This window comes from Stenotrophomonas sp. STEN240, assembly GCF_056756175.1.
Genome location: NZ_JBRRBO010000031.1, coordinates 1 through 50,531, shown reverse-complemented (window position 1 = coordinate 50,531; position 50,531 = coordinate 1). Strand labels below are relative to the sequence as shown.

The following is a 50,531-nucleotide window of genomic DNA, read 5'->3' as shown; positions in this document are numbered from 1 at the left end:
ACGTAGCGTTTGGATCGCTGGTAAAGCTCCTGCCGAGCATGGCTCGGCACTACAGATGCTTTGCACGTAGCGTTTGGAACGCCGGTAAAGCTTTTGCCGAGCATGGCTCGGCACTACAGAGGCGTTCCACATAGCGTTTGGAACGCTGGTAAAGCTTCTGCCGAGCATGGCTCGGCACTACCTTGTGCAGTTACATTGTCTACTACGCGGCGCAGGCCGCCCCCACAACAACAGGGCCTTGCCTTGAACGATCTGTTTGCCAGCACCGCGCATGCACCCGGCGTCCACATCGGCATCGGCGGCTGGACCTATGTGCCCTGGCGCGGCGGCACCTTCTACCCGGTCGGGCTGGTGCAGCGCCGTGAGCTGGAGTTCGCCAGCCAGCAGCTGACCAGCATCGAGATCAACGGCACCTATTACGGTGCGCAGAAACCGCATATCTACACCGCTTGGCGCGATGCCACGCCCGAAGGCTTCGTGTTTTCGGCCAAGGCGCCCAAGCGCATTGTCACTGCGCGCAAGCTGGCTGGTACCGGCGGGCAGATCGACGACTTCATCGATGGCATCGGCCATCTCGGCGACCGGCTGGGGCCGCTGGTCTGGCAGTTCGAAACCGGGCGCACGCTGGACCGCGACGATCTCGCCGAGTTCCTGCAGTTGCTGCCGCAGCAGGTCAACGGCCGCCGCCAACGGCATGCGCTGGAAGTCCGCGACCCCAACTGCTTTGATGCCGAACTGATTGCGCTGATCCGCCAGCATGGCATCGCGCTGGTCTATACGGATTCCACCGACCATCCCAATGCCGCCGACCTGTCCGCTGACTTCGTCTATGCGCGGCTGATGGGCAGCCGCGATGAACATGCCAGCGGCTACCCGGCCACTGAACTGCGGCAGTGGGCCAAGCATGTGCACAGCTGGCGGGCGGGCAAGGACGTGGCCGAGCTACCGCACCTGACCGCACCGCTGGCGCCGGCCAAGCCGCGCGAGGTCTTCCTCTACTTCATCAGCGCCGCCAAGCACCGCAACCCGGCGGCGGCACGCGCACTGCAGGCCTTGGTCGACAAAAACTGAAGCCCGCGCTGCAGCGATTGCCCCCGGCATCAGCGACAATAGCGCGATGCCGACCAACGACAACCGCAAAGCCTTGTTGCAGATCCATTTCTGCGTCCTGTTATGGGGTGTCACTGCCATCCTCGGCAAGCTGATCACCCTGCCGGCACTGCCGCTGGTGTGGTGGCGCATGCTGCTGGTGGTGGCGATGCTGGCGCTGCTGCCGCGCGTGTGGCGCGGCCTGTCCAGCCTCAACCTGCGGCTGGCGCTGGGCTACGCCGGCATCGGTGCGCTGGTCGCGCTGCACTGGCTGACCTTCTATGGCGCGGTGAAGCTGGCCAACGCCTCGGTGGCGGCAACCTGCATCGCGCTGGCACCGGTATTCACCGCCATCATCGAACCATGGATCGCGCGACGCCCGTTCCAGATGCGTGAGTTGGCGCTGGGCGTGGTGGTCTTGCCCGGCGTGGCCCTGGTGGTGGGTGGTGTACCCGATGGCATGCGTCTGGGCGTGGCGGTAGGTGCCGCATCTGCATTGCTGGTTGCCCTCTTCGGTTCGCTCAACAAGCGCATGGTCGGGCATGCCGATCCGCTGACCGTCACTGCCGTGGAATTGGGCGCAGGCACCTTGACGCTGACCCTGTTGGCTCCGGTACTGCCGTTCCTGCTGCCAGCCTTGGCCAGCGACCTGTGGGTGCTGCCCAACCTGCACGACGGCCTGCTACTGCTGGCCCTGTCCGGGTTGTGCACGCTGCTGCCGTTTGCGTTGGCGCTGGTGGCGCTCAAGCACCTGAGTGCTTACACGGTGCAGTTGGTCACCAACCTGGAACCGGTCTACGCGATCCTGCTGGCGATGCTGTTCCTCAGCGAGCAGCACGAGCTGACGCCGCAGTTCTATCTGGGCGTGGCGATCATCCTTGGCGGCGTGTTCCTGCACCCCCTGCTCAATCGCCTGCGCCCGGCAGCGGCAAGTACCGGCTCGATCTGATCGGTTGGTCGGCCGTGGTAGCCCGGGTAAGCGCAGCGCACCCGGCGGTTGCTTCAGGCATGAGCCAAGGTGATTCGGCCAGGTAGTCTCACGCGCACAACGTGATGTCTGCGCCACCGTGTGTTCCCGGGTGCGCTGCGCCTACCCGGGCTACGAAGACCGGTTACGCAATGCTACTCAGCTCGCCACGACCACCCGGTCGCGGCCTTGGGCCTTGGCCTGATACAGCGCGGCATCGGCACGGCGCAGGGTTTCACCCGGGGCTTCGCCAGCGCGGTGCACGGCCAGGCCGATGCTGACCGTGATCGGCAGGCCAATCGGCAGCAGGCTGACTGATTCGCGCAGGTATTCGCATTGCAGCTCGGCCTGTTGCAGCGGCGTATCCGGCATCAGGATCACGAACTCCTCGCCGCCATAGCGGGCAGCCATGCCGCGCGCGGAGAATTGCGACTTGAGCACGGCGGCCAGTTCGGTCAGTACCTGGTCGCCTTCGCCGTGCCCGTGAATATCGTTGACCATCTTGAAGTGATCGATATCGACGATTGCCACCGCCGGTGCAGCCTCGCCGGTACGCCCGATGGCTTCAGTGAGCGCGGCGGCCAAGGCTCGCCGGTTGGGCAAGCCGGTCAGCGGGTCGGTCCGGGTCTGCTCGGACAGCTCCATGTTGGCCTGTTCAAGCTGCTGGTAGTACTCGATCAAGCGTGCCTCGTACCAGTCGTGCTCGTCCTGGTGATGGTCGATTTCCAGCCGTAAAAGGCGCATTTCCATCATCCGGCTGACCTGCCGCGACAGCGCGCGCAGGGCATCGGCCTGCGGGGCGCCGAGATCGGACGGCACCGAGTCGAACACGCACAGCGAACCCAGCGCATAGCCATCACTGCTCAGCAGCGGCGCGCCGGCGTAGAAACGGATATGCGGGTCACCCAGGACCGACGGATTGCCGCTGAAACGATGGTCCTGGCGGGCGTCGGCCACCACCATCAGCTCTTCCGGCTTGAGAATGGTGTGGGCGCAGAACGCATCTTCGCGCGGGGTCTGTTCCGCATCCAGGCCCTGCAGTGCCTTGAACCATTGGCGGTCACGGTCGATCAAGGTCACCGCGCCCATCGGCGTGCCGCAGATGGTGCGGGCGATGGTCACCAGATCATCGAATTCCTGTTCGCGTGCGGTGTCCAGCACGCGATAGCGTTGCAGCGCGGCAAGACGTTCAGCTTCATTGGCAGGCAATGCGGGCTTGATCATGCACGAGTCCAAAGCGGCAGGATGGTGAGCGCTGCAGAGTCTAGCGGCTCACCACGCAAGGCGCGGTGAGCGCGTCACACTTCACCACTGCTGCTGTTGCGGCAGCAGGCCGTGCAGTTCCTGTTCGCTCAGGTTGCGCCACTGGCCCGGCTTCAAGGCACCGATCTTCACGTTGTCGATGCGCACGCGGCGCAGCTGATTGACGCGGTAGCCGAACTCGGACGCCATCAAGCGGATCTGCCGGTTCAAGCCCTGCTCCAGGATGATGCGGAAGCCGTACTTGCCGATGCGGCTGGTACGGCAAGGCAGCGTGGTCTCGTTGCGGATGCGTACGCCACGGGCCATGCCACGCAGGAACTCATCGGTGACCGGCTTGTTGACCGCGACCAGGTATTCCTTCTGGTGGCCGTTCTCGGCGCGCAGGATCTGGTTGACGATATCGCCATTGCTGGTCAACAGGATCAGCCCTTCGGAATCCTTGTCCAGGCGGCCGATCGGGAAGATGCGCTGCTCATGGCCGACGAACTCGACGATGTTGTCCTTGACCGCGCTCTCGGTGGTGCAGGTGATGCCCACCGGCTTGTTCAGCACGATATAGACGTGGCGGCGGCCGGTGCTCTTCTGCACCGCACGGGCGCGCAACGGCTGGCCGTCAACCTTGACCTCGTCGCCCTCGCCCACCACGGCGCCAGTGCCGGCGACGATGCCGTTGACGGTGACGCGACGGGCGGCGAGCAGGCGGTCGGCCTCGCGGCGCGAACAGAAGCCGGTTTCGGCAATGTGCTTGTTGATTCGGATTGTCATCGGCGAATTATCCGCCATCGCCCGCAGCGGGAACAGCGGGCACAGACGCTGCGTTCAGGCCACTTCCTGGATATCGCGTGCGTCCACCACCTGGTCACGGCCGCTGCGCTTGGCCCGGTACATGGCGTTGTCGGCACGCCGCAGCAGCCCGGCCACGTCGCTGTCGCGGTATTGCAGCTCGGCCAGGCCGATGCTGGCCGTGACTACCAGGCCTTCGTGCTTGAGCCCACGCGCCTGGGCGGTCACTTTTTCGCGCAACTGCTCCAGCCGCGGCCGCGCAGCATCAGCGCCAATGCCCGGCAACAGAATCAGGAACTCCTCGCCGCCCATGCGGATCACGTCGCTGCGGCTGCGCACGCCGGTCAACAAGGTTCCCGCCACCGACACCAGCACCTCGTCGCCGCCATCGTGGCCGTAGTGGTCATTGATCTGCTTGAACAGATCGATATCCAGGAAGCCGATCGACAGCGGCTGCCCGGCGGCCTTGGCCTGGGCCATATAGTGTTCCAGTTGGCGCAGGCCGGCGCGGCGGTTGGGCAGGCCGGTCAGGGTGTCGGTATCGGCCAGCTCACGCATTTCATCGCGCTGCCGGCGCAACTGGCTGAGGCTGCGGTTGAGCGAGTACGCCGACATCATCAGGAACCAGGTGACCGAGACCTGGATGGCCTCCACCCTGAACTCCACCAGCAGGCGGCTGTCCATCAGGTCGGCCAGCGCCATCACCAGCAGCGGAATCACCGCCACCAGGCCATCCAGCGCCTGGAAGTAGCCTCGCCGCAACGCGACGATGGCGATACCCACGGACACCATGCAGATCAGCGTGAACAGGTCGTCCAGCGCCACCCCCATCCACGCCAGCACCGGCCATGTCATCAGCGGTGCCGCCAACGCCACCAGCCCCAACACGATCATCAGCCCCTGCATCCAGCGACGCGAACCGCGCAGCACCCAGCGCCCGCCACACATGCGCCACAGCACCCAGCCCATCACCGCATAGCTGAGCGCGGACACCGCGACCATCCATACCGGCGCATGCCGGCCCACCGGCAGCCATGGCTCGGGATAGCCGCTGAGCCCGCTCAACACGGCCTGCCAGACCACCAGCAGCGCACAAACCAGGGTGTAGGTCAGAAAATCGCGCCCGCGCGTGGTGGCAAACCCCATCAACGCCGACAACGCCAATGCCAATGCGATGGCCACGCAGGCGGTGCGGACCACCAGCCGCAAGGTGTCCTGCTGTTGCAGCGGACTGGGCGCACCCAGATGCACGGTAGGGATCCAGCGCGGCTTCAGCGGTGACTCCCAGGCCACCCGGATAGGTTCCACCGTGCCGCGCTTGGGCACCACCACCAGGCCGACGCCGGCGCGGAAACGGGAGTCGCGGGTACGCGCATCCTGCATGTCGCCGCAGACCTGGCGGTCACCATGGAAAATCATCACCTCGCCGGCAAAGACGTTGAAAACGCCCACGCCCTGTGGCGCACCCGACCAGCCCCCAGGGGGCGCGGCGATTTCAATCGCCGGCCGCATCCGCGCCAAGGCTTCGGCACTGCAGGCACGCAGCGGCGCCTGTTCGGAGGTTGCGGCACCGGCTATCAGGTAATCACGGTCAACCTGCAGCGGTTGCGCTGCGCCCAGCACTGGCCAGACCGTGAGGCACAGCGCCAGCAGAACGAGCACGGTCCATCCACGCCTGAGCCTGCCAGCAACCGCCCCTCCCGCTTCTTCCATGACCTTCCCTTTCGCGTTCCCCGACGCGGATACGCCGCATTATCGCAATAACCCGGCGCAAGCAGTACGTGAAGGCGGTCGCGGCTTGAACTTGTTGCCCCGGCCTGTCCTGGCAGCCCGGCAAACGGCCAAAACAGACAACCCCGGCAGCGCCGGGGTTGTCTGTTGATGCATTGGACTGACTGGATCAGTAGTTGCGCGGGCCACGCGGCTTGAAGCCACCCGGACGCGAACCACCCGGGCCACCTGGGCCGCCCGGACGCGGGCCGCGCGGGCCACCCGGACGCGGGCCACCCGGCTTGCCGTCACCCTTGTCGAAGCGCGGCTTGAACGGCGTCGCGGCGCCGCCCTGGTCTTCGCCCGCCTCAAGCTTGCGCATCTGCAGCTGCTGGCCGGAGACCCACACCTTCTTCAGGTGCTGCAGGACGTCGGTCGGCATGTCTGCCGGCAGATCCAGCACCGAGTGACCGTCATGGATGTCGATGCGGCCGATGAAACGGCTTTCCAGGCCGGCTTCGTTGGCAATCGCGCCAACGATGTTGGCCGGCTTCACGCCATGGGTGTGACCCACTTCAATGCGGTAGCTCTCCATGCCGAACTCCGGCGCGCTGCGCGGCGGCATTTCGCGGCGCGGACGCGACTCGAAGTCACCTTCGCCACGCGGCGGACGCGGTGCGCGCTCGCCGTCATCCTGGCGCGGGGCACGTTCGAAACGCGGCTCGAAACGGGCCGGGCGCTCGCCACGGTCAGCGTTGCGGTCATCACGGCGGTGGAAGCCACCGTCACGCGACGGACGCTCATTGCGCTCGTTGCGCTCATTACGCTCGAACGACGGTGCGCTGCGCTCACGCGACGGCGGGGTCAGCAGGAACGGCGAATCACCCTGCAGCAGCTTGGCCAGTGCAGCGGCGATATCGATGGCCGGCACGTTCTGCTCGGCCTCGAAGCGCTGCAGCAGGTCACGGTAGAACTCAATGCCACCGGCAGCCACGGTCTGGCTGATGCGGTCCATGAACTTGGTCACACGGTGGTCGTTGACCGCATCCACGCTCGGCAGCTGCATTTCTTCGATCGGCTGACGGGTAGCGCGCTCGATCTGGCGCAGCATGCCCTTCTCGCGCGGGGTCACGAACAGGATCGCGTCGCCGCTGCGGCCGGCACGGCCGGTACGGCCAATACGGTGCACGTAGCTTTCGGTGTCGTACGGGATGTCGTAGTTCAACACGTGGCTGATGCGCTCCACGTCCAGACCACGGGCAGCCACGTCGGTGGCAACCAAGATGTCGAGCTTGCCTTCCTTCAGCATGGCGATGGTGCGCTCACGCTGCGCCTGCTGCATGTCGCCATTGATGGCGGCTGCCGCCAGGCCACGCGCCTGCAGCTTGCTGGCAAGCTCCTCGGTACCGGCCTTGGTGCGCGCGAAGATGATCATCGCGTCGAAGGTTTCCACTTCCAGGATGCGGGTCAGCGCGTCGAGCTTGTGCATGCCGGCAACCCACCAGTAACGCTGGCGGATATTGGCCGACGTGGTGGTCTTGGACTGGATGGTCACTTCCACCGGATCACGCAGGTAGGTCTGCGCGATGCGACGGATCTGCTGCGGCATGGTGGCCGAGAACAGCGCGACCTGACGGGTTTCCGGCAGCTTCTTCAGCACGGCTTCGACGTCGTCGATGAAGCCCATGCGCAGCATTTCGTCGGCTTCGTCCAGCACCAGCGTCTTCAGCTCGGACAGGTCCAGGGTGCCGCGATCGAGGTGATCGATCACGCGGCCCGGGGTACCGACCACGACGTGCACGCCGCGGCGCAGGGCCGACAGCTGCTGGCCGTAAGGCTGGCCGCCGTACACCGGCAGCACGCGGAAGCCCGGCATCGATGCCGAATAGGTCTGGAACGCCTCGGCGACCTGAATGGCCAGCTCGCGGGTCGGCGCCAGCACCAGCACCTGCGGCTTGGTGGCGGAAAGATTGATGTTGGACAGCACTGGCAGCGCGAAGGCGCCGGTCTTGCCGGTGCCGGTCTGCGCCTGGCCGAGCACGTCACGGCCTTCCAGCATGGCTGGAATGGTGGCAGCCTGGATCGGTGACGGGGTCTCGTAACCGACTTCGGCCACTGCCTTCATCACAGGCTCGGACAGGCCGAGATCTGCAAACAGCAGCGGCGCGGGGGTATCTTGGGACATGGGTAACTCCGGGGGCACCGCCGCGAACGGGCGGGCGAAAAGACGTGTATTGTGCGCTCTAAAGCGCCCTGCTGTCGCGGGGGGCGTGATTTCCGTTCAGCTGGCGAACACAGCAACGGCTGCGCCCAGCGGCCATACGCCCCCGGGCGGCCACTGTTTAGCGCACAATAGTGCCCGTTTTTACCGGCAATCACCATGCAAACCATCGATTTCGAACTTGACCGCGACTATGTGGAACTGAAGCAGTTGCTGAAGCTGACCGATCTGGTCACCAGCGGCGGCGAGGCCAAAATGATCATCAGCGAGGGCCAGGTCACGGTCGATGGCGTGGTCGAACTGCGCAAGGCCTGCAAAGTCCGTGGCGGCCAGCAGGTCGTACTGGGCGATATCCGCATCAACGTGCTTGCCGACCCGGACCCGGATGGCCACCACGATGATGAGGAAGACGAAGACGAGTAATGCCGGCGCGGCGCGGAGTGGCCCCAGGCCATGAATCGCGAAGCTGGTTTTACTTCAAAAGCCTCAAAAGCTACCCCTCCCCAACCCTCCCCTTCGCTGCGCGAAAGGGAGGGAGCGTAGTGCCCAGCCATGCGGAGCGTAGTGCCGAGCCATGCTCGGCAGGGGACCTCCCTCGCCCCATCAGCAGGCAGGACCGGCAGGAATAGGGATTGTGGGAGCGGCGTCAGCCGCGAAGCCGACATCTCCCAAAGCCTCAGAAGCTACCCCTCCCCAACCCTCCCCTTCGCTGCGCGAAAGGGAGGGAGCTTAGATTCGCTACGCCCGGGCCTGGGTCAGGTGCCCGGCAATCAACTTTCTGAACGGGACCACGCCATGCGCGGCCCGCAGCGCCGCCCCGCGCAGCAGTCGCGCCGGCAGACGGCTGTCGTTGTAGAGGCCGGCAATGGCGTTGGTCGCCTCATACAGGGGCCGCGTCGCCAAGCGGTGACCGCGCTGGTAACTGGCCAGCAGGCTGTCCGCGCCGATATCGCCACCGCCGCGGGCCGCGTCCAGCAGCAGCCGCGCCAACCGTTGCTGGCTTTGCAGGCCGAAATTGAAACCGTGCGCGGTGACCGGATGCATGCCCACCGCCGCATCGCCGATCAGCGCATAGCGCTTGCCGACAAAGCGGTGCGCATACACCCCCACCAGCGGATAGGCATGGCGCGTACCGACCGGCGTCATCGCTCCCAGCCTCCGTTCGAAATAGCCACTGACGGTGCGGCCGAAGTCAGCATCATCCAGTGCCAGCAGATGCTGCAGCTGCTGCTGCGGCATGGTGATCACCGCCGAGGCCTGGTTATCCGGCAGCGGCAACATCGCCAGCGTGCGCTCGTAACCGAACCATTCCCAGGCGGCGTGTTCATGCGGCCGCTCGCATTGCATCCGGCAGACCAGCATCGATTTGCCGAAGTCGCGCATCTGCGCCCCGATCCCCATCATCCGCCGGGTCGCCGAGAAGCGGCTGTCGGCCGCCACCACCAACCGCGCCCCCAACGAACTGCCGTCGCTCAGGGTCACCGTGCTGTACGCATCCCCGGCGTCGATCGCAGTTACCGAACGGCCGTCGATCAGTTCCAGCCCGGCCTGCTCCTGCACCGCCTCCCAGGCCGCGCGCCGGATCAGGTGATTGGGAATCAACCAGCCCAGCTCATCGACGCCCTCGCCCTGCGCGGCAAACCCCAGCGCAAACGGCGAACTGCCGTTCATGACCTTGGCGCTGCGCAATGGCGATATCTGCGCCGGATCAATGCGCTGCCACAGGCCCATGCTGCGCATGATCTGCCGCGAGGCATGGGTCAAGGCGATCTCACGGCCGTCGAAGGCCGGCTCGGCCAACGCCGCCAGCGGCTGCGGCTCGACCAGGGCCAGCGACAGACCGCTGCCGGCCAGACTGCGGGCCAGACTCAAACCCGCCGGGCCAGCCCCCACCACCACTACATCCAGCTTGCGCATGTCCTGCTCCGTTATGCCTACCACCGGCAGCGTAAGCAGACTGAAGTAAGGATTCATTGATCCAGATCAGGTACACGGCAACAACCCATCACTACGGCCACAACACGACGGGCGCCTCGCGGCGCCCGTGTGCACTACCTCTACATGTATTCAGTTGGCCAAGACCGCCCGCAATTACGCTCGGTTGACCGAAGTCGCCCGCAGTCGCGCTCAGTTGGCCGAGGCCGCGCGCACGCTATAGCCCGACGCCCGCCACACCTTGTCCTCATCCAGACGGAACGACACCAGCTCGCGAACCGGCTGCGCGTTGTTGGCGAAACGGGTGGGGAAACTGACATTCAAATAGATGCCTTCCGGCACCGAGGCACCGGCCGGATACTGCACGCGGGTGATCGAGGGCTTGCCGCGCGATACCAGCGCGCCAAGCTTGCCGCGGTCGGCATTGACGTTGTTGGCGAACACATCGCGGGTCACCGCCTTGCGCGCGACAGCAGACGCCCCGTCCCACACCGAAGCGGCCTGCTGGTTGTCCACCAGCTGCGCCACGCGCTGTGCGGCAGCGGTCATCTCCGCGTCCTGCTTGGCCACCTGCGCCTGCTGCGCCGCGTTCAGCGCCGGTGCCGGCCGTGCTGCAGCCGAGACCGCCGCCGGTGCTGCTGGCCGCGTCGGTGCGGCGGCGGGGGCAGGCGCCGCTGCCGGGGCCTGCGCGAAAGCGCCTGCTGCAGGCAGGGCCAAGGACAACGCCATCAACAAACAACTGGATCGCATAGCTCTCTCCATGACGCTTTCAGTTGAACGGAATGCCAATCCAATCACGGTTTACTGCCGCCCGCATCAACCCATTCATTCATTTTCGTGCGCCGGGGCCGCCCAAAGGCGCGGCCGTTGCCGTCGGGACTGCGGCAGCCGGCACCGATACCGCCGCAGCGCCGGTCGGGATGGTGGTCGGCATCGGCTCCAGCATCGCCGTATCGATTTCCGACAACGGGCTCTCCTCCGGGCAGATCTCATCAGGGAAGCCGAACTGCTCCTTCAAGGCCTGGCCACAGCGGTTGACGGTTTCCAGGTCCGCGCCTTCCGCCTTGCATTCACGGTCGAAGGCAATCAGGAAGGAGTCCTTGCGGCGGACGAAATCATCGCCGCACTTGCGCATCTGCTTGATCCGCTCCAGGTCGTCCTGCACCGCATTGGTGCCGTCCAGCCCGTACTGCTTGAGCTCGTCGCTGGTCAGCACGCGCAGGCTGCGGTTGGGCACGGTCATCATCAGATCGGCCACGCCCACCGCCACGCCGTTGCGCTGCAGGTAATCCTTCACGTTGTCGTAGACCTCGTGCAGCTCCTTGTTCAACTCCGCGCGCGAGGTTGCGGTGGAGCTGATCCGCATCATGCGGTGGATGCCGACCTTGCCGGAGATCAGCCGGTTGTCGCCAGCGGCCAGCACGAACACGCAGGCACTGTGGCAGACCGAGCCTTCGCGCACCCAGATGGTCCAACCCGACTCGCCGATGCTGTCACCGGCGACGATGGCCGCTTCCACCTGGCCGCCGCTGGAATCCAGGTCAAGGATCCGCTTGCTGATCTCCATCGCGTCGGCCACCACCGCCAGGCGGGTCACCAGCGCGGCAAAGGAAGGATTGATCTTCCCCGCGTAGCGCACCCGCAGCAGGCCGCGCTCCTTGCAGGGCGCCAGCGCCGCATCCAGGCCGGCACGGTCCAGACCGGTCAGCTCGGTGCCATCACCGTTCTCGCCGGCGTAATCGGTGCCGCAACTGACCCAGGCCTTGCCGTTCTCCAGCACCAGCTCCGGCCACGGCCTGTCCTTGGCCGGCAACACCGGCGCCGGCGGATTGGGTGCATCGGCCGCGTTGATCGACACCATGTGGTCGCCATCGGCAGCCAACGCGGCGACTTGATCGGCAACGGGCTTCTTATCGCCGGCCTGCGGATTGCAGGCCAACAGCCCGATGCACAACAACGGCGACCACCAGAACTTGGGCAACATGGAGAGCAATCAGGTCCGTACTGCGGCGCTGCGGCGCCAGGAAGGTGAACAGTCTAGTGCGCAACGCCCACCCTGCTGCAACGCCCGGTGAATCAACACAGTGTCGCGCGCATTGATGTCCGAAAATGGCCAGTCCCGGTCCGCGTCCGGGCCTAGACTGGGTCCATGCAAACTTTCCTGATGCCCGCACACGTTCAATGCGAACAGGCCCGCCTGGCCCGCGATGCGCGCTTTGACGGCCTGTTCTATACCGCCGTGCGCAGTACCGGCATCTATTGCCGCCCGGTGTGCCCGGCACCACCACCGAAGCCCGAGAACGTCAGCTATTACCCGACCGCCGCTGCAGCCAGTGCCGCCGGTTACCGCCCCTGCCTGCGCTGCCGCCCCGAGCTGTCCCCGGACGACGCCAATCTGCTGCAGGACCAGACCCTGCATCAGGCATTGGTCCTGCTCAACGAAGGCATTCTGCAGGAACAGCCGGCCGCCGCCCTGGCCCAGGCCATGGGTGTCAGCGCGCGTCAGTTGCAGCGTCTGTTCGTCGCCAAGCTGGGCGCCACACCGGCCCAGCTGCACACCACCCGGCGCCTGTTGCTGGCCAAGCAGTTGCTGACCGAAACCGCCCTGCCGGTGACCCAGATCGCCTTGGCGGCCGGCTTCAACAGCCTGCGCCGCTTCAACAGCGCCTTCCTGGACGGCTGCGGCATGCCGCCAAGCGCGCTGCGCAAGCAGCACGGCGCGGTCGCCGGCGGCGAACCGGTGCTGCGCCTGGCTTACCGCCCGCCACTGGATTTCAGCGCGATGCTGGGCTTCCTGCGGCGGCGCTCGTTGCCCGGCATCGAATGCATCGATGACAGCAGCTACCAGCGCGTGGTGGTCGCCAATGGCGTTGCCAGCCTGATCCGGGTCACCGCCGATCCCAAACGCCCGGAACTGCGCCTGCAGCTGGGCACCACCGATCCGCGCGCCATTCCGGCCATCGTCGCCAAAGTGCGGCGGGTATTCGACCTGGATGCCGACCTGCATACGGTGCATGCCTGCCTGCAACAGGAGCCGCTGCTGGCACGCGGCATCGCCGAACGGCCTGGGCTGCGCATCCCCGGCGGCTGGGATGGATTCGAAGTTGCCGCGCGCGCCGTGCTCGGCCAACAGGTCAGCGTTGCTGCCGCCACCACGCTGGCGCGGCGCCTGGTCGACCGTTTCGGCGAGCACCTGCCCGGCATGCCGGAAGGCCTGGACCGGCAGTTCCCTGCCCCCGCCGCACTGGTCGAGGCCCCGCTGGAAAGCATCGGCCTGCCACGCACCCGTGCCGCCACCCTGCGCGCCATCGCCCGCGCCTGCGCCGACCAGCGGTTGGATTTCAGCCGCGCGCAGACCCTGGAAAGTTTCGTGCACAAGGCCACCGCCCTGCCCGGCATCGGCCCATGGACCGCGCACTACATGGCGCTGCGCGCTATGGGCATGCCCGACGCATTTCCCGCTGGCGATCTTGTCCTGCAGCAGGTACTGGGCGAAGGCCAGCGCCTGAGCGAGCGCGAGACCGAGCGCCGCTCACAACTCTGGCGGCCATGGCGTGCCTACGCCGTGCTGCACCTCTGGCACCTGGCAGTGCCGGCGCAAAAGAAGAATCCCAAGACCGCAACGGAGGCCAGCGCATGAACACTCTGTACTACGACCGCTTTGACAGCCCCATCGGCGCGCTGACCGTCGCCGTCGACGATGTCGGTGTGCGCCATATTCTTTTTGCCGAAAACCGCCACGACGCCAAGGGCCGCGAGCACTGGCAGCGTGACCCCGATGCGGTGGCCGAGCCACGCCGGCAGCTGCTGGAATACCTGCGCGGCGAACGCCAGGATTTCCAGCTGGAGCTGGCACCCGTCGGCACCGAATTCCAGCTGCAGGTCTGGCACATGCTGGCGAAGATTCCGTTTGGCGCCACCTGGAGCTACCGGCAGCTTGCCGAACACATCGGCCGCCCTACCGCGACGCGTGCCGTAGGTGCCGCCAATGGCCGCAATCCGCTGCCCATCGTGCTGCCTTGCCATCGCGTGATCGGCAACAACGGCACGCTCACCGGCTTCGGCGGCGGGCTGCCGACCAAGGCGGCGCTGTTGAAACTGGAAGGCGTGCCCTGCGAGCACGAGCGGCTGGCGGATCTGTTTGGCTGAGCGTGCGGGCTCCCCGGTTGCGCTTTGCTTGCGCGGGCTACAGGGTCGATCAGCCGGAGACAACATGCCGAAGGTTGTATTTGTACGGTCACCGGTGCGGCCTATCATGGCGGCATGACTTTTCTACGTATTTCGACCAGCGTGCTGGCCTGCGCGTTGCTTGCCGCCTGCGCCAGCACGCCTTCCCCGGTCGCCGCACCGGCGGTTCCGCCCACTGTATTGATGATCTCCATCGACGGCCTGCGCGCGGACAAACTCAGCGAAGCGGACAGCCCCAACCTGATGCGTTTGGCGCGCGAAGGCGTGCGCAGCGTCGGCATGCGTCCTTCCTACCCCTCGCTCACCTTCCCCAATCACTACACCCTGGTCACCGGCCTGCGTCCGGACCACCACGGCCTGGTACACAACGCGATGAGCGCCGATGCACTTGGCGAGTTCAAGGTCAGCGACCGCGCCGCCGTGCAGAATGCCGCCTGGTGGGATGGCGGCGAGCCTATCTGGGTCAGCGTGCGCAAGGCCGGCCTGAAGAGCGCCACCTGGTCGTGGCCGGGCAGCGAAGCACCGGTGCGCGGCCTGCACGCCAACCAGTGGCGCATGTATGACGAAAGCGTGCCGCTGCCCGAGCGCATGAACCAGGTACTGGCGTGGCTGCACGGCGAACCGGATGCGATCAAGCCGCGCTTTGTCGCCACCTACATGGAACAGGTGGACAAGGCCGGGCACGCGCACGGCCCGGATTCAATCGAGTACAAGACCGCATTGCAGCAGGTCGATGCCGCCATCGGTCAACTGATGGATGGCATGCGCCGCGATGGGCTGCTCGATGCCACCAATGTGATCGTGGTTTCCGATCACGGCATGGCAACAGTCAAGTTCGGCAATGCTGTTGCAATCGAAGACATGGTGTCGCCGGCTGTCGCCAAGGTGGTATCGGTGGGGCAATCGGTGGGTTTCGCGCCGCTACCAGGCAAGCAGGCTGATGCGAAAAAAGCATTGCTCGGCGAACACCCGCACTACCAATGCTGGAACAAAGCGCAGTTGCCGGCGCGCTGGCATTACGGCAGCAACCCGCGCATCCCGGCCATCGTCTGCCAGATGCAGGAAGGCTGGGACGCCATCACCCGCGACAGCATTGCCAAGCGCCAGCCGGGGGATCGCGGGTCGCACGGCTATGACCCGGCGCTGCCGTCGATGCAGGCGGTATTCGTCGCGCGCGGCCCGGCATTTGCACAAGGCAAGCAGCTCAGCGCCTTCGACAACGTCGACGTCTATCCGCTGCTGACCCAGCTGATCGGTATCCCGGCCCAGCCCAACGATGGCGACCCGCAGGCCCTGCAGCAGGCATTACGCCAATCGAAGTGAGCTAGCCCGGGTAAGCGAAGCCCACCCGGGGAAACCCACCAAGGCGATCCGCGATCCGGATCAGGCACAAAAAAAGCGGCGCAATGCGCCGCTTTTCTGTAACCACTGCCTGGCTGGATCAGCCGGCCTTGGCGACGGTCTTCTTGGCAACAGCCTTCTTGGCAGCAGCCTTGGCGACAGTCTTCTTGGCAACCGGCGCAGCTGCGCCCACGGCCACCTTGCTCACGTGCGAACGCGAAATGCCATAGCTGGCGTTGAAGCGCTTGCCCTTGGCGGTCTTACGGTCACCCTTACCCATGTCGTCAACTCCTTAGTGTGTAATCAGTTACCCCGTGCGTGCACGGGTTTGGCGAGGCCACAACAAGCGCCCTCGCGCATGGACGAGAAGCCTACCATGCGCCCCTCAATGTGCGCAGCTGGCGTCATGTATATGAACGTGATTCAAGCGCAGGTTGACCACATGCGCCAAGCCCACCAGCACCCCGCCCAGCGTCATCACCACGGCGTGCGGAACCTGCGAATGATGTAGCTCCGGGTGCAGCAGGCCAGCCCACAGCAATAGCAATCCCGGCACCAGCAACAGCAGCGCCATCAGCGCGCGATGCCGCAGATAGCCCCAGATCAGGCTGAACAGACCCAGCACGGTCACGAAGATGACGATGCTGGCTTCGACGCCATCGCTGAGCCAGAACGACAAGCCCAGTGCCGGCGCCGCCGCCAGCAAGGCCGGCAACAGCGCGCAATGCACCGCACAGATCAAGGATCCGGTCGCACCAAAGCGATCGAGGAATTTGCGTAATCCGGTAGGTGCAGTCGGCATGACTTCCAGCAGGGGCGACGGAACGTTATGGAATAATATAACATAATCGTCCTCCCCGCCCTAACCGCCTGCGCCAAGCCCTTGCCGCTCGCGGTTCAGCCTGCAACCCAAGTGATACAAAGTAACAGAGAGATCATCATGCCCTTCCCACGCCGCACCCAGCACCACCTGCTGTTCCTCGCCCTGGCCGCCGCCCTTCCCGCCGTTGCCAGTGCCGCCGATGACGATGCCGGGCAGAGCCATCATCTGACCGAGCTGAGCGCAGTGAAGGTCACCGCGTCGCCGTTGCAGGGCTCGGCCGAGTCTTTGGCGCGGCCCGTTGATGTTCTGGCCGGTGCCGACCTGGATGAGCACAAGTCCGGCACCTTGGGCGATACCGTGTCCAAACTGCCCGGCGTGCAGAGCACCTTCTTCGGCCCCGGCGTCGGTCGCCCGATCATCCGTGGTCAGGAAGGCCCGCGCGTAGCGGTCGTGTCCAATGGCGTCGGCAACATGGACGCCTCCACCGTCAGCGCCGACCACGCGTCCAGCATCGAGCCGTTCCTGGCCGACCAGATCGAAGTGCTGAAAGGCCCGGCCACCTTGCTGTTTGGCAGCGGCGCGATCGGCGGCGCGGTCAACGTTGTCGATGGCCGCATCGCCAGCGAAGTACCGGACCGCCCGCTCAGCGGCCGTGCCGAACTGCGCGGCAACTCGGTCAATGAGGAACGCAGCGGCATGTTCCGATTGGACGGGGTCAGCGGCGACAACCTGGTCCTGCATGTCGATGGCCTGATCCGCAACGGCGATGACTACCGCATCCCGGGTTATGCGATCGACCCGCATGCACTGGACGCCGATGGCCATGGCGACCATGCCGCCGACAGCGACGAGCTCGGCCCCCGTGGCCGCCTGGAGAACAGTTCGGTGCGTACCCGCGCCGGTGGCGTCGGTGCGACCTGGTTCGGTGAAAACGGCTACCTTGGCGCCTCGCTGGGAACCTACCGCAGCAACTACGGCATCCCCAATGGCGCGCATGTGCATGCCGACGATGATCACGGCCATGACCACGATGACCACGACCATGACCACGGCGATGCCGAGGAAGGCGACGAGCACGATGTACGTATCGACATGGTGCAGAACCGCTTCGACCTGAAGGGCGGCCTGTACAACCCGACCTCGTTCCTGAAGAGCGTGACCCTGCGCGGCGGCTACACCGACTACGAGCACACCGAGCTGGAAGCCGGCACGCCTTCCACCCGCTTCACCAACAAGGGTTTTGAAGGCCGCCTGGAAGCCGTGCAGCAGCCGCTGGCCGGCTGGGATGGTGCTTTCGGCCTGCAGTTCGGCAGCAGCGACTTTGGCGCCATCGGCGAAGAAGCCTTCGTGCCGGGCACCACCACCGACACGCTGGGCGCATTCGTGCTGCAGGAAAAACAGTTCGGCCCGTTCAAGCTGGAACTGGGCGCCCGCCACGACCGGGTCAAGCTGGAGACCGACGACGCCCAGCGCAACCGCAGCTTCGGCGCGACCAACCTGTCGGCGTCCGGCATCTGGGCCTTGAACGACACCTTCGACCTGCGCTTCGGCGTGGATGCCTCCGAGCGTGCACCGACCAATGAAGAGCTGTACGCGGCCGGCGCGCATATCGCCACGCGCTCGCTGGAAATCGGCAACGCCAACATGGACACCGAACGCGGCCAGCGCGTCGAACTGGGCCTGCATGCGCACAGCGAGCGCATCGACGTGCAGGCGGCGATCTACCAGACCAAGTTCAAGGACTTCATCTACCTGGCCGATACCGGCGTGGCGGAAGGCGGCCTGCCGGTACGCGCCTGGACGCAGAACGACGCCACCTTCAAGGGCGCCGAAGCCGAGGCAACCTGGCACATGATCGAAGGCCTGTCCGGTGACTGGGACCTGCGCGTATTTGGCGACTACGTGAAGGCCGAACTGGATGGCAGCGGCACCCGCAACGCCGATATCGCCGTACCGCACGGTGATCACGCACATCATTACAACGTCGAGCTGGCCAATGGCGGCTACCTGCCGCGCATCGCCCCCGCCCGCGTGGGTGCCGACCTGCATTGGTCATTGGGCGGCTGGCGCGCCTCGCTGGGTGCAGTGCGTTATGGCAGCCAGAAGGATGTGGCCGTGAACGAAGAAGCCAGTACCGGTTACACGCTGGTGGATGCCCACGTGGCCTATCGCTGGGACCGCAATGGCAGCAACAGCTACGAAGTATTCCTTGATGGCAGCAACCTGACTGATCGTGAGGCACGCCCGCACACCTCGTTGCTGCGGGATTACTCGCCGCTGCCGGGACGTGGTGTGGCATTTGGTATCCGCGCCTGGTTCTAAACGTTTGGCGCGCATTGGATTGAGCTGTTGCTTTGAGCTGTTGCTTTGAGCTGTTGCTTTGAGCTTCAGCTCTAGCTTTGGCCCCTGCTTTCCCCTCTCCCGCCTGCGGGAGAGGGGTAGGGGTGAGGGCAAGCTTCTGCTCTTGCTTCTGCTCTTGCTTCTGCTCTTGCTTCTGCTCTTGCTTCTGCTCTTGCTTCTGCTCTTGCTTCTGCTCTTGCTTCTGCTCTTGCTCGTGATTCTGCTCTTGCCCTCTGCTTTTGCTTCGGCCGCCCTCTCACAGCTCAAGCTCACTTGAAACCACCGCAAGGTGGTTTCTTTCTTCGCGCTGACCAATTTGTGTAGAACCATTTTCAAGAACCGCCAAAGCCAGATCAAAAGCCCCCCCATCTGCCCTCCGGGCACCTTCCCCCGCAGGCGGGAGAAGGGAAAGCAGCGGCCCTTGCTCCTGCGGCCTGCCCAAGCCTCAAGCGCAGAGCCAGAACCACAGCCACAGCCACAGCCACAGCCACAGCCAGAGCCAGAGCCAGAGCCAGAGCCAGAGCCACAGCCACAGCCACAGCCAGAGCCAGAGCCAGAGCCAGAGCAATAGCCAAAGCCCGAGCCAGAACCAGAACCAGGGCCCAAGCCAAAACCCAAACCCAAACCCAAATACCCAACTCTCGCAATTACGTGCATATGCACCTAAACTCCAACCCATCGCCCCGCCGACACTGCCGATGGACGCCCACAGCCCCTGTACCTGCTTCCAACTGCGCCGCGCCGCGCGCCGCGTCTCCCAGGTCTACGACCGCCATCTGGCCGCCGCTGATCTGAGCCTCAACGCCTATTCCATCCTGCGCCGCTCAAGCCAACCTCGCCCCCTCGGCGAGCTTGCCGAGGCGCTTGGCATGGACCGCACCACCCTTACCCGCAACCTCAAGCCTCTGCTTGATGTCGGGCTGCTCAGCGCCGTGCCCGGCGAGGACTCCCGCCAACGCCAGGTGCAGATCAGCGCCGCCGGTAAACGGCGCCTGCAGAAAGCCTTCCCGCTCTGGCAACACGCGCAACAGGAAGTCGAAACGCTGTTCGGCAGCGCGCGCACAACCACGCTCAACCAACAGCTGGAAGCCCTTTCCCAGGCCCTGGACCAAGGACGAGCTGCATGAACACCCAAGCCCCGCCCCGCACGCCCTGGCTCCTGTTGCTGGCCGCCTCCGCCATCCTGATGGTGACCATGGGCGTGCGCCAGACCAGCGGGCTGCTGATCGACCCCATCCATGTTTCCACCGGGCTGGGCGTCGCCCAGATCAGCTTCTCGCTGGCGATCGGCCAGTTTGTCTGGGGTGCGGTGCAACCCTTCTTCGGTGCGATGGCCGACAAGCGCGGCCCCTTGCCGGTGTTGGTCGGCGGCGGCGTGCTGCTGGCCATCGGCCTGGTTGCAGCCCCACTGCTACCTGGCGCTTGGGGCCTCAATCTCAGCTTCGGGCTGTTGCTGGCCGCCGGCGCTGGTGCTGGTAGTTTCTCGGTGCTGATCGGTGCAACCGCCTGGCGCATTCCCGCACAGAAACGCTCTATGGCGGCAGGCATCATCAACGCCGGTGGTTCGCTGGGGCAGTTCCTGTTCGCGCCGCTGGTGCAGTTGCTGCTCAGTGCCTTCGGCTGGATCAAGGCCTTGTATGCGCTGGCCTTCATCGTGCTGCTGTCACTGCCCTTGGCCTGGCCACTGCGCAAGCGCGCACCGCGCGTGCAAGGCGCTGCCGACGGTGAAGAACTGCGACCACAGCTGCAGCGTGCACTGCGCGACCGCAGCTACTGGTGCCTGCATCTGGGCTTCTTCACCTGCGGCGTGCATATCGCTTTTCTGGTCACTCACCTTCCGGGCGAAATCGCGCTGTGCGGGCTCTCGTCCAATGTGGCCTCGGTCTCGATCGCGCTGATCGGCCTGTTCAACGTCGCCGGCAGCTTGATCATCGGCGCGCTCGGTGAGCGCTTCCGCATGAAGTGGCTGCTGTTCTGGATGTACCTCAGCCGCGCGGTGCTGATTGCGGTCTACCTGGCCTCGCCGCCGACGCCGATGACCTTCTACGTATTCGCCGCAGCACTTGGTTTTACCTGGTTGGCGACCGTGCCACCGACCGCTGGCCTGGTCGGCAAGCTGTTCGGCCCGCGGCACATGGGCACCCTGTTCGGGCTGACCCTGTTCTCGCACCAGATCGGCGCGTTCTTCGGCGCTTGGTTGGGCGGCGTGGCACTGGAATACGGCGGCGATTTCAGCTGGATGTGGTACGCCGACATGGCGCTGGCGGTTGCTGCGGCATTGGTGAACCTGCCGATCCGCGAAGCGCGCCTGCGCCCACAGGCCGCCGCGAGCTGAACAAAAGGGAAGCTGCGACGGCGCGTTTACGCGCTGCCCATTGAAACCGGACAATTTTGTCCGGATCATGGACAGCATGACTTCCATACGTTCCGATGCCGCCGCGCGTCGTGCATTGCTATTGGACGCGGCTGACGCCGTGTTCGGCGAGCACGGCATCACCGCCCCGCTTGACCTTGTGGTGGAGCGTGCCGGCGTGGGCCGGGCAACGCTCTACCGCAACTTCCCCGACCGCACCGCGCTGATCCAAGCGCTGCTGCAACGGACCGTGGAAAAGATCGAAGCCCACCTGCAGGAACTGGGCGAGCGTGACGATGCCTTGTTCGAGTTGATCGTCGGCATGGCCAAGCGCATCGTGCACTCGCCGGCACTGGCTGATTACTGGCGCGCGGTGGACCCGGACCACCCCGCCATCAAGGCCGCACGCGAGCACATCCTCAACCTGTCAGCACCGGCTCTGCAGCGCGCGAAGGCCGCGGGCCTGTGCCGGCGGGATCTGGAATTAGCCGATATTTCGCTGATCTCCAGCATGCTGGGCGCGGCCCTGCGCGGGCGCACCGCCGAAGATCGCGCCACCCTCGCACGGCGTGCGCTTGAATTGCTGCGCCCCGGCCTCGCCGCGCCGCTCGCACCGGAAGCCAAATGAAGCCGCTCAAACCCATTCCCGATTGGGAGGAGCACGAAAAGCCCACCCTGCCCGGTTCGGCGTCGATGCCCTGGCACCCGCCGTATCGGCGCGCGGCCTATGCCGCCGTGGCGGTGCTGGTGGCCATCACCGGCGGCCTGGGCAATGCGCTTATCAGCGCCAACCTGCCTTTGATTACCGGCCAGATGGGGCTGCAGGCGAGCGAGGCGAACTGGCTGGTTGCCGCCTATCTGATGGTCAACGTCAGTGCCAACCTGCTGGTGTTCAAGTTCCGCCAGGAATACGGCATCCGCCTGTTCGCCGAGATTGGCCTGGGCACCTATGCCGCACTGGCAGTGCTGCACCTGTTTGTCGGCACCACCACCACCACGGTGCTGGTGCGTGCCGCCAGCGGCTTTGCCGGCGCCGCCTGTACTACCCTCGGCACGCTGTACATGCTGCAGGCGCTGCCGCGCAAATACGTGGGCAACCTGCTGGTGATCGGCATGGGCCTGTCGCAGCTGGCAGTGCCGCTGGCGTGGCTGTTGTCGCCCAGTCTGCTGGACCACGGCGAGTGGCAGAACCTGTATCTGTTCGAGGCCGGGCTGGCGCTCTGTTCGTTCGCCGCCGTGGTGGTGCTGAAGCTGCCGCCCGGCATCCAGATCAAGGTATTCGAACGCAAGGACTTCCTCACCTTCGCCCTGCTCGCCCCCGGCCTGGCGCTGCTGGTGGTGGTGCTGAGCCAAGGCTATCTGCACTGGTGGTTCGATTCACCGTGGCTGGGTTGGGCGCTGGCGGCCGCGGTGGTGTTGATCACCGCTGGCCTGTGCATCGAACACCAGCGCCGCAATCCGCTGCTGCAGGTGCGCTGGCTGATGGGCCCGGTGATGCTGCGCTTCATCGCCGGCGCCTTCCTGATCCGCTTCCTCACCAACGAGCAGTCCTACGGGATGATCACGATGATGCGCACGCTGGGCATGGGGCCGGACCAGATGGCGCCCTTGTTCGGGGTGATCCTGATCGGCGTGCTGCTCGGCATCGCCGCCGGCGCGCTGACCTTCGGGCCGAAGGCGCTGATTCCGCAGTTGCTGGTCTCGATCATCCTGCTTGGCAGCGCCGCCTTCCTCGACCAGCACCGCACCAGCATGGACCGGCCGATGGACTTCGCCCTCAGCCAATTCCTTGCGGCGGTGGGCAGTGGCATGTTCATGGGCCCGCTGATGTTGATGGGCATACGCCAGGCGATGGCGCGCGGACTGGACCACATCGTGTCCTTCATCGTGATTTTGTCGCTGACCCAGAGCTTCGGCAGCCTGGCCGGTTCGGCCTTCCTGAGCAGCTTCCAGTTGCACCGCGAGCACATCTATTCCACCGCACTGGTCAGCCAGCTCAACCCCGCCGACCCGCAGGTGGCGCGGCGACTGCAACTACAGCAGCAAGCCTACGCCCGCATCATCACCGACCCGGTACAACTCAAGGCACAGGCCAGCGCTGCACTGGCGGCCACCGCCAAGCGCGAGGCCAATGTGCGTGCGTTCAACGATGTATTCGCCTTCAGCGGCTGGGTAGCGATCTGTTTCCTGACTTGGCTGCTGCTGGAAGTGACGCTACGCAACCCACGTGTGAAGCAGGTAATCGGCCGTGACCGCGCCGGCACCCAGAACAAACGAGCAGAAACATGAGCAACAAAACCGAAAAGACCGCTTCAACCCCGCCTCCCGCAGCGGTGTCCAAGTACAACCGGCCCAGCCGCACCAGCGTGGTGGTGATGATCGTCGTCGCCATGATCGGGCTGACCCTGATCCTGCGCGCCTGGCAGCTGTGGCCATTCAACAGCCCGCGCATGCACACCGACGATGCCTATGTGCGCGGCCAGGTGACGGTGCTTGCACCACAGGTCAATGGCTATGTCACCGAAGTGCTGGTCAGCGACTTCGATCATGTGAAGCAGGGCCAGCCACTGCTGCGCATCGATCAGCGCATCTACCAGCAGAAGGTGGACCAGGCCCAGGCTTCGCTCGACGATGCACGCGCGCAGCTGGCCAACTCCGACCAGAGCCAGGCGCAGAACCGCGCGCAGATCAGCTCGGCACGGGCAAACCATTCGGCCGAGCAGGCTGAGCAGCAACGCAGCCGCACCGAACTGCAGCGCTACGAGCAGTTGGCGGCACAGCAGCTGGTGTCCAACAGCGACCGCGACAAACTGCGCTCCTCGGCACAGGTGGCAACGGCCGGCGTCGCCCAGTCGCAGGCGGCCATCAATATCGCCGAGCAGACCCTCACCTCCACCCAGGTGGCGCGCAAGGGGCTGGAAGCCAAGGTCGCCATGGCCGAAGCGGCGCTGGAGCTGGCCCGCATCGATCTGGACAACACCGTGATCAAGGCCCCGCGCGACGGTCAGGTATCGGAAGCGACCGTGCGCCTGGGCCAGTACGTCACCGCCGGCAGCCAGTTGCTGTTCCTGGTGCCGGACACGCTGTGGGTGGTGGCCAACTACAAGGAAGGCCAGACCTGGAACATGGCCATCGGCCAGCCGGCGACCTTCAGTGTGGATGCCTTCCAGGGCAAGAAGCTGACCGGCCGCATCGAGCAGATTGCCCCCGCTACCGGTTCGGAGTTCTCGGTGCTCAAGCCCGACAACGCCAGCGGCAATTTCACCAAGGTGGTGCAGCGCCTGCCGATCCGCATCGCCATCGACCCCGACCAGCCGCTGGCCGCCCGCCTGCGCCCCGGCATGTCGGTGGTGGTGGAAGTGGATACGGCCGCAACGCCCACCGCCACCCGGTAGTGCGGAGCCACGCTCGGCAGGGGCATTACCAGCGAAAGCTGCCCTCACCCCAACCCCTCTCCCGCAAGCGGGAGAGGGGCTAGAGCGGTAGTGCCGAGCCATGCTCGGCAGGGGTTTGCCCGGTGAACGCGCACGAGCAGCACAAGCCAAAGCACCCCTCCCCAACCCTCCCCTTTGCTACGCAAAAGGGAGGGAGCGTGTAGTGCCGAGCCATGCTCGGCAGGGGCTTTCCCAATGAACCCTGCAAACCACCCGCGCATCCATCGCCGTAACAACCCGCCACGCGACGCAAGAACGGCCCAGAATCAACCGCATCCAAGCCAACTCCCGCTTCAAAACAGACCGCGCCGCTCCTTCAACACAACGGTAAGGACTAAAGCGCTAGGCTGTACCCCTGTCTCCAGCCGGGCGAACCCTTGATGAAACTGATTCTGGCCGCTTCCATCTTGGCTGCACTCACGGCCCCGGCCGCCAACGCCGCCGACACGCTGTATTCCGGCGGCCCCATCATCACCGTCAATGACAAACAGCCCGATGCCGAAGCCATCGTCGTGCGCGACGGCCGCATCGCCTTTGTCGGCACCCGCAAGGCGGCGCAGCGCTTCAGCCCGCAGGCGCAGCAGGTGGATCTGCAGGGCCACACCCTGACGCCGGGTTTCATCGATGCGCACGGCCATGTTTCCGGCGTCGGCCTGCAGGCGCTGTCGGCGAACCTGCTGCCTGCACCCGATGGCGAAGGCAACTCGATCCCGGCGCTGCAGAAGATCATGCGCGAGTTCCGCGCGCACCCCACCACGCCCGAGGGCTACAAGGTGCTGATCGGCTTCGGCTACGACGATTCGCAGCTGGTCGAACAGCGGCACCCGACCCGCCAGGACCTGGATGCGATCGCCACCGATATCCCGGTCATCCTGATGCATCAATCCGGCCACCTCGGTGCCTACAACAGCAAGGCGCTGGAGTTGGCCGGCATCACTGCCGACACGCCCAACCCGCCGGGCGGCGTGATCCGCCGCGAACCCGGCAGCAACGTACCCGACGGCGTGCTTGAGGAAAGCGCGCACAACATCGCCCTGGCCAAGCTGATGCCGGCGATGACCGCCGAGCAGTCACTGGCCATGCTCGAAGCCGGCCAGGCGCTGTATATGAAATACGGCTACACCACCGCGCAGGACGGCAAAACCGACGCTGGCACCCTGCAGCTGCTGCCGATGGCCGCCAAGGCCGGCAAGCTCAAGATCGACGTGGTGTCCTATCCCGATATTGAAGTGGCCTTGCAGAACCCGGCCATGCAGGGCCCGTTCTATGGCCTGAACTACACCGACCACTTCCGCATCGGCGGGGTGAAGATCAGCCTGGATGGCTCGCCGCAAGGCAAGACAGCATGGCTGACCAAGCCTTACTACAAGGTTCCCGAAGGCGAGAAGCCCGACTATGCCGGTTACCCCGCGTTTCCAACCGCCAAGGTCGATGACCTGATCACCCAGGCCTGGGGCCATGGCTGGCAGGTACTGGCGCATGCCAATGGCGACGCCGCCATCGACCAGCTGATCCACGCCGTTGCCACCGCCGAGGCGAAGTACCCGGACAAGCATCTGGTCCCGGTGCTGATCCACGGCCAGACCCTGCGCAAGGACCAGGTTGGCGAACTGCGCCGTCTGGGCATCTTCCCCTCGCTGTTCCCGATGCACACCTATTACTGGGGTGATTGGCACCGCGACTCGGTACTGGGGCCGGAACGCGCCGAGAACATTTCGCCCACGCAGTGGGTACTGGATGCCGGCATGGTGTTCACTTCGCACCATGATGCGCCGGTGGTGTTCCCGGATTCGATGCGGGTGCTGGATGCGACGGTCAACCGCGTAACCCGCAGTGGCCGTGTGCTGGGACCTGACCAGCGTGTCTCACCGGCGATCGCGCTGAAGGCGATCACGTTGTGGGCAGCGCGGCAGTATGGCGAGGAGAGCAGCAAGGGCTCGATCGAAGTCGGCAAGCGCGCGGATCTGGCCCTGCTGTCGGACAACCCGCTGAGCATCGAACGCAGCCAGCTGCACACCATCAAGGTGTTGCAGACCATCAAGGATGGCAACGTGGTCTACGAAGCAACACCGAAGCCGTAAGCACGGCCGGCTGTTGTAGGAGCGGCATTAGCCGCGAAGCCACTACGACATCCGAAGCCGATAGCGCATTGACCGCACCAACGTGATGGGGCGGTCGGAGCCTATTGGCTTCGCGGCTTATGCCGCTTCCACAAAAGAACAGAGGGCTACGAGATTTCAGCCTTGTTGGAGCGGCACCTTACCCTCACCCCAACCCCTCTACCGCCGGGAGAGGGGCTTTGAGCTTCACCCTGCGCAGTTCGCGCAAAGGCCATGTACTTCCAGCGTCTGTGCCTGCGGCTTGAAACCCAGCTCCTTGGCGCGGGCTTCCAGCTGGCGGACGATGTCGCGATCCTCCAGCTCCACCGCGCTATGGCAACGGTCGCAGATCAGGAACGGCACCGAATGCTGGTTGCTGCTCGGGTGATGGCAGGCGACAAACGAGTTGACCGATGACAGCTTGTGCACGAAGCCATTGGCCATCAGGAAATCCAGCGCGCGGTACACGGTGGGTGGCGCATCGGCGCCGACACCCTTGCCTTCGCGCACCCATTCCAGCAGTTCGTAAGCCTTGACCGGCTTGCCCGCCTCGGCGATGAGGCGCAGCACGTTGGCGCGGATCGGCGTCAGCCGCAAACCGCGCTCACGGCACACCCGTTCGACCACCGCAACAAAATCCGCCGCGTCTTCAACGTGGTGATGCGGGGCGGTACAGGAGTGTGCGTCGGTCATGGCTACCTCGTCCGAATCAGGCCGTCGGGATCTTGATGAGTGCGGCGTCGATGCGTTTCAAGGCCTCGTCGCGGCCGGCAAGGTACACCGTATGGGAAATATCCGGGCTCACCTGGGTGCCGGTGATGGCCACGCGCAGCGGCTGGGCTACCTTGCCCATGCCGATTTCCAGCTGTGCGGCCACCTCGTGCAGGGCCGCCGACACGCCTTCGGCAGTCCATTCAGCCGCGGCCAGCAGCTCGCGGGCCTTGCCCAGCGGAACCTCGGCGCCAGCCTTGAAGTGCTTGGCCACCGCGGCTTCGTCGTACTCGTTCAGCGGGGTGTACCAGACCACGGCCTTCTCGGCCATTTCCTTCAGGGTCTGCACGCGCTCGCGCAGGGCGATGACCACGTCAACCGGCGCCGGGCCGTTGCCCAGGTCCAGACCCAGCTTTTCCAACTGGTAGACCAGGTGCGGCGCAATGGATTCAGGCGTTTCGGTCTTCAGGAAGTGCTGGTTGACCCAGCCCAGCTTGGCCATGTCCAGGCGCGCGGCCTTGGAATTGCAGTTGGTGACGTCGAAAAGATCAATCAGTTCCTGGCGGGTGAAGATCTCCTGGTCACCGTGCGACCAGCCCAGGCGGGCCAGGTAGCTCAGCAAGGCCTCGGGCAGGTAGCCGGCGTCCTTGTACTGCATCACGTCGGCCGCGCCGGTGCGCTTGGACAGCTTGGCGCCCTGCTCGTCCAGGATCATCGGCATATGGCCGAACTTGGGCACCGGCGCGCCGATGGCTTGGTACAGGTTGATCTGGCGCGGGGTGTTGTTGATGTGGTCATCACCGCGGATGACTTCATTGATCTTCATGTCCCAATCGTCGACCACCACCGCGAAGTTGTAGGTGGGGTAGCCGTCCGGGCGGAAGATGACCATGTCATCGAGCTCGCTGTTGGCGATTTCGATGTTGCCCTTGATCAGGTCATCGAACAGCACCGTGCCTTCAAGCGGGTTCTTGAAGCGGATGACGCGGTTCGGGTCGTCCTTGTAGGCCAGCTTGAGCTCGCGGGCGGCCCCGTTGTAACGCGGCTTCTCCTGCTTGGCCATGGCGGCTTCGCGCATGGCGTCGAGCTCTTCCTTGGTCTCGTAGGCGTAATAGGCCTTGCCGTCGGCGATCAGCTGCTCGGCCACTTCCTTGTAACGGGCGACGCGCTCGGTCTGGTAGATCGGGCCTTCGTCATAGCCCAGGCCCAACCAGTCCATCGCCTCGAGGATGGCGTCGATGGCGGCCTGGGTTGAGCGCTCACGGTCAGTATCTTCAATGCGCAGCACGAACTCACCGCCACGGTGGCGCGCTTCCAGCCAGCAATACAGCGCGGTGCGGGCGCCACCAATATGCAGGTAGCCGGTGGGACTGGGGGCAAAGCGGGTACGGACGGTCATGACGGGCGCAGAAGTGGGAATCGGGGCATTTTACCTCTTCCCCCCTGCCGGTGCTTCGAACCCGCTTCAACCGCCAAGCAGCGCCCCGGCTTTAGCCCCTCTCCCGCCTGCGGGAGAGGGGTTGGGGTGAGGGCCGCTCTAACTCTAGCTTTAGCTCTAGCTCTGGCTCTGGCTTCAGCTCTGGCTTCAGCTCTGGCTTCGGCCCTTGCCGCTGCTCCAGCCTTTGCCTTACCGGGCCCCTTCCGCAGCGACGGAGCTGGCAGACAAGACCCCGCATGGGGCGACGCACAGGGATGTGCGTCGTTTTTCGACGAGACAGGGATGTCTCGTCGAAAAATCCTGCCAGCGCAGTGGACCCGCGCTGCGTAGCTGCGTGGGCGCGGAGGCAGGGTGTGCTTTCTTTTGGTTACTTCTTCTTTGCACAAGCAAAGAAAAGTGACTCGTTCCCGTAGGGGAGCGAAAGCTCTTGATCTTGATCTTGATCTTGCTTGTCAACGAGACAACAAAGCGCCAGCAACAACAAGAGCCAAAGCTCCCCCCATCCGCCCTTCGGGCACCTTCCCCCGCAAGCGGGAGAAGGGAGACATCGAGCATTGCTTGCTCTGCCCCAAAAGCAGAAGGGCCGCAAAGCGGCCCTTCCCAAATCAGCACTACGCGCCAGCTGCCAGACTCACTTCTCCAACAACGGCTTGCGCGGGAACCGCTCCTCGCGCATCGCAGCGTTGTAAACGAACGACGCCACAATCGCCGCCGCCTGCTTCAGATCCTCCGCCTCGGCGTGATCCCAGGTATCCAGATGGCTGTGATGCACATTGCTGAAGTAATCCAGACGATCCTGGATGAACTGGAAGCCCGGCAGACCCACCCGGTCATAACTGATGTGATCGGTGCTGCCGGTATTGCGCGTGGCCACCGTGGTCGCACCCACATCATTGAACGGCTTCAACCATGCCTCGAAGATCGGCATCGCCGCCATGTTTTCCTGCGCATAGATGCCACGGAACCGGCCCGAACCATTGTCCATGTTGAAGTAGACCTGGAACTTGTCGTAATCACGCAGCTTCTGCAGCGGACCGGTCGGCTCACGCAATGACGCCGGCAGCGCCTTCTGCACCGCATCGGTCGGCTCCGGGTAACGCGCGAAATGCTGCGCCACATATGCCTGCGAACCAATCAGGCCCTGCTCCTCACCACTCCACAGACCCACGCGGATGGTGCGTTTGGGCTTGGCGCCCACCGCCTTGAGGATGCGCATCGCTTCCATCATCACCGCCACGCCCGCAGCGTTGTCAGCGGCGCCGGTGCCGGTGTGCCAGGAGTCCATATGCGCGCCCAGCATCACGATCTCGTCGGCCTTGCTGCTGCCACGGATCTCGGCCAGCGTGTTGTGACCTGGCTGATTGGTGTCGTCGGTGAAGCGCGCATCCACGTTGACCCGCAGCGTTACCGTCTGCTTGTCCTTGAGTGCCCGCACCAGCGGATTGAAATGCTCGGCGATCATTGCCAGTTCCGGAATGCCCACCGACTCGCCAGCCTTGCGCGAACCACCGCCGGCCACACGGATGATGCCGTTGTCCCAACCGCTGATGCTGATCGACGCCAGCGCGCCTTCTTCGATGAAGAACGCATTGACCGCCTTGGTCAGCTCCTGCCGCTCGTTGAACTCCTTGAGCCGCTTTGCGCGGTCCTCTTCCGCCGTCTTGGGAATGGTGAAGGCCTGCAGGCCTTCCAGCGAGGTTGCATCGTGACGGTGCGAATCGGACTCGGTGCCGCGCTTGTATTCGCGCGCATCACCCAGCAGCAGGATCTTGCCACGCAGCTTGCCCTTGTACTTCTCAAGGTCGGCCAGCTTCTTGATATCGACCTGGATCAGCTCACCTTCCACCGCGCCATTGGTGCCCGGCGTCCACGCCTTGGGCAGGGCATGCAGCGGCTGGACGCGCTGGCCCAGCATCTCGACACTGGCCGAGGTGAACTCCCAGCCACGGCCGAAGTCCTCGAAGGCCTCGTCGTGCACATTGACCAGGCCCCACTCGTTGAACTTGCCACGGCTCCAGGCATTGGCCTGGGTCATGGCCGGCGAATTACTCAGGCGCGGGCCGATGGTTTCGGTCAGATGGCTGAAGGTATCCATCACCTGCGAACGATGGAAAGCTTCCTGGCGGATCTTGCTGACCATGTCCAGATCCACCTGCTCAGCCGCCTGCGCCGTAGCGCTCACCGCCAAACCCATGCACAACGCCAACAATCCCCGCTTGATCATGCTTTCCCCGGCCTAAGGCCCAATTGCCAACAAAGCGTCGAGTCTAGCCAGTGAACTGCAGCTGCCGAGTCGGCCAATGGTCATGGTTCAGCTATAACGGCGCGATTCAGTCCGCAGGGTCGCCAGCACTTGCGCCAGCGCTGGCTGCACCCGACTTTGCCGATCACGGCCATTGCTCTGACTGTTGCTGCTCTCGCTGCTGCTGTTGCTGTTGCTGCTGCTCTTGCTGCCGCTCTTGCTGCGACTCTTGCTGTTGCTCTTGCTGTTGCCTTTGCTGTTGCTCCCGCCTTTGACTTACCGGGCCCCTTCCGCAGCGACGGAGCTGGCGGACAAGACCCCGCACGGGGCGACGTGCAGGACGCACGTCGTTTTTCGACGATACAGGGATGTATCGTCGAAAAATCCTGCCAGCGGAGTGGACCCGCGTCGCGTAGCGGCGTGGGCGCGGAGGCAGGGTGTGCTTTCTTTTGGTTACTTCTTCTTTGCACAAGCAAAGAAAAGTAACTCGCTCCCCGCAGGGGAGTGAAAGCTCCCGCTCCGGCTCCGGCTCCACCTCGACTATAGCCAGCAGCAACACCAAAGCTAAAAGCTCCCCTCATCCGCCCTCCGGGCACCTTCTCCCGCAAGCGGGAGAAGGGAAGCGTCATGCAGCCCCACTTGCTGAAGCGTCATTCCGCCCTCCGCGCACCTTCTCCCGCAAGCAGGAGAAGGGAAGCGTCATGCAGCCCCACTTGCTGAAGGGTCATTCCGCCCATCGGGCACCTTCTCCCGCAAGCAGGAGAAGGGAATCGTTATGCAGCCCGGCTTGCTGCCGCCAACCGCCCCTCACTCCCACCACCCGTAAACCACCATCCGCTCCACCGGCAGCACCACAAACCATGAGCGGCCATCTTGAGCAACAGCCGAATACCCAGCCCCATGCGTCTTCGGCAGCGCGTCCATAGCCACTGTCGTCCCGCACACATCGTCATCAATATCCAGCGAACAACCCGCCGCAAACGCCGAATACACCCAATCCCCAGCCTCGAAATACCGCAGCCCCTTGCGCCGGATCGCCAACGCCGTCGACAACGACAAGCGCAGCGCCACAACCCCCTGCGCCTGCTCACTTGCAAACACACTGCCCAGCAACACCCGCTCCACCTGCCCTGGTGCCATGCCGAAGTGCAACAAGCCGCAGGTCTCGATACCCGCCGGCAACAAACGCTGCGCACGGCGATGGATCAATGCACGATTCATGTCATTCCTCCTTACGAAAGAGGCGGGATGGCCAATGCCACCCCGCCCCGTCATCGCAACCGTCCAATCAAGCCTGCTTGTTCACCGCACGATTGCTCAGCTCGTACCAATCCACCTTGCGGGTGATCCACATGATCGCCGCCAGGATGCCGAACAGCAGCAGCGAGCCCATCAGCAACGCGTTGTTCTCCGAGACCAGCAGCACATACAGCACGCCGTACAACATCGTCAGCATCGTCGCGAAGCCGACACCGCGCTTCCAGCTATGCAATACGCCGCTCAGATAGAAACCCTGCAGGCCTATACAGGCCGCCGCCGCGATCAGATACGCCTGCCAGAACGCAATCTGCTCGGACAGGCTCAACAGCAGCAGGAAGAAGATCGCCAACGCCAGGCCCACCAGCAGGTACTGCAGCGGGTGGATCTTCAACTGCTTGATCAGCTCGAACAACGCAAAGCCAACGAAGGTCAGCAACACGAACAGGATGCCGTACTTGCTGGCCCGGTCCACCTGCGTATAGGTGTCCACCGGGTCCACCAGGGCCACGTTGAGGACCTCGACATTGCTGCCGTCACTGCGAATGGCCTGAGCCAGCTGCGACTGCGCCGCCGACGCCAGCGAAGACACCGCCCACTCCGCCTTGAAACCGCTGGTATCGATGCTGCGCTCGTTGGGCAGGAAGCTGCCGCCGAACAACGGGTGCTGCCAGGTCGAAGACAAGGAAACCCGGGTATCGTCACCCACCGGCGCAATCGCCAACGAACGGGTGCCGCCAAGCACGAATTCCAGTTCCACCTTGCTGCCCTCGCGCAACACGCCCTGCATCGAGTCCGGCAGTGGCGACAGCGTTGCATGCAGGCCCTTGGAAGTTCCCTCCAATACCCCGGCGCCCGGCTTCAACTGGATCGCTCGGCCGTCGACGCGCAGGTTCGGCGTGCCAACAAGACCGCGTACGTCGGAGATGCCCATGGCCAGATACGGGTTGCCATAGGTCCGCCCCGGCACCGCGACATAGCTGGTTTCGGCGAACTCAGCCTGCAGCTTGGCCTGCCAGTTGTAGACCGGCACCTTGAACAGCCCCACGGTGCGCTCATCGGTGCGCATATTGCCCTGCACGTTCAAGCGCGTCGGCATCTGCAGGTCATAGCCGCCTTCAACACGCAGCTCGGTCCGGCGCGGCTTGTCTCCTTCGGCGGGAATTTCAACTTCGCGCTGCTGGGTCCACGGCAGCACCCGTACCGGGCCAATCAACGACTGCTCGCCGGCCCAGCTCTGCGACACCCGTTCGACCGCCTCGTCGCGGTAACGCTCACGCTCGTTGATGGTGCTGCGGATCAGCACCAGGGGAATCAGCAGCAACAACACCAGCCCGCCGACAATGGCGAAGCGCAACAGCAGTTTCAGGGAAGTCATGTCCCGTCCTCGTGTGGAAACGGGACCAGCTTGGACGCGACCGGTGAACGGGGTTTGTGCCGAGTTTGAAGCGAATGTGAAGTCAGCCCGCCGGTAGCAGCAGGCTGGCCTCGGCGCCGCCTTCCGGGTGGTTGCACAGCGCCGCGACGCCGCCATGCAGGCGCGCCACCTCGGCCACGAACGGCAGGCCCAGGCCGGAACTGCGCTGCCCGCTGCCCGGCCGCGCCAGTGAGTAGAAACGCTCGAACACGCGGTCCTGCGCGTATTCCGGCACGCCCGGTCCGCTGTCGCGTACCGCGATGCGCCAGTTCGGCCCTTGCCGCTGCAGGCCCACCACAATGCGGCCGCCGGGCGCGGAGAACGCGATCGCGTTGTCCAGCAGATTGGACAGCGCCTGCCGCAGCAGGAAGGCATCGCCCTGCACCAGCGCCTGCTCCGGCAACGCTGCATCCAGCTCGATCTGCCCTGCCTGCAGGCGTGGCGCCGCGTCCTCGGCCAGCGCGCGGCAGACCGCTACCAGATCCACCGCGCTGCGCCGTTGCAGCCATCCGTGCTGCTCCACTTCGGCAAGCCGCAGCAGCTGGTCGATGGTTTCAGTGAGGCGCCGTTCCTGCTGCACGATATTGGCGGCGAAACGCTGACGATCGGCTTCCGGCAAGGGCTCCTGCAGCAGCTCGGCGGCACCGCGTATCGCCGCCAGCGGGCTCTTCATTTCGTGCGTGAGCGACTGCACGTACTGCTCGACGTAGGCCTTGCCTTCCAGCTTGCGGCGCATGGTTTCCAGCGCTTGGCCAAGGTCGCCTATCTCATCGCGGCGGCGCTTGGGTGGCGGCACCGGTTCACCGGCGCTCACCGCCTTGGCATAGCGGCTGAGCCCGCCGATGCCGCGCGACAGCCACCAGGTCATCAGCAGGCCGATCAACGCCGACAAGCCGATCAACCACGCGCCGCGCGCGATTATGGCGCGCTGGCTGGCAACGATGAAGGGATCGATGGTGTCATTGGGCTGCGACAGCGTCAGCACGCCGATCAGGGTGCGGCCGTCGGCCGGGTCGTACATCGGCGCCGCCACATGCATCACGGTATTGATTTCTTCGCCCGGAATTTCCGGGCTGGAGCGCGCGCCATACTCACCGCGCAAGGTCTTGTAGACATCATTCCAGCGTGAGTTGTCGCGGCCCACGTCCTGCCCGCGCGAGTCGTAAACCACTATTCCCTGCGCATTGGTCACCGTCACCCGGTAGTCGATGCTGCGCTTGGGGAAGCGCCACACCATCGCCTTGGGATCGCGGCGCTGGGCAGTGGCCAGGCGCGCGGCGAAGTCACCATCGCCGATATGCCCGGCTTTGAGATCCGGTGCCGCCATCACCGCCAGCACATTGGCCGCATCCACCAGGGTGGATTCCATGGCCTGGCGCACGCCGGGCTTCACCTCATTGACGAACACCCGCATCACGAAGAACGCGGCGATGCCGACAATCAGGAAGAATCCCAAAAATATCTTCAGCCCCAGCCGCATCAGTCACACATCCAGCGCGTAGCCGACGCCACGATGGGTGCGAATCGGCTCGCCCTGTGCACCGGCCGCACGCAGCTTGGCGCGCAGGGTTTTGACGTGGGTATCGACCGTGCGGTCGGTACTGTCGCTGGTGTGGTCCCAGCCGCGTTCCATCAGCTGCGCCCGGCTCAGGATGGCCCCGGGCCGCTGCAGCAGCGCCGCCAGCAAGGCGTATTCGTAGCGGGTCAGGTCCAGCAATACTTCCTCGTAGCGGATGCGCCGGCCTTCCTGGTCAATGCCGAAGCGGCCCAGCTGCTTCCAGCCACCCGGCTCGGCCGCGACCGGCGCAGCGGGGGCGGCACGGCGCAGGCGCGCACGCACCCGTGCCACCATCTCGCGCGGCGAGAAGGGCTTGGTCACATAGTCATCGGCGCCCAGTTCCAGCCCCAGTACGCGGTCGAACTCATCGTTGCGGGCGGTCAGGAAGATCACCGGCACCTGGCTGAAAGTGCGCAGTTCACGGCAGACCTCGAAGCCGCCCAGGTCGGGCAGGCCGACATCCAGGACCACCACATCGGCCCCGTCCTGGCGCAGCAGCGCCAGGGCCTCACGGCCCAACGCACAATGGCTGGCGCTGTAGCCCTCGCTGCGCAGCGCATAAAGCAGGGTGTCGGCGATGGCGGCCTCGTCTTCGACGACGAGTACCCGGGCAGGTTGGCTGGACATTGCATCAGCATAGCCGCCCTTGCCGCAGACACCAGCCCTGCCCTGGCGGTGGCGGTGGACAGGCGCCTGAAACCCCCGCCAGCGGGCAGCCGGTCACCCGCCACGGCAATCAAAACGCGCACGCAACGCTGCAGCCCGTAAACTTCGCCGATGAATTATCGCCACGCCTTCCACGCCGGTAACCACGCCGACGTTCTCAAGCACATCGTCATGTTGGCGATGATCGACGCACTCAAGCACAAGGACTCGCCGTTCTTCGTGCTGGACACGCATGCCGGCCGCGGCCGCTACCTGCTGTCGGCCGAGGAAAGCCGCAAAACCGCCGAGATCGATGACGGCGTGCTGCGGCTGATGACCACCCCGTCCCTGCCGGAAGTGGTGGAGCAGTACCTGCGGGCCGTGCAGGCCGACAACCCGGTCGGTGCGCTGATTTCCTACCCCGGCTCGCCGCTGCTGGCCGCCCGCGCCCTGCGCGAACAGGACCGCATGGCCGCCTGTGAGCTGCAGAAGGACGAAGTCGCTGCGCTCAAGCAGCTGTTTGCCCACGACCGCCGGGTACAGGTGCACGCTGGCAATGGCTACGAGGCCATCCGCGCCTTCATCCCGCCCAAAAGCGGCGAAACCAAGATTGGCCGGGCATTGGTGCTGATCGACCCGCCGTACGAAGTGCAGGATGCCGAGTATCCGCAAATCATCTCAACGCTGCGTGAGATTTTGACGCGCATGCCGCAGGCACAGTGCGCGGTCTGGTATCCGATCAAACAACGCCGCACCCTGCAGCCGTTTTTCCGCAAGGCGGCCTCGCTGCCGGCCAAGTCGGCGCTGATCACCGAGCTGATGGTGCGGCCCGATGACTCTCCCTTGCGTCTGAATGGTAGCGGGATGCTGCTGCTGAACCCGCCATGGCAGTTTGAGAAGGTGCTGGCCCCGGCATTGCCCGTCCTGAAGCAGTATCTGGGCGAAACCGGCGCATCGACTCGGATGGAGTGGCTCAAGACGCCCGAATGACGGGCGTCCCCGGCAGTCTGCACCTGCTTTTGACCGCGTTCACAGTACATAGCACCCGCGGTGACAGAATCAGGCGACTTTGGAGGAAACGTAGTCATGGCCACTCGCAATCGCATGCCCCCGTGGCATGAAAATTTCAAGGCACCCAGCGGCCGTGAGCTGCTGATCCGGCCGATACGCCCCGAAGACGGTGCACCGCTGCAGGGCGCATTTGCCCTGTTCGGGCCGGAAGAGGTGCGCGACAAGTTTCTGCAGTCGGTCGAATCGCTATCCGATGAGACGGCCCAGCGCTTGACCCACCCCAATCCAAAGACCGAAATCGCATTGGTGGCGGCCGAGCCGCTGCCTCCGGGCGAGGCATTGGTAGGCGCTGTCGCCCGCGCCTCCATCATTCCCGGCACCCGCGATGCCGAGTACGCCATCCTGGTCAGCCGCTTCCTGGCCGGCCAGGGCCTGGGCCGCCAGCTGATGCGCAAGCTGGTCAAATGGGCACGCGGCAAGTATTTGGACCGCCTGTACGGCGACATTGCCCAGGACAACGAGCCAATGCTGCAACTGGCCGCATCGCTGGGCTTCAAGCAGGTCCCCCACCCCGCAGCCGCCCCCGGGCTGGTGCGGATGGTGCTGGAACTGGCCAACTAGCCCCGGGCTTCACGCTTGCACGACAGGCGCCGGCAAGGCGCCTGTCGGCTTTCCGGCCGGCCCTGCGGGCGGCCGACGCGCATAAGCCAGACCACGCTCAACGAGGCGACAAGGTCGCATCTGGTAAAATTCGCGGTTCATGTCGTCTATCACCTACCCCATTCCGCCGCTGCCCCGTTCGGGCCAGCTCCGCGCCTGGTGGCGCGCTCCGGCTTCCAGCAGCGCGCTGGCCTGGCATGTCGCCTGCGCTGCGCAGGCGCATGACAAGCCGTTGCTGTTGGTTACCCGCGACAACCACAGCGCGCATCAGCTGGTGGCTGACCTGCAGACGCTGCTGGGGGCAAACAGCCCGCTGCCGGTGGTGCCGTTCCCGGATTGGGAAACGCTGCCCTATGACCAGTTCAGCCCGCACCCGGACATCATTTCGCAGCGCCTTGCCGCCCTGCACCGCTTGCCGACGCTGAAACAAGGCATCGTGGTTGTGCCGGTACAGACCCTGCTGCAACGTCTGGCCCCGCTGAGCTACATCGTTGGCGGCAGTTTCGACCTGAAGGTCGGCCAGCGCCTGGACATGGACGCTGAAAAGCGCCGCCTGGAAAGCGCCGGCTACCGCAACGTCGCGCAGGTGATGGACCCGGGTGATTTCGCGGTGCGTGGCGGCCTGCTCGATGTCTATCCAATGGGCGCCGATGCGCCGTTGCGCATCGAACTGCTGGACGAGGACATCGACTCCATCCGCGAGTTCGACCCGGAATCGCAGCGCTCGCTGGAAAAAGTGACTGCGGTGAAGATGCTGCCCGGTCGCGAAGTGCCGATGGACGAGGCCAGCCTCAACAAGGTGCTGGCCACGCTGCGCGAACGCTTCGACGTGGATACCCGGCGCAGCCCGCTGTACCAGGATCTGAAAGCCGGCCTGCTGCCTTCGGGCATCGAATACATGCTGCCGCTGTTCTTCAACCAGACCGCGACCTTGTTCGACTACCTGCCGGACGGTTTCATGACCGTGCTTGGCGTCGGTGTGGGTGAGTCGTCCGCTGCGTTCTGGCTGCAGACCAACAGCCGTTACGAGCAGCGCCGCCACGATATCGAACGGCCGCTGCTGCCGCCGGAAGAGATCTACCAGTCGCCGGACAGCCTGCGCGAGCAGCTCAACAAGCTGCCGCGCGTGGAAGTGTGGGCGGCCGATCATCCGCGCATCGCCGAGGCGCAGGCCCTGGGCGACCAGCCGCTGCCGCCGTTGCCGGTAGCCGCCAAGGATGCGCCGGCTGGGCAGGCGCTGAAATCCTTCATCGAACACTACCCTGGCCGGGTGCTGATCGCGGCCGATTCGCCGGGACGGCGTGAGGCGTTGTTGGAAGTGCTGCAGGCGGCTGATCTGCGGCCTGAGGTTGTGGCGAGCTTCAACGACTTTCTTCCTTCCCCCATCGGGGGGAACAACGGGCCTGCCCCCGCGAAGACGGGGGTGGCTGAAGGATCGGATGGCGAAAAACAAAGCAAGAACAAGAGCGCCCTCACCCCAACCCCTCTCCCGCAGGCGGGAGAGGGGCTTAAGAGCAAAGCGGGGCTCAGCAGGTTCGCCATTACCGTTGCGCCGCTGGATGACGGTTTCGCGCTCAGCGAGCCGGCACTTGCCGTGCTTACCGAGCGCCAGCTGTTCCCCGAACGTGCTGGCCAGGCGCGGCGTACGCGACGGGCCGGGCGTGAGCCCGAGGCGATCATCCGTGACCTGGGTGAGCTGACCGAAGGCGCGCCCATCGTCCATGAGGATCATGGTGTCGGCCGCTACCGTGGTTTGATCGCGATGGACGTGGGCGGCATGCCCGGCGAATTCCTCGAGATCGAATACGCCAAGGGCGACCGCCTGTATGTGCCGGTCGCTCAGCTGCACCTGATCAGCCGCTACTCCGGTGCCTCGCCGGAAACCGCGCCGCTGCATTCGCTCGGTGGCGAGCAATGGGCCAAGGCCAAGCGCAAGGCCGCCGAAAAAGTCCGCGACGTTGCCGCCGAATTGCTGGAAATCCAGGCCCGTCGCCGCGCCCGCGCCGGCCTGGCGCTGGATATCGACCGTTCCATGTACGAACCGTTCGCGGCCGGCTTCCCGTTCGAGGAAACCCCCGACCAGCAGGCCGCGATCGAAGCCACGCTGCGCGATCTGCAGTCCAGCCAGCCGATGGACCGCGTGGTCTGCGGCGACGTCGGCTTCGGCAAGACCGAGGTTGCACTGCGCGCCGCGTTCGCTGCGGCCAGTGGCGGCAAGCAGGTCGCGGTACTGGTGCCGACCACGCTGCTGGCCGAACAGCACTACCGCAACTTCCGCGACCGTTTCGCCGATTACCCGCTGCGGGTGGAAGTGCTGTCGCGCTTCAAGAGCACCAAGGAAATCAAGGCCGAACTGGACAAGGTCGCCGCCGGCACCATCGATGTGATCATCGGTACGCACCGGCTGTTGCAGCCGGACGTTAAGTTCAAGGACCTGGGCCTGGTCATCGTCGATGAAGAGCAGCGCTTCGGTGTGCGCCAGAAGGAAGCACTCAAGGCGATGCGTGCCAACGTGCATCTGCTGACGCTCACCGCAACGCCGATCCCGCGCACCTTGAACATGGCCATGGCCGGGCTGCGTGATCTGTCCATCATCGCCACCCCGCCGCCGAACCGTCTTGCGGTCAAGACCTTCATCACCGCCTGGGACAACGCGCAGCTGCGGGAAGCCTTCCAACGTGAGTTGTCGCGTGGCGGCCAGCTGTACTTCCTGCACAACGATGTGGAAAGCATGGGCCGCATGCAGCGCGAGCTGTCCGAGCTGGTGCCCGAAGCCCGCATCGGCATGGCGCATGGGCAGATGCCCGAGCGCGAGCTGGAGCGGGTGATGCTGGATTTCCAGAAGCAGCGTTTCAACGTGCTGCTGGCCAGTACCATCATCGAGTCGGGTATCGACATCCCCAACGCCAACACCATCATCATCAACCGAGCCGACCGCTTCGGCCTTGCGCAGCTGCACCAGCTGCGTGGCCGCGTTGGTCGTTCGCATCACCGCGCCTATGCCTACCTGCTGGTGCCGGACAAGCGCTCGATCACCCCCGACGCGCAGAAGCGCCTGGATGCCATCGCCTCGATGGACGAGCTGGGTGCCGGCTTCACCTTGGCCACCCACGATCTGGAAATCCGCGGTGCCGGCGAGTTGCTAGGCGAGGACCAGAGCGGGCAGATGGCCGAGATCGGCTTCAGCCTGTACACCGAGCTGCTGGAACGTGCGGTGCGCTCGATCAAATCCGGCAAGCTGCCCGATCTGGATGCCGGCGAAGAACCGCGCGGCGCCGAAGTCGAGCTGCATGTACCGGCATTGATTCCGGAAGACTATCTGCCCGACGTGCACACCCGCCTGACCTTGTACAAGCGCATCAGCTCGGCACGCGACAGCGAACGCCTGCGCGAGCTGCAGGTGGAAATGATCGATCGCTTCGGCCTGTTGCCGGATCCGGTCAAGCACCTGTTCGCCATCGCCGAGCTCAAGCTGCAGGCCAACGAACTGGGCATCCGCAAGCTGGAGCTGGGCGAGAACGGTGGCCGCATCGTGTTCGAGAGCAAGCCCAACATCGATCCGATGGTGGTGATCCAGCTAATCCAGAGGCAACCCAAGCTCTACCAAATGGATGGCCCCGACAAACTGCGCATCAAGCATCCGTTGCCGGAAAGTGCCGACCGTTTCAACGCCGCACGCGCGTTGCTGACCACGCTGCACCCCGGGCGCGCCTGAACGAAAAATCTCGTGAAGATTGCGTGAAAATGGAAGGGCGTTGAAAATAACGCCCCCCCATTTACGCTCGCAGCCGTCCCCCCCGGCTCCGTTCCCATGTCTCCCATCACCACGCCTGTGGGCCTGTCGCTTCCACCCGAGGACAGCTCTTGTGCCATCGACGTATTGGCAGCTGCGCTGGATCAGCGCGACAGCTATACCGACCACCATTGCGATCGCGTCTCCCAGCTTGCCCAGGCCATGGGCAAACGCTGCGAATTGTCCGAGGAACGCATCGGCCATCTCGTGCTCGCCGCGCGCTTCCACGATGTCGGCAAGATCGGCATCCGTGACGACGTGCTGCTCTATCCGGGCAAGCTGGACGACGACAAGAAGTCCGCCATGCGCTCGCATCCGGAACGCGGCGCGCGGCTGTTCGCCGCCACCGGCCGCAGTGATGCCAAGGCTGTGGCCACCTTGATCCGCCACCATCACGAAGCCTGGGATGGCAGCGGCTATCCGCATGGCCTGCAGGGCGAAGACATCCCACTGGAATCACGCATCCTGACCATCGTCGATGGCTTCGATGCGATGACCTCACATCGCCCCTATCGCGATGCGATGGCTACCCAGCGTGCAGTCGAGATCCTCGCCAATGATCGCGGCCGGTTGATCGATCGCCGCTTGTTCGGCGAGTTCATGGGACTGCTGCGCGGCGATCCTGCACCGGCGGCCTGAGCAGCCGCATCACAGTACCGACGACATCCAGGCCTTCGCGTTCGGCAGATCGGCATGGATGCCGCGGCAGCTTCAGAGCCGCGCCCAGGGTATCTGCGCCAAGGCGGTCCTGAGCAGATCCAGCAAGGCCTGCGACTGCTGCAGCCGCTGTTCGCCGATGGCCGCCAACGGCCAGATACCCGAGGCATTGAACGCCACCGCGCCACTGAACCGCGACAGGTCCGACAGCCGTACTTCAAGCGGCAACTGCGGCTGCTCCAGCACGCCCAAACCATCCATCAGCAAACGCTCGGCACTGCCACGCAGCGCCTGGGCCTGCGGCCAATACACCTGCGCTCCGTCCCAGAACGCCAGGTTCCAGGTTGTGCCCTCGCTGATGCGTCCCTGCGCGTCGACAAACAACGCATCGTCGAAACCCTGCTGCAAGGCCTGCCGGCGCAGTTGGAACAACGGGAACGTGCCCACGTGCTTGATATGCGCCAGGTCACGCTGATACGGCACTGGCAACACCGTGCGCGCCTGCGGCGAGACCTGTGCCGGCGCGCCGATGCCGATCAGCACATCTACCGGCACCGTGCGCAGCGGATGGCGGAAATCGAACTGTCGCGAGAACACGGTGATGCGTACCGAGGCATCGCCTGCATCCAGCTGCAGCAACGCCTGCCGCAACCACGTCAGTACCTGGGGGGCGTCGAATTCAACAGCAAACAGCTCCTGCGTGCCCTGTTGCAGACGGGCCTGATGCAGCGCCCAACCCTGCGCCGCATGGTCGCGAACCTGCAGGGAGGTGAAGTGGCCGTAATTGACCAGCGCGGCGCTCAGTGCCCCGGCATCGGCGAGTTGACCGTTGCAGAACAGCACCGTCATGGCAGCGTCTGCGCCTGTGCCCACATCGAACGCAGTATCTGCGCGGCTGGCGCGCGCTTGGCCATCCATGCCGATTGCCCTGCCCAGGCCTGCATTGCTTCCAGCGTGTTGCCGGTATTGGCCTGGCGGCGCATGCCGGCGGTGAGGCCACGCTGCACTGGATACGGCTGTGGAGGCGGCGCACCCGGAGCTTCCGCTGCGCGCACATAGGCGGTTTCCAACGCCCGACCGAGCCGGCCACTGAAGGCGCGGGTAGCACGGGTGGCTTCCGGTTCCGCCAACGCCAGCGCCTGCTTCCAGGCGGCGGGAATATCGGATTCTTCGGCAGCCAGAAACGCGGTACCCACCTGCACCGCGCTGGCACCGAGCATCAACGCTGCGGCAACGCCGCGTCCATCGGCAATGCCACCGGCGGCAATCACCGGTATCTGCAGGCGGTCGACCAGACGTGGCAGCAGCGCGAACAGACCGATGGTCTGCCGTTCGGCCTGCGCTGCGTCGAACGCGCCACGGTGGCCACCGGCCTCCATGCCCTGCGCAACCACCGCATCGGCGCCGGCGGCCTGCGCCTGCAGCGCCTCATCCAGGGTGGTGACGCAGGCGAACCAGGCAATGCCAGCCGCATGCAGGCTGTCCACCTGTGCAGGCGAGAACAGGCCCATGATGGTCGAGGCCACCGCCGGGCGTGCGGCAATCAGCGCGTCGAGCTGGGCCTGGAAATCCGCCGGGCCGGCATCGCCGGCGGCCAGCGGCACCGGCGGCCCCCACTGTGCAAGAAAATCGCGGGTCGCCGCTTCAGCAGCGGGATCACGCCGTGGCGCCGGATCCGGCACCCATAGATTCACCTGCGCCGGGCCCTGCGACTGCTGGGCGAAGGCATCCATCCATTGGCTGATCTGTTCGGGCGTGGACAGCACCGCGCCCATCGCGCCCATGCTGCCGGCATTGGCGACAGCGACCGACAACGGCAGCGGACAGGCGCCAGCCATCGGTGCCAACAGGATCGGTAGTTCAAGACCAAAACGCTGACAGAACGCCTCGGTGCGGGCGGAGATGATCGCGTTGTGCATGGCGGTGACTGTGCCGCCGGGGCCGGCCCCAACTCAAGCAAACGAGAGGGCGTAGGGACGCACCAGCTGGCAGTCCATCTCTTGGTTGATAGTGGAGTTCACATACTGGCCGTCATCGGCGGTGAAATCCACCTGAAAAAGCGAGCGGCCGATGCCGGCACCCGCTTCGTCCACTGCAGGCGCCATTGCGGCGCCCGAGCGAGTGAGGTTGCCGCAGATCGCACACGCGGCGTTCTGCAGCAACCAGCGCGCTTCAACCAAGCGCGCTCAACGGAACGGCAGGCCGCCCTTGCCACCCATGGCGCCGAGCATGCCCTTCATGTTGCGCATCATGCCCTTCATGCCGCCACCGGCCAGCTTGCCCATCATCTTTTCCATCTGCATGTACTGCTTCATCAGCTTGTTGACGTCGGCCGGCTGGGTGCCGGAGCCGCGCGCGATGCGGGCACGACGCGAACCATTGAGCAGGCCCGGGTTGCGACGCTCCTTCTTGGTCATCGAGCCGATGATGGCGATCATGCGCGGCACTTCCTTGCTCTGGCTGACCTGCGCCTTGAGGTGCTCGGGGATCTGGCCCAGGCCCGGCAGCTTGTCCATCAGGCCGCCAATGCCGCCCATGTTCTGCATCTGCTCCAGCTGGTCGCGCATGTCGTTCAGATCGAACTTCTTGCCCTTGGCGACCTTCTCGGCCAGCTTCTGCGCCTTGTCCTTGTCGACCTGCTGCTCAACCTGCTCCACCAGCGACAGCACGTCGCCCATGTCCAGGATGCGGCTGGCCACGCGCTCCGGGTGGAACACGTCCAGGCCGTCGACCTTTTCACCGGTGCCGGTGAACTTGATCGGCTTGCCGGTGATGTAGCGCACGCTCAGCGCGGCGCCGCCACGGGCATCACCGTCGGTCTTGGTCAGCACCACGCCGGTCAGCGGCAGCGCCTCACCAAAGGCCTTGGCGGTGTTGGCCGCGTCCTGGCCGGTCATGGCATCGACCACGAACAGTGTTTCGGCCGGGTTGACCGCAGCGTGCAGGGCCTTGATCTCGGCCATCATCGCTTCGTCGATGGCCAAGCGGCCGGCGGTATCGACCAACAGCACGTCGACGAACGACTTGCGTGCGTCATCGATGGCGGCGCGCACGATGTCCACCGGCTTCTGGTCCGGGCTGGACGGGAAGAACAGCACATCGACCTGCTCGGCCAGGGTCTTCAACTGCTCGATGGCGGCCGGACGGTAAACGTCGGCGGAAACCACCATCACCTTCTTCTTGCGCTTTTCCTTCAGGTGCTTGGCCAGCTTGCCCACCGTGGTGGTCTTGCCCGCACCCTGCAGGCCTGCCATCAGGATGATGGCCGGCGCCGGCACATTGAGGTTCAGGTCGGTGGCCTGCGAGCCCATGACGGCGGTCAGCTCGTCGCGCACGACCTTGATCAGGGCCTGGCCCGGGGTCAGCGATTTGAGGACTTCCTGGCCGACCGCGCGGACCTTGATCTTTTCGATCAACGCCTGCACCACCGGCAGGGCCACGTCAGCCTCAAGCAGGGCGATGCGCACCTCGCGGGTGGCCTCGCGGATGTTTTCCTCAGTCAGGCGGCCGCGGCCGCGCAGGCGCTCGATGGTGCCGGAAAGGCGCTGGGTCAGTGACTCGAACATGCGGCGGAACCTGCGGAAATCGTGGAAACAGAGACAGCAAGTATAGCGGCCAGTCGCCATCGCCGCCGGTTCACGTCGCCAGCGGCGGGCCTGTATGCGAAACTGCATCGATGACAATCGTTCTCATCGCCGCCCTGCTCTATCTGGTGTCCACCGCCCTGCTGGTCCGTGGGCTGGCCGGGGACGGCAGCCCACCGCCGCGCAACTGGCTGCCAACGGCCATCGGCGCGGTGCTGCTGCACGCCGGCTACCACCTGATGGTGGCGCTGAAAACCGCCGGCGGCCCGGACATGCACTTCTTCGCGGCACTGTCGCTGGTCGGGCTGGGCATGGCGGCCTTGACCGCCGTGGTCGGCGCACGCGGGCGGATGTCCGCGCTGGGCGTGGTGGTATTCCCGATGGCGGCGATCCTGCTACTGGCCTACCACGGCTACGGCCATGCGCCGAGCAAGCTGCTCGGCTGGCGCCTGGCTACCCACGCCTGGCTTGCGCTGCTGGCCTACGCCACGCTGAGCGTGGCGGCCCTGCTCGCGATCATGCTGTGGCTGCAGGAGCGGGCGCTGCGCCGCCGCGACTTCCGCCCGTGGCTGCGCGCCCTGCCGCCGCTGGCCGACCTGGAGACCCTGTTGTTCCGCACGATCACGGTCGGTTTCTGCCTGCTGACCCTGACCCTGCTGACCGGCGTGCTGTTCGTCGACAACCTGTTGGCGCAGAAGCTGGTGCACAAGACCGTGCTCAGCGTGCTGTCGTGGATCGTTTTCGGCACCTTGCTGATTGGCCGCCGCCGTTACGGCTGGCGCGGCAGCAAGGCCGTGCACTGGACCCTGACCGCGATGGCGCTGCTGTTGCTTGCCTTCTTCGGCAGCCAGTTCGTGATCGAGCTGGTACTGGGCCGCGGCTGAGACCTGACTTGTAGTGCCGAGCCATGCTCGGCAGAGGCCTTCCCAGCAAAGCATCGGCCCACCTGCATCTTGTGGGAGCGGCGTAAGCCGCGAAGCTGGCAGCAATGAAATTACAGGCACCTTTGGATCGGATCGACCATCAGCTTCGCGGCTTACGCCGCTCCCACAAGCTGGATCGTTGGTAAGGCCCCTGCCGAGCATGGCTCGGCACTACAGTCGCTGCTCATTCCATCGCGGCTTCCAGCGCCTGCGACAGCCGCTCCACCGCGATCACTTCCATGCCCTTCACCGCACCGGCCTTGGGTGCATTGGCCTTGGGCACGATCGCGCGCTTGAAACCATGCGTTGCGGCCTCACGCAGGCGATCCTCGCCGTTCGGCACCGGCCGGATCTCACCGGACAAACCCACTTCCCCAAAGGCAATGGTCTTCTCCGCCAAGGGCCGGTCCTGCAGCGAGGACAGCACCGCCAGCAGCACCGGCAGATCCACCGCGGTTTCCTGCACGCGGATGCCGCCGACCACATTGACGAATACGTCCTGATCGCCGACCAGCACGCCACCATGGCGATGCAGCACCGCCAACAGCATCGCCAAGCGGTTCTGCTCCAGGCCCACCGCCACGCGCCGTGGATTGGACAGCGGCGAGGAATCAACCAGCGCCTGCACTTCCACCAACAACGGCCGGGTGCCCTCGCGGGTCACCATCACGCAGCTGCCGGGCTGGCGGGTGCTGCCACCGGACAGGAAGATTGCCGACGGATTGGGGACTTCCTTGAGCCCCTTCTCGCCCATCGCAAACACGCCCAGCTCATTGACCGCGCCGAAGCGGTTCTTGAAAGCGCGCAGGATGCGGAAGCGGCTGCCGCTTTCACCTTCGAAATACAGCACCGCATCGACCATGTGCTCCAGCACACGCGGGCCAGCGATGCCGCCTTCCTTGGTGACGTGGCCGACCAGGAACACGGCGGTGCCGGTTTCCTTGGCAAAACGCACCAGCCGTGCCGCACTCTCGCGCACTTGGCTGACCGAGCCGGGCGCGGCGGTCAGCGCCTCGGTCCACAGCGTCTGCACGGAGTCGGCGACGATCAACTTGGGCTTTGACTTCATCGCATGCTGCAGGATGCTTTCGACGCCGGTTTCGGCCAGCGCGTTGATGCCTTCCAGCGGCAGATCCAGGCGCACCGCGCGGCCGGCCACCTGCGAAAGCGATTCCTCACCGGTGACGTACAGCACCGGCAGCGTGCCCGCCATCTTGGCCACGGCCTGCAGCAGCAGCGTGGATTTGCCGATACCCGGATCACCGCCCACCAGCACCACCGCGCCTTCCACCAGGCCGCCGCCCAGCACCCGGTCAAACTCGCCGATGCCGGTGGACACGCGCAGATGTTCGGTCTGCTGCACGTCTTTCAGCGCGGTGATCTTGGGCGCTTCCACCTTGCCGGCCCAACCGCTGCGGCGCGACGCCGGTGCCTTGGCGGCGGCCGCGGTTTCCAGCACGATCTCGCTGAGCACGTTCCAAACGCCGCACTCGGTGCACTGGCCCTGCCACTTGCTGTACTCGGCGCCGCATTCACTGCAGACGTAGGCGCTGCGGGTCTTGGCCATGGAAATTCCTATCTGCGTTAGCGACGCAGGATAGCCCACCGATGTCGCAAAGGCTGCGACAACTAAAGTCCCTGCCGATGCTGCCGCTATGCAAGCGGGGCTTTGCCCCGTCTCGACGTTCCAGGAATTCGCATGATCGGCAGTTACAACCAGAGCCTCGTTGTCGTCTCGTTGCTGGTGGCGATACTTGCCGCCTACACCGCTCTGGACATGTCCGCGCGCGTGGCCAACAGTCAGAGCCGGCGGGCGGCGCGCATCTGGCTGGTGGGCGGCGCAGCAGCAATGGGGCTGGGCATCTGGTCGATGCACTTCATCGGCATGCTCGCCTTCAAGCTGCCCATCCCGGTGGGCTACGACCTGCTGCTCACCGGCTGTTCGCTGGCGGCCTCGGTCGCTGCATCCATGTATGCGCTGTGGCTGGTCTCGCGGCAGCGGCTGTCGGCCGCGCGCCTGCTGGCTGGCGCGGTGCTGATGGGCCTGGGCATCGCCGCCATGCACTACATCGGCATGGCGGCAATGCGGATGCAGCCGGGCATCGACTACGACCCGTGGTGGTTCAGCGCCTCGCTGCTGATCGCCATCGGCGCTTCGGCTGCCGCCTTGTGGATCGCCCAGCGCCTGCGCCATCAGCAGAAACGGCTGCTGCCGATGCGCCTGCTGGCGTCGCTGGTGATGGGCGTGGCCATCGTCGGCATGCATTACACCGGCATGGCTGCCGCGCGGTTCCCAGCCGGCGCCATGTGCGGTGCCATCAGTGATGGCGGGCTGGATACCCACCTGCTTGCCGGGCTGGTCATCGTCACCACCATCGCCACGCTGACGGTCGCGCTGCTGGCCTCGGTTTTCGACGGACAGATGCGCCTGCGCACCGGCCTGTTGGCCCACTCATTGGCAAACGCCAACGAAAAACTGGTGCAGGCCGCCCTGCACGATCCGCTGACCCAGCTGCCCAACCGCGTCCTCCTGCAGGACCGTATCGAGCGTGCCATCGAAAAGGCCGCGCGCCGTGAATTCGGCCTGGCGCTGATGTTCTGCGACCTGGACGGCTTCAAGAACGTCAACGATGCCTACGGACACCAGCTCGGCGACCGCCTGTTGGTGCAGTTCAGCAAACGGGTCAGCACGCTGCTGCGCAACCAGGACACCTTTGCCCGGCTCGGCGGCGACGAATTCGTGATCGTGATGGCCATCGACTCACCCGATGACGCGGCCTTGATGGCCGAGCAGATCAGCACCGCCATCAACGAACCGTTCCTGATCGACAACGCCGAGCTGCTGGTCAGCACCAGCATCGGCATCGCCCTGTACCCGGAGGATGCCAGCAGCGAACGCGAGCTGATGGCGCATGCCGACGCGGCGATGTACCACGTCAAGCAGAGTGGGCGAAACGGCCATGCGTTCTTCACCTCGACCATGCAGGCCGGCACCCGCCAGCGTCTGCGCCTGCTGCAGGACCTGCGCCGCGCCATCGCCCGCAACGAACTGCTGCTGCACTACCAACCCAAGTTCCCCGCCGGCGGCAGCCGTGCCAACGGTGCTGAAGCGCTGCTGCGCTGGAACCACCCGGAGCTGGGCATGCTGTCACCGGACGTGTTCATTCCCATCGCCGAGCGCAGCGGCCTGATCATTCCCATCGGCGAATGGGTGCTGGATGCCGCGTGTGCGCAGTTGCGTACCTGGCATGACGCCGGCAATGCGGACTGGTCGATGGCGGTCAATCTGTCGCCGCTGCAGTTCGCCTCACCTACGCTGGTGGAGACCGTGCGCGCTGCACTGCAGCGGCACGCCCTGGACCCCCGCCAGCTGACCCTGGAAGTGACCGAAAGCACCGCGATGAAGGACGTGGACGCCAGCCTGCAGATGCTCGAAGCCCTGACCGCGATGGGCGTGCGCATTGCCATCGATGACTTCGGCACCGGTTATTCCAGCCTGCTCTATCTCAAGCGCATGCCGGCCGCCGAGTTGAAGATAGATCGCGCCTTTGTACGTGATCTTGAACACAACGCCGAAGATGCGGCGATTGTGTCTTCGATCATAGCGCTGGGGCGTTCGCTGCAATTGCAGGTGGTTGCCGAAGGTGTGGAAACTGAGGCGCAACGCGAGTTCCTCGGCGCGCTGGGTTGCGACGTACTGCAGGGCTACCACCTCGGCCGGCCGATGGCAGCAGCCGAGTTCATCAGCAGCAACAGCTGAAGCGGCTTTTCTTCTTTGTGGGAGTGGCATAAGCCGCGAAGCTCGAAGACCATCAGCGCAGAGCCCCTCCCCTACGCCCTCGGCACAAGCAACGAAACGGTAGTGCCGAGCCATGCTCGGCAGAGGCTTTCCTAAAATTTCGTCAGCAGTTGTAGGAGCGGCGTAAGCCGCGAAGCTGATGGGTCAGCAGATCCCAGAGGAAACGATCACGTAACGGACGTCAGCTTCGCGGCGTACGCCGCTCCAACAAACGCCTGCAGGCCAAAGCTTTGTCGGGAAGGCATCTGCCGAGCATGGATCGTCACGAAACAAAAACAAAAAACACAATG

40 protein-coding genes are annotated in these 50,531 nt (G+C 65.0%); 19 read left to right on the top strand and 21 right to left on the bottom strand.

Annotated elements, in window-relative coordinates; translation table 11 throughout:
- The first annotated feature begins 243 nt into the window (after positions 1-243).
- The gene (locus ACVOKO_RS13600) at positions 244-1,071 is read left to right on the top strand and encodes a DUF72 domain-containing protein (RefSeq protein WP_346499442.1); all 828 of its coding nucleotides are present in this window, start codon (positions 244-246) and stop codon (positions 1,069-1,071) included.
- Between the two features lie 46 nt (positions 1,072-1,117).
- The gene (locus ACVOKO_RS13595) at positions 1,118-2,038 is read left to right on the top strand and encodes a DMT family transporter (protein WP_346499441.1); all 921 of its coding nucleotides are present in this window, start codon (positions 1,118-1,120) and stop codon (positions 2,036-2,038) included.
- A 177-nt stretch (positions 2,039-2,215) separates the two neighbouring features.
- Here the strand turns inward: ACVOKO_RS13595 and ACVOKO_RS13590 are convergent, their stop codons facing one another.
- From ACVOKO_RS13590 to ACVOKO_RS13575, 4 genes are all read right to left on the bottom strand, one after another.
- Positions 2,216-3,280, bottom strand: a complete 1,065-nt coding sequence (locus tag ACVOKO_RS13590; RefSeq protein WP_346499440.1) for a GGDEF domain-containing protein — start codon at positions 3,278-3,280, stop codon at positions 2,216-2,218.
- Positions 3,281-3,361: 81 nt separating this feature from the next.
- Positions 3,362-4,084, bottom strand: coding sequence for a pseudouridine synthase (locus ACVOKO_RS13585; protein WP_346499439.1), 723 nt, complete (start codon positions 4,082-4,084; stop codon positions 3,362-3,364).
- A gap of 54 nt (positions 4,085-4,138) precedes the next feature.
- Positions 4,139-5,764, bottom strand: a complete 1,626-nt coding sequence (locus tag ACVOKO_RS13580; RefSeq protein WP_346499438.1) for a GGDEF domain-containing protein — start codon at positions 5,762-5,764, stop codon at positions 4,139-4,141.
- Between the two features lie 238 nt (positions 5,765-6,002).
- Positions 6,003-7,997, bottom strand: a complete 1,995-nt coding sequence (locus ACVOKO_RS13575) for a DEAD/DEAH box helicase (RefSeq protein WP_346499437.1) — start codon at positions 7,995-7,997, stop codon at positions 6,003-6,005.
- 195 nt (positions 7,998-8,192) lie between these two features.
- On the opposite strand from ACVOKO_RS13575, the gene ACVOKO_RS13570 reads away from it, so the two are divergent.
- A complete protein-coding gene (locus tag ACVOKO_RS13570; RefSeq protein WP_346499436.1) occupies positions 8,193-8,456 on the top strand; it encodes an RNA-binding S4 domain-containing protein in 264 nt (87 codons plus the stop codon).
- Positions 8,457-8,771: 315 nt separating this feature from the next.
- Here the strand turns inward: ACVOKO_RS13570 and ubiM are convergent, their stop codons facing one another.
- The 3 genes from ubiM to ACVOKO_RS13555 form a co-directional block, all read right to left on the bottom strand.
- Entirely contained in the window at positions 8,772-9,950 is a 1,179-nt protein-coding gene (ubiM, locus tag ACVOKO_RS13565) for a 5-demethoxyubiquinol-8 5-hydroxylase UbiM (protein WP_346499435.1), read from the bottom strand.
- Positions 9,951-10,160: 210 nt separating this feature from the next.
- On the bottom strand, positions 10,161-10,718 hold the full coding sequence (locus ACVOKO_RS13560; protein ID WP_346499434.1) for a DUF4019 domain-containing protein: 558 nt from the start codon (positions 10,716-10,718) through the stop codon (positions 10,161-10,163).
- Positions 10,719-10,797: 79 nt separating this feature from the next.
- Complete coding sequence (locus ACVOKO_RS13555) at positions 10,798-11,952, bottom strand: COG3904 family protein (RefSeq protein WP_346499433.1); 1,155 nt, start codon at positions 11,950-11,952, stop codon at positions 10,798-10,800.
- Between the two features lie 165 nt (positions 11,953-12,117).
- Between ACVOKO_RS13555 and ACVOKO_RS13550 the strand changes: the two genes are divergently transcribed.
- The 3 genes from ACVOKO_RS13550 to ACVOKO_RS13540 all read left to right on the top strand — a co-directional run bounded on the left by ACVOKO_RS13550 (position 12,118) and on the right by ACVOKO_RS13540 (position 15,479).
- Positions 12,118-13,608, top strand: a complete 1,491-nt coding sequence (locus ACVOKO_RS13550) for a DNA-3-methyladenine glycosylase 2 family protein (RefSeq protein ID WP_430980782.1) — start codon at positions 12,118-12,120, stop codon at positions 13,606-13,608.
- Entirely contained in the window at positions 13,605-14,117 is a 513-nt protein-coding gene (locus ACVOKO_RS13545) for a methylated-DNA--[protein]-cysteine S-methyltransferase (RefSeq protein ID WP_346499431.1), read from the top strand. The genes ACVOKO_RS13550 and ACVOKO_RS13545 overlap by 4 nt, the downstream gene beginning before the upstream one ends.
- A gap of 114 nt (positions 14,118-14,231) precedes the next feature.
- A complete protein-coding gene (locus tag ACVOKO_RS13540) occupies positions 14,232-15,479 on the top strand; it encodes an alkaline phosphatase family protein (protein WP_346499430.1) in 1,248 nt (415 codons plus the stop codon).
- Between the two features lie 118 nt (positions 15,480-15,597).
- Here the strand turns inward: ACVOKO_RS13540 and ACVOKO_RS13535 are convergent, their stop codons facing one another.
- Positions 15,598-15,777: a 30S ribosomal protein THX gene (locus ACVOKO_RS13535; protein ID WP_057630568.1), complete on the bottom strand. Its 180-nt coding sequence runs from the start codon at positions 15,775-15,777 to the stop codon at positions 15,598-15,600.
- A gap of 105 nt (positions 15,778-15,882) precedes the next feature.
- Positions 15,883-16,299: a MerC domain-containing protein gene (locus tag ACVOKO_RS13530; RefSeq protein ID WP_346499429.1), complete on the bottom strand. Its 417-nt coding sequence runs from the start codon at positions 16,297-16,299 to the stop codon at positions 15,883-15,885.
- A 138-nt stretch (positions 16,300-16,437) separates the two neighbouring features.
- Here ACVOKO_RS13530 and ACVOKO_RS13525 point away from each other — a divergent pair, with 138 nt between their 5' ends.
- The 7 genes from ACVOKO_RS13525 to ACVOKO_RS13495 all read left to right on the top strand — a co-directional run bounded on the left by ACVOKO_RS13525 (position 16,438) and on the right by ACVOKO_RS13495 (position 26,528).
- A complete protein-coding gene (locus tag ACVOKO_RS13525; protein ID WP_346499428.1) occupies positions 16,438-18,642 on the top strand; it encodes a TonB-dependent receptor in 2,205 nt (734 codons plus the stop codon).
- A gap of 716 nt (positions 18,643-19,358) precedes the next feature.
- Positions 19,359-19,787 (top strand): MarR family winged helix-turn-helix transcriptional regulator, encoded by a 429-nt coding sequence (locus tag ACVOKO_RS13520; RefSeq protein WP_346499427.1) that lies wholly within the window; start codon positions 19,359-19,361, stop codon positions 19,785-19,787.
- Positions 19,784-20,995, top strand: a complete 1,212-nt coding sequence (locus ACVOKO_RS13515; RefSeq protein WP_346499426.1) for an MFS transporter — start codon at positions 19,784-19,786, stop codon at positions 20,993-20,995. The genes ACVOKO_RS13520 and ACVOKO_RS13515 overlap by 4 nt, the downstream gene beginning before the upstream one ends.
- Positions 20,996-21,071: 76 nt before the next feature.
- Positions 21,072-21,641, top strand: a complete 570-nt coding sequence (locus ACVOKO_RS13510) for a TetR/AcrR family transcriptional regulator (RefSeq protein ID WP_346499425.1) — start codon at positions 21,072-21,074, stop codon at positions 21,639-21,641.
- On the top strand, positions 21,638-23,302 hold the full coding sequence (locus ACVOKO_RS13505; RefSeq protein ID WP_346499424.1) for an MFS transporter: 1,665 nt from the start codon (positions 21,638-21,640) through the stop codon (positions 23,300-23,302). Before ACVOKO_RS13510 ends, ACVOKO_RS13505 begins: the two co-directional genes overlap by 4 nt.
- The gene (locus ACVOKO_RS13500; protein ID WP_346499423.1) at positions 23,299-24,408 is read left to right on the top strand and encodes an HlyD family secretion protein; all 1,110 of its coding nucleotides are present in this window, start codon (positions 23,299-23,301) and stop codon (positions 24,406-24,408) included. Before ACVOKO_RS13505 ends, ACVOKO_RS13500 begins: the two co-directional genes overlap by 4 nt.
- Positions 24,409-24,827: 419 nt before the next feature.
- Positions 24,828-26,528: an amidohydrolase gene (locus ACVOKO_RS13495; RefSeq protein ID WP_346499422.1), complete on the top strand. Its 1,701-nt coding sequence runs from the start codon at positions 24,828-24,830 to the stop codon at positions 26,526-26,528.
- A 225-nt stretch (positions 26,529-26,753) separates the two neighbouring features.
- On the opposite strand, the gene ACVOKO_RS13490 is transcribed toward ACVOKO_RS13495, so the two are convergent.
- The 7 genes from ACVOKO_RS13490 to creB form a co-directional block, all read right to left on the bottom strand.
- On the bottom strand, positions 26,754-27,239 hold the full coding sequence (locus ACVOKO_RS13490; protein ID WP_346499421.1) for a transcriptional repressor: 486 nt from the start codon (positions 27,237-27,239) through the stop codon (positions 26,754-26,756).
- A 16-nt stretch (positions 27,240-27,255) separates the two neighbouring features.
- On the bottom strand, positions 27,256-28,656 hold the full coding sequence (gene gltX, locus ACVOKO_RS13485; RefSeq protein ID WP_346499420.1) for a glutamate--tRNA ligase: 1,401 nt from the start codon (positions 28,654-28,656) through the stop codon (positions 27,256-27,258).
- Between the two features lie 670 nt (positions 28,657-29,326).
- Entirely contained in the window at positions 29,327-30,919 is a 1,593-nt protein-coding gene (locus ACVOKO_RS13480) for a M20/M25/M40 family metallo-hydrolase (RefSeq protein WP_346499419.1), read from the bottom strand.
- 825 nt (positions 30,920-31,744) lie between these two features.
- Entirely contained in the window at positions 31,745-32,158 is a 414-nt protein-coding gene (locus tag ACVOKO_RS13475) for a hypothetical protein (RefSeq protein ID WP_346499418.1), read from the bottom strand.
- Positions 32,159-32,225: 67 nt separating this feature from the next.
- Positions 32,226-33,572, bottom strand: a complete 1,347-nt coding sequence (gene creD, locus ACVOKO_RS13470) for a cell envelope integrity protein CreD (protein WP_346499417.1) — start codon at positions 33,570-33,572, stop codon at positions 32,226-32,228.
- A gap of 82 nt (positions 33,573-33,654) precedes the next feature.
- Positions 33,655-35,091, bottom strand: a complete 1,437-nt coding sequence (gene creC / locus ACVOKO_RS13465) for a two-component system sensor histidine kinase CreC (RefSeq protein WP_346499416.1) — start codon at positions 35,089-35,091, stop codon at positions 33,655-33,657.
- A 3-nt stretch (positions 35,092-35,094) separates the two neighbouring features.
- A complete protein-coding gene (gene creB / locus ACVOKO_RS13460) occupies positions 35,095-35,796 on the bottom strand; it encodes a two-component system response regulator CreB (protein ID WP_346499415.1) in 702 nt (233 codons plus the stop codon).
- A 150-nt stretch (positions 35,797-35,946) separates the two neighbouring features.
- Between creB and ACVOKO_RS13455 the strand changes: the two genes are divergently transcribed.
- The 4 genes from ACVOKO_RS13455 (at position 35,947) to ACVOKO_RS13440 (ending at position 41,917) form a co-directional block, all read left to right on the top strand.
- The gene (locus ACVOKO_RS13455; RefSeq protein WP_346499414.1) at positions 35,947-36,804 is read left to right on the top strand and encodes a 23S rRNA (adenine(2030)-N(6))-methyltransferase RlmJ; all 858 of its coding nucleotides are present in this window, start codon (positions 35,947-35,949) and stop codon (positions 36,802-36,804) included.
- Positions 36,805-36,900: 96 nt separating this feature from the next.
- The gene (locus ACVOKO_RS13450; protein ID WP_346499413.1) at positions 36,901-37,446 is read left to right on the top strand and encodes a GNAT family N-acetyltransferase; all 546 of its coding nucleotides are present in this window, start codon (positions 36,901-36,903) and stop codon (positions 37,444-37,446) included.
- A gap of 139 nt (positions 37,447-37,585) precedes the next feature.
- The gene (gene mfd / locus ACVOKO_RS13445) at positions 37,586-41,200 is read left to right on the top strand and encodes a transcription-repair coupling factor (RefSeq protein ID WP_346499412.1); all 3,615 of its coding nucleotides are present in this window, start codon (positions 37,586-37,588) and stop codon (positions 41,198-41,200) included.
- Between the two features lie 96 nt (positions 41,201-41,296).
- Entirely contained in the window at positions 41,297-41,917 is a 621-nt protein-coding gene (locus tag ACVOKO_RS13440) for an HD-GYP domain-containing protein (protein ID WP_346499411.1), read from the top strand.
- A 72-nt stretch (positions 41,918-41,989) separates the two neighbouring features.
- Here the strand turns inward: ACVOKO_RS13440 and ACVOKO_RS13435 are convergent, their stop codons facing one another.
- The 4 genes from ACVOKO_RS13435 to ffh are packed head-to-tail and all read right to left on the bottom strand — an operon-like array spanning position 41,990 to position 45,501.
- Positions 41,990-42,784: an aminotransferase class IV gene (locus ACVOKO_RS13435; RefSeq protein ID WP_346499410.1), complete on the bottom strand. Its 795-nt coding sequence runs from the start codon at positions 42,782-42,784 to the stop codon at positions 41,990-41,992.
- The gene (locus ACVOKO_RS13430; protein WP_346499409.1) at positions 42,781-43,854 is read right to left on the bottom strand and encodes an NAD(P)H-dependent flavin oxidoreductase; all 1,074 of its coding nucleotides are present in this window, start codon (positions 43,852-43,854) and stop codon (positions 42,781-42,783) included. Before ACVOKO_RS13430 ends, ACVOKO_RS13435 begins: the two co-directional genes overlap by 4 nt.
- Before the next feature lie 33 nt (positions 43,855-43,887).
- Positions 43,888-44,115 carry a hypothetical protein gene (locus ACVOKO_RS13425; RefSeq protein ID WP_346499408.1) on the bottom strand — a complete coding sequence of 76 codons (228 nt, stop codon included), beginning with the start codon at positions 44,113-44,115 and terminating at the stop codon, positions 43,888-43,890.
- Between the two features lie 6 nt (positions 44,116-44,121).
- The gene (ffh, locus tag ACVOKO_RS13420; RefSeq protein ID WP_346499407.1) at positions 44,122-45,501 is read right to left on the bottom strand and encodes a signal recognition particle protein; all 1,380 of its coding nucleotides are present in this window, start codon (positions 45,499-45,501) and stop codon (positions 44,122-44,124) included.
- A 110-nt stretch (positions 45,502-45,611) separates the two neighbouring features.
- Here ffh and ACVOKO_RS13415 point away from each other — a divergent pair, with 110 nt between their 5' ends.
- Complete coding sequence (locus tag ACVOKO_RS13415) at positions 45,612-46,403, top strand: cytochrome C assembly family protein (RefSeq protein ID WP_346499406.1); 792 nt, start codon at positions 45,612-45,614, stop codon at positions 46,401-46,403.
- A gap of 223 nt (positions 46,404-46,626) precedes the next feature.
- On the opposite strand, the gene radA is transcribed toward ACVOKO_RS13415, so the two are convergent.
- The gene (radA, locus tag ACVOKO_RS13410) at positions 46,627-48,009 is read right to left on the bottom strand and encodes a DNA repair protein RadA (protein WP_346499405.1); all 1,383 of its coding nucleotides are present in this window, start codon (positions 48,007-48,009) and stop codon (positions 46,627-46,629) included.
- Between the two features lie 132 nt (positions 48,010-48,141).
- Between radA and ACVOKO_RS13405 the strand changes: the two genes are divergently transcribed.
- The gene (locus tag ACVOKO_RS13405) at positions 48,142-50,202 is read left to right on the top strand and encodes a putative bifunctional diguanylate cyclase/phosphodiesterase (protein WP_346499404.1); all 2,061 of its coding nucleotides are present in this window, start codon (positions 48,142-48,144) and stop codon (positions 50,200-50,202) included.
- The last annotated feature ends 329 nt before the right edge of the window (positions 50,203-50,531 follow it).

Excerpts from the sequence above, each read along its gene's own strand:
- ACVOKO_RS13595 (WP_346499441.1), top strand. The coding sequence starts at position 1,118 with ATGCCGACCAACGACAACCGCAAAGCCTTGTTGCAGATCCATTTCTGC.
- ACVOKO_RS13590 (WP_346499440.1), bottom strand. The coding sequence starts at position 3,280 with ATGATCAAGCCCGCATTGCCTGCCAATGAAGCTGAACGTCTTGCCGCG.
- ACVOKO_RS13585 (WP_346499439.1), bottom strand. The coding sequence starts at position 4,084 with ATGACAATCCGAATCAACAAGCACATTGCCGAAACCGGCTTCTGTTCG.
- ACVOKO_RS13575 (WP_346499437.1), bottom strand. The coding sequence starts at position 7,997 with ATGTCCCAAGATACCCCCGCGCCGCTGCTGTTTGCAGATCTCGGCCTG.
- ACVOKO_RS13570 (WP_346499436.1), top strand. The coding sequence starts at position 8,193 with ATGCAAACCATCGATTTCGAACTTGACCGCGACTATGTGGAACTGAAG.
- ubiM (WP_346499435.1), bottom strand. The coding sequence starts at position 9,950 with ATGCGCAAGCTGGATGTAGTGGTGGTGGGGGCTGGCCCGGCGGGTTTG.
- ACVOKO_RS13560 (WP_346499434.1), bottom strand. The coding sequence starts at position 10,718 with ATGCGATCCAGTTGTTTGTTGATGGCGTTGTCCTTGGCCCTGCCTGCA.
- ACVOKO_RS13555 (WP_346499433.1), bottom strand. The coding sequence starts at position 11,952 with ATGTTGCCCAAGTTCTGGTGGTCGCCGTTGTTGTGCATCGGGCTGTTG.
- ACVOKO_RS13550 (WP_430980782.1), top strand. The coding sequence starts at position 12,118 with ATGCAAACTTTCCTGATGCCCGCACACGTTCAATGCGAACAGGCCCGC.
- ACVOKO_RS13545 (WP_346499431.1), top strand. The coding sequence starts at position 13,605 with ATGAACACTCTGTACTACGACCGCTTTGACAGCCCCATCGGCGCGCTG.
- ACVOKO_RS13540 (WP_346499430.1), top strand. The coding sequence starts at position 14,232 with ATGACTTTTCTACGTATTTCGACCAGCGTGCTGGCCTGCGCGTTGCTT.
- ACVOKO_RS13535 (WP_057630568.1), bottom strand. The coding sequence starts at position 15,777 with ATGGGTAAGGGTGACCGTAAGACCGCCAAGGGCAAGCGCTTCAACGCC.
- ACVOKO_RS13530 (WP_346499429.1), bottom strand. The coding sequence starts at position 16,299 with ATGCCGACTGCACCTACCGGATTACGCAAATTCCTCGATCGCTTTGGT.
- ACVOKO_RS13525 (WP_346499428.1), top strand. The coding sequence starts at position 16,438 with ATGCCCTTCCCACGCCGCACCCAGCACCACCTGCTGTTCCTCGCCCTG.
- ACVOKO_RS13520 (WP_346499427.1), top strand. The coding sequence starts at position 19,359 with ATGGACGCCCACAGCCCCTGTACCTGCTTCCAACTGCGCCGCGCCGCG.
- ACVOKO_RS13515 (WP_346499426.1), top strand. The coding sequence starts at position 19,784 with ATGAACACCCAAGCCCCGCCCCGCACGCCCTGGCTCCTGTTGCTGGCC.
- ACVOKO_RS13510 (WP_346499425.1), top strand. The coding sequence starts at position 21,072 with ATGACTTCCATACGTTCCGATGCCGCCGCGCGTCGTGCATTGCTATTG.
- ACVOKO_RS13505 (WP_346499424.1), top strand. The coding sequence starts at position 21,638 with ATGAAGCCGCTCAAACCCATTCCCGATTGGGAGGAGCACGAAAAGCCC.
- ACVOKO_RS13500 (WP_346499423.1), top strand. The coding sequence starts at position 23,299 with ATGAGCAACAAAACCGAAAAGACCGCTTCAACCCCGCCTCCCGCAGCG.
- ACVOKO_RS13495 (WP_346499422.1), top strand. The coding sequence starts at position 24,828 with ATGAAACTGATTCTGGCCGCTTCCATCTTGGCTGCACTCACGGCCCCG.
- ACVOKO_RS13490 (WP_346499421.1), bottom strand. The coding sequence starts at position 27,239 with ATGACCGACGCACACTCCTGTACCGCCCCGCATCACCACGTTGAAGAC.
- gltX (WP_346499420.1), bottom strand. The coding sequence starts at position 28,656 with ATGACCGTCCGTACCCGCTTTGCCCCCAGTCCCACCGGCTACCTGCAT.
- ACVOKO_RS13480 (WP_346499419.1), bottom strand. The coding sequence starts at position 30,919 with ATGATCAAGCGGGGATTGTTGGCGTTGTGCATGGGTTTGGCGGTGAGC.
- ACVOKO_RS13475 (WP_346499418.1), bottom strand. The coding sequence starts at position 32,158 with ATGAATCGTGCATTGATCCATCGCCGTGCGCAGCGTTTGTTGCCGGCG.
- creD (WP_346499417.1), bottom strand. The coding sequence starts at position 33,572 with ATGACTTCCCTGAAACTGCTGTTGCGCTTCGCCATTGTCGGCGGGCTG.
- creC (WP_346499416.1), bottom strand. The coding sequence starts at position 35,091 with ATGCGGCTGGGGCTGAAGATATTTTTGGGATTCTTCCTGATTGTCGGC.
- creB (WP_346499415.1), bottom strand. The coding sequence starts at position 35,796 with ATGTCCAGCCAACCTGCCCGGGTACTCGTCGTCGAAGACGAGGCCGCC.
- ACVOKO_RS13455 (WP_346499414.1), top strand. The coding sequence starts at position 35,947 with ATGAATTATCGCCACGCCTTCCACGCCGGTAACCACGCCGACGTTCTC.
- ACVOKO_RS13450 (WP_346499413.1), top strand. The coding sequence starts at position 36,901 with ATGGCCACTCGCAATCGCATGCCCCCGTGGCATGAAAATTTCAAGGCA.
- mfd (WP_346499412.1), top strand. The coding sequence starts at position 37,586 with ATGTCGTCTATCACCTACCCCATTCCGCCGCTGCCCCGTTCGGGCCAG.
- ACVOKO_RS13440 (WP_346499411.1), top strand. The coding sequence starts at position 41,297 with ATGTCTCCCATCACCACGCCTGTGGGCCTGTCGCTTCCACCCGAGGAC.
- ACVOKO_RS13435 (WP_346499410.1), bottom strand. The coding sequence starts at position 42,784 with ATGACGGTGCTGTTCTGCAACGGTCAACTCGCCGATGCCGGGGCACTG.
- ACVOKO_RS13430 (WP_346499409.1), bottom strand. The coding sequence starts at position 43,854 with ATGCACAACGCGATCATCTCCGCCCGCACCGAGGCGTTCTGTCAGCGT.
- ffh (WP_346499407.1), bottom strand. The coding sequence starts at position 45,501 with ATGTTCGAGTCACTGACCCAGCGCCTTTCCGGCACCATCGAGCGCCTG.
- ACVOKO_RS13415 (WP_346499406.1), top strand. The coding sequence starts at position 45,612 with ATGACAATCGTTCTCATCGCCGCCCTGCTCTATCTGGTGTCCACCGCC.
- radA (WP_346499405.1), bottom strand. The coding sequence starts at position 48,009 with ATGGCCAAGACCCGCAGCGCCTACGTCTGCAGTGAATGCGGCGCCGAG.
- ACVOKO_RS13405 (WP_346499404.1), top strand. The coding sequence starts at position 48,142 with ATGATCGGCAGTTACAACCAGAGCCTCGTTGTCGTCTCGTTGCTGGTG.